At 65.8% G+C, this 50,645-nt stretch carries 67 protein-coding genes (2 of these 67 only partly in view); 36 read left to right on the top strand and 31 right to left on the bottom strand.

Annotation, left to right across the window (positions count from 1 at the left end):
- The 17 genes from ACSQ9E_RS10870 to ACSQ9E_RS10790 all read right to left on the bottom strand — a co-directional run.
- Window positions 1–228 carry the 5' portion of a hypothetical protein gene (locus ACSQ9E_RS10870; RefSeq protein WP_436217759.1) on the bottom strand. Its footprint begins 183 nt before the window's first position, so the window shows 228 of its 411 coding nt (coding positions 1–228); its start codon is at window positions 226–228; its stop codon lies beyond the left edge, outside the window.
- A 32-nt stretch (window positions 229–260) separates the two neighbouring features.
- A complete protein-coding gene (locus ACSQ9E_RS10865) occupies window positions 261–3,887 on the bottom strand; it encodes a hypothetical protein (RefSeq protein WP_436217758.1) in 3,627 nt (1,208 codons plus the stop codon).
- Between the two features lie 7 nt (window positions 3,888–3,894).
- Window positions 3,895–4,296 (bottom strand): hypothetical protein, encoded by a 402-nt coding sequence (locus tag ACSQ9E_RS10860; RefSeq protein WP_436217757.1) that lies wholly within the window; start codon window positions 4,294–4,296, stop codon window positions 3,895–3,897.
- On the bottom strand, window positions 4,293–7,055 hold the full coding sequence (locus ACSQ9E_RS10855; protein ID WP_436217756.1) for a phage tail tape measure protein: 2,763 nt from the start codon (window positions 7,053–7,055) through the stop codon (window positions 4,293–4,295). The genes ACSQ9E_RS10860 and ACSQ9E_RS10855 overlap by 4 nt, the downstream gene beginning before the upstream one ends.
- Before the next feature lie 125 nt (window positions 7,056–7,180).
- Window positions 7,181–7,966 carry a hypothetical protein gene (locus ACSQ9E_RS10850; RefSeq protein WP_436217755.1) on the bottom strand — a complete coding sequence of 262 codons (786 nt, stop codon included), beginning with the start codon at window positions 7,964–7,966 and terminating at the stop codon, window positions 7,181–7,183.
- Window positions 7,967–7,992: 26 nt separating this feature from the next.
- On the bottom strand, window positions 7,993–8,412 hold the full coding sequence (locus ACSQ9E_RS10845; protein ID WP_436217754.1) for a hypothetical protein: 420 nt from the start codon (window positions 8,410–8,412) through the stop codon (window positions 7,993–7,995).
- A 3-nt stretch (window positions 8,413–8,415) separates the two neighbouring features.
- The gene (locus tag ACSQ9E_RS10840) at window positions 8,416–8,727 is read right to left on the bottom strand and encodes a head-tail joining protein (RefSeq protein WP_436217753.1); all 312 of its coding nucleotides are present in this window, start codon (window positions 8,725–8,727) and stop codon (window positions 8,416–8,418) included.
- 19 nt (window positions 8,728–8,746) lie between these two features.
- Window positions 8,747–9,070, bottom strand: coding sequence for a DUF2190 family protein (locus tag ACSQ9E_RS10835; RefSeq protein ID WP_436217752.1), 324 nt, complete (start codon window positions 9,068–9,070; stop codon window positions 8,747–8,749).
- Window positions 9,071–9,150: 80 nt separating this feature from the next.
- The gene (locus tag ACSQ9E_RS10830) at window positions 9,151–11,274 is read right to left on the bottom strand and encodes a ClpP-like prohead protease/major capsid protein fusion protein (RefSeq protein WP_436217751.1); all 2,124 of its coding nucleotides are present in this window, start codon (window positions 11,272–11,274) and stop codon (window positions 9,151–9,153) included.
- Between the two features lie 77 nt (window positions 11,275–11,351).
- On the bottom strand, window positions 11,352–12,905 hold the full coding sequence (locus ACSQ9E_RS10825) for a phage portal protein (RefSeq protein ID WP_436217750.1): 1,554 nt from the start codon (window positions 12,903–12,905) through the stop codon (window positions 11,352–11,354).
- A 23-nt stretch (window positions 12,906–12,928) separates the two neighbouring features.
- Complete coding sequence (locus tag ACSQ9E_RS10820) at window positions 12,929–13,150, bottom strand: hypothetical protein (RefSeq protein WP_436217749.1); 222 nt, start codon at window positions 13,148–13,150, stop codon at window positions 12,929–12,931.
- A gap of 10 nt (window positions 13,151–13,160) precedes the next feature.
- Window positions 13,161–13,553, bottom strand: a complete 393-nt coding sequence (locus tag ACSQ9E_RS10815) for a Mor transcription activator family protein (RefSeq protein ID WP_436217748.1) — start codon at window positions 13,551–13,553, stop codon at window positions 13,161–13,163.
- Window positions 13,550–15,613, bottom strand: coding sequence for a phage terminase large subunit family protein (locus ACSQ9E_RS10810; RefSeq protein ID WP_436217747.1), 2,064 nt, complete (start codon window positions 15,611–15,613; stop codon window positions 13,550–13,552). The genes ACSQ9E_RS10815 and ACSQ9E_RS10810 overlap by 4 nt, the downstream gene beginning before the upstream one ends.
- A 5-nt stretch (window positions 15,614–15,618) precedes the next feature.
- Window positions 15,619–16,119, bottom strand: coding sequence for a hypothetical protein (locus ACSQ9E_RS10805; RefSeq protein WP_436217746.1), 501 nt, complete (start codon window positions 16,117–16,119; stop codon window positions 15,619–15,621).
- A gap of 178 nt (window positions 16,120–16,297) precedes the next feature.
- Window positions 16,298–17,275, bottom strand: coding sequence for a YdaU family protein (locus ACSQ9E_RS10800; RefSeq protein ID WP_436217745.1), 978 nt, complete (start codon window positions 17,273–17,275; stop codon window positions 16,298–16,300).
- Window positions 17,272–18,048, bottom strand: coding sequence for a hypothetical protein (locus tag ACSQ9E_RS10795; RefSeq protein ID WP_436217744.1), 777 nt, complete (start codon window positions 18,046–18,048; stop codon window positions 17,272–17,274). The genes ACSQ9E_RS10800 and ACSQ9E_RS10795 overlap by 4 nt, the downstream gene beginning before the upstream one ends.
- A complete protein-coding gene (locus ACSQ9E_RS10790; protein WP_436217743.1) occupies window positions 18,048–18,566 on the bottom strand; it encodes a phage regulatory CII family protein in 519 nt (172 codons plus the stop codon). The genes ACSQ9E_RS10795 and ACSQ9E_RS10790 overlap by 1 nt, the downstream gene beginning before the upstream one ends.
- 188 nt (window positions 18,567–18,754) lie before the next feature.
- Here ACSQ9E_RS10790 and ACSQ9E_RS10785 point away from each other — a divergent pair, with 188 nt between their 5' ends.
- The 3 genes from ACSQ9E_RS10785 (at window position 18,755) to ACSQ9E_RS10775 (ending at window position 20,233) form a co-directional block, all read left to right on the top strand.
- On the top strand, window positions 18,755–19,015 hold the full coding sequence (locus ACSQ9E_RS10785) for a hypothetical protein (RefSeq protein WP_436217742.1): 261 nt from the start codon (window positions 18,755–18,757) through the stop codon (window positions 19,013–19,015).
- 75 nt (window positions 19,016–19,090) lie between these two features.
- Window positions 19,091–19,276 carry a hypothetical protein gene (locus ACSQ9E_RS10780; RefSeq protein ID WP_436217741.1) on the top strand — a complete coding sequence of 62 codons (186 nt, stop codon included), beginning with the start codon at window positions 19,091–19,093 and terminating at the stop codon, window positions 19,274–19,276.
- Between the two features lie 573 nt (window positions 19,277–19,849).
- Window positions 19,850–20,233, top strand: a complete 384-nt coding sequence (locus tag ACSQ9E_RS10775) for a hypothetical protein (protein ID WP_436217740.1) — start codon at window positions 19,850–19,852, stop codon at window positions 20,231–20,233.
- A 14-nt stretch (window positions 20,234–20,247) separates the two neighbouring features.
- Here the strand turns inward: ACSQ9E_RS10775 and ACSQ9E_RS10770 are convergent, their stop codons facing one another.
- Window positions 20,248–20,562: a YdaS family helix-turn-helix protein gene (locus ACSQ9E_RS10770; RefSeq protein ID WP_436217739.1), complete on the bottom strand. Its 315-nt coding sequence runs from the start codon at window positions 20,560–20,562 to the stop codon at window positions 20,248–20,250.
- A gap of 80 nt (window positions 20,563–20,642) precedes the next feature.
- On the opposite strand from ACSQ9E_RS10770, the gene ACSQ9E_RS10765 reads away from it, so the two are divergent.
- The 17 genes from ACSQ9E_RS10765 to ACSQ9E_RS10685 all read left to right on the top strand — a co-directional run bounded on the left by ACSQ9E_RS10765 (window position 20,643) and on the right by ACSQ9E_RS10685 (window position 27,893).
- Window positions 20,643–21,110: a helix-turn-helix domain-containing protein gene (locus ACSQ9E_RS10765; RefSeq protein WP_436217738.1), complete on the top strand. Its 468-nt coding sequence runs from the start codon at window positions 20,643–20,645 to the stop codon at window positions 21,108–21,110.
- A gap of 22 nt (window positions 21,111–21,132) precedes the next feature.
- Window positions 21,133–21,642, top strand: coding sequence for a DUF2511 domain-containing protein (locus ACSQ9E_RS10760; protein ID WP_436217737.1), 510 nt, complete (start codon window positions 21,133–21,135; stop codon window positions 21,640–21,642).
- A 123-nt stretch (window positions 21,643–21,765) separates the two neighbouring features.
- Window positions 21,766–22,059: a hypothetical protein gene (locus ACSQ9E_RS10755; RefSeq protein WP_436217736.1), complete on the top strand. Its 294-nt coding sequence runs from the start codon at window positions 21,766–21,768 to the stop codon at window positions 22,057–22,059.
- Window positions 22,056–22,730 (top strand): hypothetical protein, encoded by a 675-nt coding sequence (locus ACSQ9E_RS10750; RefSeq protein ID WP_436217735.1) that lies wholly within the window; start codon window positions 22,056–22,058, stop codon window positions 22,728–22,730. Before ACSQ9E_RS10755 ends, ACSQ9E_RS10750 begins: the two co-directional genes overlap by 4 nt.
- Window positions 22,730–22,861, top strand: a complete 132-nt coding sequence (locus tag ACSQ9E_RS10745; protein ID WP_436217734.1) for a hypothetical protein — start codon at window positions 22,730–22,732, stop codon at window positions 22,859–22,861. Before ACSQ9E_RS10750 ends, ACSQ9E_RS10745 begins: the two co-directional genes overlap by 1 nt.
- A complete protein-coding gene (locus tag ACSQ9E_RS10740) occupies window positions 22,861–23,010 on the top strand; it encodes a hypothetical protein (RefSeq protein WP_436217733.1) in 150 nt (49 codons plus the stop codon). Before ACSQ9E_RS10745 ends, ACSQ9E_RS10740 begins: the two co-directional genes overlap by 1 nt.
- Window positions 23,007–23,246 carry a hypothetical protein gene (locus tag ACSQ9E_RS10735; RefSeq protein ID WP_436217732.1) on the top strand — a complete coding sequence of 80 codons (240 nt, stop codon included), beginning with the start codon at window positions 23,007–23,009 and terminating at the stop codon, window positions 23,244–23,246. The genes ACSQ9E_RS10740 and ACSQ9E_RS10735 overlap by 4 nt, the downstream gene beginning before the upstream one ends.
- Before the next feature lie 37 nt (window positions 23,247–23,283).
- Window positions 23,284–23,694, top strand: coding sequence for a hypothetical protein (locus tag ACSQ9E_RS10730; RefSeq protein ID WP_436217731.1), 411 nt, complete (start codon window positions 23,284–23,286; stop codon window positions 23,692–23,694).
- Window positions 23,695–23,751: 57 nt separating this feature from the next.
- The gene (locus ACSQ9E_RS10725) at window positions 23,752–24,669 is read left to right on the top strand and encodes a DUF2303 family protein (RefSeq protein WP_436217730.1); all 918 of its coding nucleotides are present in this window, start codon (window positions 23,752–23,754) and stop codon (window positions 24,667–24,669) included.
- Between the two features lie 13 nt (window positions 24,670–24,682).
- Complete coding sequence (locus tag ACSQ9E_RS10720; protein WP_436217729.1) at window positions 24,683–24,946, top strand: hypothetical protein; 264 nt, start codon at window positions 24,683–24,685, stop codon at window positions 24,944–24,946.
- Window positions 24,947–24,974: 28 nt separating this feature from the next.
- The gene (locus ACSQ9E_RS10715) at window positions 24,975–25,340 is read left to right on the top strand and encodes a hypothetical protein (protein WP_436217728.1); all 366 of its coding nucleotides are present in this window, start codon (window positions 24,975–24,977) and stop codon (window positions 25,338–25,340) included.
- A 23-nt stretch (window positions 25,341–25,363) separates the two neighbouring features.
- Entirely contained in the window at window positions 25,364–25,804 is a 441-nt protein-coding gene (locus tag ACSQ9E_RS10710; protein ID WP_436217727.1) for a hypothetical protein, read from the top strand.
- Between the two features lie 5 nt (window positions 25,805–25,809).
- Entirely contained in the window at window positions 25,810–25,989 is a 180-nt protein-coding gene (locus ACSQ9E_RS10705) for a hypothetical protein (RefSeq protein WP_436217726.1), read from the top strand.
- Window positions 25,986–26,624: an HD domain-containing protein gene (locus ACSQ9E_RS10700; RefSeq protein ID WP_436217725.1), complete on the top strand. Its 639-nt coding sequence runs from the start codon at window positions 25,986–25,988 to the stop codon at window positions 26,622–26,624. Before ACSQ9E_RS10705 ends, ACSQ9E_RS10700 begins: the two co-directional genes overlap by 4 nt.
- 26 nt (window positions 26,625–26,650) lie before the next feature.
- Window positions 26,651–26,890 (top strand): hypothetical protein, encoded by a 240-nt coding sequence (locus ACSQ9E_RS10695; RefSeq protein ID WP_436217724.1) that lies wholly within the window; start codon window positions 26,651–26,653, stop codon window positions 26,888–26,890.
- Window positions 26,887–27,402, top strand: coding sequence for a hypothetical protein (locus tag ACSQ9E_RS10690; RefSeq protein WP_436217723.1), 516 nt, complete (start codon window positions 26,887–26,889; stop codon window positions 27,400–27,402). Before ACSQ9E_RS10695 ends, ACSQ9E_RS10690 begins: the two co-directional genes overlap by 4 nt.
- Window positions 27,399–27,893: a hypothetical protein gene (locus ACSQ9E_RS10685; protein WP_436217722.1), complete on the top strand. Its 495-nt coding sequence runs from the start codon at window positions 27,399–27,401 to the stop codon at window positions 27,891–27,893. The genes ACSQ9E_RS10690 and ACSQ9E_RS10685 overlap by 4 nt, the downstream gene beginning before the upstream one ends.
- Window positions 27,894–27,988: 95 nt before the next feature.
- On the opposite strand, the gene ACSQ9E_RS10680 is transcribed toward ACSQ9E_RS10685, so the two are convergent.
- Window positions 27,989–28,723, bottom strand: a complete 735-nt coding sequence (locus ACSQ9E_RS10680; RefSeq protein WP_436217721.1) for a hypothetical protein — start codon at window positions 28,721–28,723, stop codon at window positions 27,989–27,991.
- Between the two features lie 35 nt (window positions 28,724–28,758).
- Between ACSQ9E_RS10680 and ACSQ9E_RS10675 the strand changes: the two genes are divergently transcribed.
- The 3 genes from ACSQ9E_RS10675 to ACSQ9E_RS10665 are packed head-to-tail and all read left to right on the top strand — an operon-like array spanning window position 28,759 to window position 31,677.
- Window positions 28,759–30,984 (top strand): DNA cytosine methyltransferase, encoded by a 2,226-nt coding sequence (locus ACSQ9E_RS10675; protein ID WP_436217720.1) that lies wholly within the window; start codon window positions 28,759–28,761, stop codon window positions 30,982–30,984.
- Window positions 30,981–31,463: a hypothetical protein gene (locus ACSQ9E_RS10670; RefSeq protein ID WP_436217719.1), complete on the top strand. Its 483-nt coding sequence runs from the start codon at window positions 30,981–30,983 to the stop codon at window positions 31,461–31,463. The genes ACSQ9E_RS10675 and ACSQ9E_RS10670 overlap by 4 nt, the downstream gene beginning before the upstream one ends.
- Window positions 31,450–31,677, top strand: coding sequence for a hypothetical protein (locus ACSQ9E_RS10665; protein WP_436217718.1), 228 nt, complete (start codon window positions 31,450–31,452; stop codon window positions 31,675–31,677). The genes ACSQ9E_RS10670 and ACSQ9E_RS10665 overlap by 14 nt, the downstream gene beginning before the upstream one ends.
- A 9-nt stretch (window positions 31,678–31,686) precedes the next feature.
- Here the strand turns inward: ACSQ9E_RS10665 and ACSQ9E_RS10660 are convergent, their stop codons facing one another.
- Entirely contained in the window at window positions 31,687–31,944 is a 258-nt protein-coding gene (locus ACSQ9E_RS10660) for a hypothetical protein (RefSeq protein WP_436217717.1), read from the bottom strand.
- 135 nt (window positions 31,945–32,079) lie between these two features.
- Here ACSQ9E_RS10660 and ACSQ9E_RS10655 point away from each other — a divergent pair, with 135 nt between their 5' ends.
- Window positions 32,080–32,472 (top strand): ASCH domain-containing protein, encoded by a 393-nt coding sequence (locus ACSQ9E_RS10655; RefSeq protein WP_436217716.1) that lies wholly within the window; start codon window positions 32,080–32,082, stop codon window positions 32,470–32,472.
- Window positions 32,469–32,735: a helix-turn-helix transcriptional regulator gene (locus tag ACSQ9E_RS10650; protein ID WP_436217715.1), complete on the top strand. Its 267-nt coding sequence runs from the start codon at window positions 32,469–32,471 to the stop codon at window positions 32,733–32,735. The genes ACSQ9E_RS10655 and ACSQ9E_RS10650 overlap by 4 nt, the downstream gene beginning before the upstream one ends.
- Here ACSQ9E_RS10650 and ACSQ9E_RS10645 read toward each other — a convergent pair.
- Together ACSQ9E_RS10645 and icd are read right to left on the bottom strand one after the other, a co-directional pair.
- Window positions 32,677–33,939: a tyrosine-type recombinase/integrase gene (locus ACSQ9E_RS10645; protein WP_436217714.1), complete on the bottom strand. Its 1,263-nt coding sequence runs from the start codon at window positions 33,937–33,939 to the stop codon at window positions 32,677–32,679. The two genes, ACSQ9E_RS10650 and ACSQ9E_RS10645, sit on opposite strands and share 59 nt — an antisense overlap.
- Window positions 33,940–34,115: 176 nt before the next feature.
- Window positions 34,116–35,375, bottom strand: coding sequence for an NADP-dependent isocitrate dehydrogenase (icd, locus tag ACSQ9E_RS10640; protein WP_057203147.1), 1,260 nt, complete (start codon window positions 35,373–35,375; stop codon window positions 34,116–34,118).
- A gap of 196 nt (window positions 35,376–35,571) precedes the next feature.
- Between icd and ACSQ9E_RS10635 the strand changes: the two genes are divergently transcribed.
- On the top strand, window positions 35,572–35,781 hold the full coding sequence (locus ACSQ9E_RS10635) for a hypothetical protein (protein WP_057267738.1): 210 nt from the start codon (window positions 35,572–35,574) through the stop codon (window positions 35,779–35,781).
- A gap of 201 nt (window positions 35,782–35,982) precedes the next feature.
- The gene (locus tag ACSQ9E_RS10630) at window positions 35,983–36,408 is read left to right on the top strand and encodes a DUF192 domain-containing protein (RefSeq protein ID WP_436180143.1); all 426 of its coding nucleotides are present in this window, start codon (window positions 35,983–35,985) and stop codon (window positions 36,406–36,408) included.
- An 83-nt stretch (window positions 36,409–36,491) separates the two neighbouring features.
- On the opposite strand, the gene ACSQ9E_RS10625 is transcribed toward ACSQ9E_RS10630, so the two are convergent.
- Window positions 36,492–37,073 (bottom strand): superoxide dismutase, encoded by a 582-nt coding sequence (locus ACSQ9E_RS10625; RefSeq protein WP_436217713.1) that lies wholly within the window; start codon window positions 37,071–37,073, stop codon window positions 36,492–36,494.
- A 159-nt stretch (window positions 37,074–37,232) separates the two neighbouring features.
- Complete coding sequence (gene xseA / locus ACSQ9E_RS10620) at window positions 37,233–38,546, bottom strand: exodeoxyribonuclease VII large subunit (RefSeq protein WP_436217712.1); 1,314 nt, start codon at window positions 38,544–38,546, stop codon at window positions 37,233–37,235.
- A 353-nt stretch (window positions 38,547–38,899) separates the two neighbouring features.
- Here xseA and ACSQ9E_RS10615 point away from each other — a divergent pair, with 353 nt between their 5' ends.
- The 6 genes from ACSQ9E_RS10615 (at window position 38,900) to adk (ending at window position 43,040) form a co-directional block, all read left to right on the top strand.
- Window positions 38,900–39,541 carry a MotA/TolQ/ExbB proton channel family protein gene (locus ACSQ9E_RS10615; RefSeq protein ID WP_057267740.1) on the top strand — a complete coding sequence of 214 codons (642 nt, stop codon included), beginning with the start codon at window positions 38,900–38,902 and terminating at the stop codon, window positions 39,539–39,541.
- 10 nt (window positions 39,542–39,551) lie between these two features.
- Window positions 39,552–39,992 carry an ExbD/TolR family protein gene (locus ACSQ9E_RS10610; protein WP_057203152.1) on the top strand — a complete coding sequence of 147 codons (441 nt, stop codon included), beginning with the start codon at window positions 39,552–39,554 and terminating at the stop codon, window positions 39,990–39,992.
- A 5-nt stretch (window positions 39,993–39,997) separates the two neighbouring features.
- On the top strand, window positions 39,998–41,056 hold the full coding sequence (lpxK, locus tag ACSQ9E_RS10605) for a tetraacyldisaccharide 4'-kinase (protein WP_436217711.1): 1,059 nt from the start codon (window positions 39,998–40,000) through the stop codon (window positions 41,054–41,056).
- Window positions 41,057–41,089: 33 nt separating this feature from the next.
- On the top strand, window positions 41,090–41,272 hold the full coding sequence (locus ACSQ9E_RS10600; RefSeq protein ID WP_057203154.1) for a Trm112 family protein: 183 nt from the start codon (window positions 41,090–41,092) through the stop codon (window positions 41,270–41,272).
- Window positions 41,269–42,060, top strand: coding sequence for a 3-deoxy-manno-octulosonate cytidylyltransferase (kdsB, locus tag ACSQ9E_RS10595; RefSeq protein ID WP_436217710.1), 792 nt, complete (start codon window positions 41,269–41,271; stop codon window positions 42,058–42,060). Before ACSQ9E_RS10600 ends, kdsB begins: the two co-directional genes overlap by 4 nt.
- Window positions 42,061–42,383: 323 nt before the next feature.
- Entirely contained in the window at window positions 42,384–43,040 is a 657-nt protein-coding gene (gene adk, locus ACSQ9E_RS10590; RefSeq protein WP_436217709.1) for an adenylate kinase, read from the top strand.
- 104 nt (window positions 43,041–43,144) lie between these two features.
- Here adk and ACSQ9E_RS10585 read toward each other — a convergent pair whose 3' ends face one another.
- The 4 genes from ACSQ9E_RS10585 to ACSQ9E_RS10570 all read right to left on the bottom strand — a co-directional run bounded on the left by ACSQ9E_RS10585 (window position 43,145) and on the right by ACSQ9E_RS10570 (window position 45,673).
- A complete protein-coding gene (locus ACSQ9E_RS10585; protein ID WP_057267746.1) occupies window positions 43,145–43,642 on the bottom strand; it encodes a DUF3617 domain-containing protein in 498 nt (165 codons plus the stop codon).
- Between the two features lie 135 nt (window positions 43,643–43,777).
- Complete coding sequence (locus ACSQ9E_RS10580; RefSeq protein ID WP_057267748.1) at window positions 43,778–44,257, bottom strand: DUF6152 family protein; 480 nt, start codon at window positions 44,255–44,257, stop codon at window positions 43,778–43,780.
- A gap of 20 nt (window positions 44,258–44,277) precedes the next feature.
- Complete coding sequence (locus tag ACSQ9E_RS10575; protein ID WP_057267750.1) at window positions 44,278–44,697, bottom strand: hypothetical protein; 420 nt, start codon at window positions 44,695–44,697, stop codon at window positions 44,278–44,280.
- Window positions 44,698–44,719: 22 nt separating this feature from the next.
- Window positions 44,720–45,673: an asparaginase gene (locus tag ACSQ9E_RS10570; RefSeq protein WP_436217708.1), complete on the bottom strand. Its 954-nt coding sequence runs from the start codon at window positions 45,671–45,673 to the stop codon at window positions 44,720–44,722.
- A gap of 83 nt (window positions 45,674–45,756) precedes the next feature.
- Here ACSQ9E_RS10570 and lexA point away from each other — a divergent pair, with 83 nt between their 5' ends.
- The 3 genes from lexA (at window position 45,757) to ACSQ9E_RS10555 (ending at window position 48,242) form a co-directional block, all read left to right on the top strand.
- Complete coding sequence (gene lexA / locus ACSQ9E_RS10565) at window positions 45,757–46,431, top strand: transcriptional repressor LexA (RefSeq protein WP_057203161.1); 675 nt, start codon at window positions 45,757–45,759, stop codon at window positions 46,429–46,431.
- A 188-nt stretch (window positions 46,432–46,619) separates the two neighbouring features.
- Window positions 46,620–47,021 (top strand): hypothetical protein, encoded by a 402-nt coding sequence (locus tag ACSQ9E_RS10560; RefSeq protein WP_436217707.1) that lies wholly within the window; start codon window positions 46,620–46,622, stop codon window positions 47,019–47,021.
- A 213-nt stretch (window positions 47,022–47,234) separates the two neighbouring features.
- Window positions 47,235–48,242 carry a D-2-hydroxyacid dehydrogenase family protein gene (locus tag ACSQ9E_RS10555; protein ID WP_057267756.1) on the top strand — a complete coding sequence of 336 codons (1,008 nt, stop codon included), beginning with the start codon at window positions 47,235–47,237 and terminating at the stop codon, window positions 48,240–48,242.
- 215 nt (window positions 48,243–48,457) lie between these two features.
- On the opposite strand, the gene ACSQ9E_RS10550 is transcribed toward ACSQ9E_RS10555, so the two are convergent.
- The 3 genes from ACSQ9E_RS10550 to ACSQ9E_RS10540 form a co-directional block, all read right to left on the bottom strand.
- Entirely contained in the window at window positions 48,458–49,588 is a 1,131-nt protein-coding gene (locus ACSQ9E_RS10550; RefSeq protein ID WP_057203164.1) for a branched-chain amino acid ABC transporter substrate-binding protein, read from the bottom strand.
- 131 nt (window positions 49,589–49,719) lie between these two features.
- Complete coding sequence (locus ACSQ9E_RS10545; RefSeq protein ID WP_436217706.1) at window positions 49,720–50,499, bottom strand: hypothetical protein; 780 nt, start codon at window positions 50,497–50,499, stop codon at window positions 49,720–49,722.
- On the bottom strand, window positions 50,499–50,645 hold the 3' end of the coding sequence (locus ACSQ9E_RS10540; protein WP_057267758.1) for a DNA polymerase III subunit chi. Its footprint extends 288 nt past the window's final position; only the last 147 of its 435 coding nucleotides appear in the window; its start codon lies off the right edge, out of view — the gene reads right to left on this strand; the stop codon is at window positions 50,499–50,501. The genes ACSQ9E_RS10545 and ACSQ9E_RS10540 overlap by 1 nt, the downstream gene beginning before the upstream one ends.

Raw genomic sequence — 50,645 nt, 5'->3', positions numbered from 1 at the left:
GTCGGGAGCGATGGCATCGAAGGTAACCACCGCCCCCGAAGCGACAACAGCCGGATCGCTGCACACCAGCGTACCCAGCAGGGTCTGCGAGGTTATGGCGGTGCCTGGGCCAGCCGGTTTGGTTGCGGTGTAGAACTTGATCTGCGGGGCTGCGGCGCCAGCGTTGATTCCTGCGGCCAGCGCCGTGGCCATTGCAGCCAGGGTGGCGGCGTTGATTTTGACGTCCATGGTGGATCCTTGTGTCGGGTGTTTTGGGTTGTTCAGTCGGCGTCGCCGCGCAGCTGCGCGTCGAACGAGTCGCCGGCCAGGGTTGCGCCGGGCAGCACGGTGCGGGCGAGCCAGAAGCCGGGGGCGGCGGCTACGGTGTTGAAGCGCAGCTGCACGCCCACACCCCAGCCGCTGCCCCACCCCTCCTTGCGCAGCACGAAGTAGGGTTTGCCCGTGAGCAGGTTCACCGGGGCGATATCGGTGCTGATGTTCTGCGTGGCGATGACGCCCAGGTTTTCACCAATCACCTGCACATTGCCGCTGGCGTTGGTGAAGTTGATGCGCCAGCGCTCATTGACCGCGCCGTCGTTGAGCACCTCGACGGGGTGGTCAACGTCGTTGTACTGCGCGGGCGCCTGGCTGCCGATGAGGGTGTCGCTCCACTCACTCGTCCAGGTGGCCTGGTCGAAAAGGTGCTCCACCCGGCTGAACAGGTCACCGAACATCAGCGCGCCGCTGAGCTGGCTGCCCATGGGGAAGTCGCGCGTGAGCGGCGCCGACAGAGTGACCTGGCCATTGATCTGCACGTCGGCCACCAGAACGGTTTCCTCGATGCGATGGCGTGCCGCAATGGGCGGCACGTAGCCCGCCAGGCTGGCGGCCGCGTCCATGGTGGCGGTGCCAGCCTGCAGGTCCACGGCGTACAGGTTGGTGGCCAGCTTGAGGCGATTGGCATCCTCCAGCCACAGGGATGAAAGGTTTGCGCGGCCCACATCGATGGTGCTGCCGGCGGCGGGGGTTCCGGCGTTGAAGCTGCCCGTGTGGTGCAGCACGTCCACATCGGCCGAGCGGATGACGGGCACGCGCCCGTCACTAGGCAGGCGCACCGGGTCAAGGCCCAGGATGTCGGCAGACAGCGGCAGGTTGGTGAGCACCACGGTGCTGTACCGCAGGGTCTGCGGCTGCACGGTGCGCGGCTTCCACACGCTGGCGCCGACGACGTTGTCAGGGTCAAACCAGGGCTCGGTCTCATTGCCAGCGGCGAGCAGCCATTCCCCGAAGTACACCGACACCACGCCCATGGACTGCTCGACGTTGCCGCGGATCAACGCACCGGCGATCAGCCCGTTCTGGTCGGCCGTGCCGCTGATCAGCGTGCCGTCGTCGGCGGTGACCTGCACGTAGGTGGCCGCAGGGCGCACCGGGCTGCCCGCCGTGCGGAAATGCGCCTCGGTGGTCAGCCAGTCGCCCAGCTTGATGACGGCGCACTGCACAGCCAGGCCCAGGGCTGCGCCGCGCGTCCACAGGGTAGGCGTGGCAATGCCGGTGGCGTAGTCGAGGGTGCCGGCCGCCGTGGCAGACCCGCTGGCCTGGGGGTCCACATACAGGGTGCCGCTGCGCTCGATGAACTTTTTGCCCGCCAGCGTGAACATGACGCTGCCCGCCACCAGCGCCGAGCTGCTGGTGCGCGTGAGGTCCACCCGCACGGGCACATCGTCAGCCACGGTGAGAGCCTCGGTCCGGTCGGTGAAGACCCGCACGGCCGAGCCTGCGGGGATGGTGCCGCCGCCCTCCACCGCATACGTGGCGGGGGTGTAGGTGACCGATGCAGCCGACACGCTGGCGGTGCTGAGGTAAGCGCCCTGCGTCCAGCCTGGGTGGTCGCCCCCCGCCACGTACCAGCTGGTGGGTAGCGTCATGGTGGGGTTGTAGGTGATGGCGCCCGTGCCGGCATTGAGCAAACCCAGCACCGTGCCGGCCGCCATGGTGACGGTGGCGCGCGGGCCGCGCAGGCTGACCGCCTGGGCCGCCAGCAGCGCGCCCGAGCCATCGACTCGGAACGGCACCTGTGTGGCTGCCGTGGTGTCGGTCACTTCGGCATTGCTGACGGCCAGGGTCATGGTGAGCACACCCGACACCGAGGCGGCCAGCACGGCCTTGCCGATGGTGGCGGGGCTGCCCAGCGGCTCGGTGATCGTGGGCGTGTCGACGATGTTCTGGCTTGGGTCCAGCGCCCAGGTTTTGTAGGTGGCGGTGACGGTGCTGTCGAAGTCCGGCAGGCGGGTGGCGTATTCGAGCCTGCCCTGGCCGGTGGCCAGGTTGATGCGGCCGGTGACGCCACCGCCGGACAGCACGCCATCGTTGTCGGCACCGACCGTGTAGGTGGAGCCGTTGGCAGTGTAGGAAAAGTCCAGCTCACCAGGCGCCACGGGCGTGTGCTGCAGTGCGATGTCCTGAAACGCGGTGCCGCCGGTGTCGGCCAGGCGCTTTTCGTAGTGGACCGGGCTGCCGGAGGTGAGCAGCAGGCTGCTGCCCACGTCGGGCAACGCGCCCAGGGTGAGCGTGGTGGCACCGGTGGCGGGGTTGACCAGGCCGGTGCCGTAGGCAGGGTCGTTGCCCAGCATCTCGCCATCACCCCGGTCGCGCAGGTCATACCAGCGGCCCAACGCCCGATAGGATGCCACCGCAGTGCCCAGCGCAGGCAGCGGGTTGAGCACCGGGGTGTAGACGGTGCCGCGCGTGGCGATGGTGATAGGGATGGCGCGGGTGTGCGCTGCCTGCGAAGCCTCGACCTGGGGGGTGTAGGTGACGGTAATGGTTCGGGCGCCGCTGACCACGGGGGTGCTCAGCGTCATTTCCTTGTCACCGTATGCCACCGTGCCCGCATAGCCAAAGCCCGCCGTGATGATGGCGCCCAGGCCGTTGTCGGTGGAGGCGGTGCCCTCGCCATCCACGATGTGGATAGAACCTGGCTTGGGTGCGTGCGTGAAGCGAAACACCCGGGTCTGGCCCAACGCGATTTCAAAAGAGTACGGACCCTGAACAATGGGCGCATCGCTGATATCGATGAATGCGCGCGCACCGGCGATGGACGCCAGAGACACAGGCGCTTCGCGCTGGCTGGTGGGCACGATGGGCGCGTACACGCTGGCCACCTTGACATCCAGCGCACCAGCCAGGGCCTCTTCGGTCAGCGGCTGGATGCCGAAGTAGCGCGCAGCGTCGGCCACGGTGGTGGCGCGCATGATGGTGTTGCCACGGGCGCCCGTGAGGCGCGAAGGCGTGCTGATACCCCGGAACTCCACCCGCAGCGGCGCCCCGATCTTGAGGGTGATGACGCGCGCCGTGAAGTCGCCGCCGTTGTCGGTGAAGTTGCGCAGCTCGTGCGAGACATCCTGAATGCGCACGAACTGCTGGGCGGCGGTGACGTTGCCGGTTTCATCGCTGAGGCAGTACACGTCACCCACTTCGGGCAGCGGCTCCTCGGGGCGTTGGTACAGCAGCACGGCCGATGCGCCCTTGAGCTGGCGGCCATAGACGACCATGCGGCTTTCGGGGCCGGCGATCACATACGACTCGATGCGGTCGCGGGCGTCGGCGCGCACGTGGTAGTCGCTGCCGGTGCTGAACAGCAGCACGCCGATGCGCGGGTTGTCGGGCGCGTCGGTGATGATGCAGTGGGCGCCGGCATACATCTCGACGCTGGCGGTGTTGACGTGGCCGTAGAGCTTGCGGATGTTGACGCGGCCATAGACCGCGTCCACCCGGCTGACCTTGGGGAACACGTTGCCGGCCACGCCGTCAGGCACCACGCGGTTGGTGCGCCGGCCGCCGCCGTCGGGGGTGTCTGCCATGCGTTCGGATTCGAGCAGGCGGATGCTGGTGGAGGTGATGGTCATGGTGGGGTCAGGCCTCGATTTCGATCAGGCGCACGGTGGTGACGTAGGGGTAGTCGTCGCCCGGCAGCTCGGGCCGGGTGCTGGCGAAGGGCGTGGCGGTGACCGGGTCGTCGGGCGCAAACATGACCGTGAACTCGCGACCATCGGCGTGGGTGAACACGTAGACGCCCTCGGGGTCGGCGGCCAGGGCGAGCACGTCCTGCAGCACCGTGCGGGCCAGCCAGCCGTGTTCATCGGTGGCCTGCAGGGTGATGGGGCGGCCAGCCAGGCGCTCGCCCACATCCACCAGCAGGGCGCCGGTGGTGCTGTACTCGGTGGTTTTTTCGACTGGGGACCAGCTGAATTCGTCAACCCAGACCATGCCGCGCGGGATCTGCACCAGGCCGAGGGTGTGGTAGGCGGTGCTCATCGGGCGGTACCTTTGCCGCGCGCCAGCTCTTGGATCACGCTGTTGATGACGTTCACGTCGCGGGGCGTCATGCCCTCGATGGACTGCGGGCCGGATTTGAGGTCGAAGACGACCGTGCTGGTGGGGCCGCTGATGCCCGAACCGCCCGGGGTGCGCGAACCGCCACCGCTGGAATTGGTTGGCGCTGTGGGCGTGTTGGTTGTGGGCTTGCTGGCGGCCGTTGTGCCGCCGTTGGCCTTGCCACCGTTGCGCTCGGCCTCGATCAAGCCCTCGACCCGGGCCAGCTCGGCGGCGATGTTGCGTTGCTGGTTAAGGCTCTCCTGGCTGCGCGTGACATTGCCGTAGCTCTTTTGGTAGTTCTGCAGCTGCTGGCGCAGCGCCCAGGCCTTGCGCGCGTTGTCGCTGTCGGCCATGTCCTCGCCGTAGCGCTTGACGATGTCGGCAGTGATGTCGGTTTCGAGCACGGCGGCCTCGCGCACGTCGCCCGACTTGCCCACCAGGTCGGAGCCGTTGCCGACCTTGTTGCGGTCGTAAATTTCCTGCAACTTTTTGGCGGCAGCTGCGGCGGCCTCGGCGCTTTGGCCCATCTGCTGGTAACCGCCAGCAGCGCCGCGTGCGGCATCCCCTGCCCCCTTCGTGGCCGCCGCCGCTTCGCGCATGGACTTGACGATGACGTTGCCGGTGTCGGTGACTTCGAGCTTGAGGCCGGAGGCGGCGGCCTTTGACTCCAGCAGGGCGCGAGTGGCGCGCACGGCCGCCTCACCCTGGCGCTGCGCTGCCTCGATGGCTGCATTGGCATAGGCAGCAAAGGCCTCGCGCAGGGTGTCGGCGGACTTGATGCCGGCAGCGGTGATGGTGTCCCAGGCCCCCTGGGTGTCAGCCGCCGCCTTGTTCAGGGACTCGGTGGTTTTCAGACCCAAGGTGCGGAAGGCGGCATCGACAGCAAGGGCCGCTTCCTTGGCGCCTTCGCCAGTGCCGCGAAGGGCTGCATTGAGCCGCTCCTGCACCTCCGCTGCCTTTTGCCAGTTACCAGTGTTGACTGCCGCCTCGTACTCAGCACGCAAGCCCTTGACGGCATTGGTAGCCGCGATATCTGATGCGGCCTTGGCATCAATTGCCCGCTGAGCAACTTGCGTCGTCTCGCGCGCCAGATCGAGCGACTTCGCCATGCCCTCGAAGGCCTCGGCGGCAGCGCGCGCCGCTGGTGCAGCAGTCTCCACAGTTTTGGTGAGCCCAGCCCACCCCCGCTGCGCCAACTCAGCACTGCCAGCTGCCGCCGTAAACGCTGCACTTGCCTTTTGGCCCAATGCATCAGCCGCAGCACCGGTGGCTGCGGACGACAGCCGAACCTCGTCGGCAACCTCTTTGAATCGCTTGGAGATACCGCCAAACGTGAACTTTGCAAGAATATCGTTCCAGACAGCAAACGCTGCTTGAATCGATGCAATATGCCCGACGACGAACTCGGCCGTCTTGTAGGTCACAGCGAGCAGCGCATTGGCGCCTGTCGCCATGACACCCCATGCCAGCTTTACCGTGTTGCCGGCATTGGTGGCGTACTCGCCCAGCCGGGTGAAGGCAGCATTGGCGTCATCAGCAAGGGTGCTGATGCGCTGAATGACAACTGCGAAATCAATGGTGGAGACGAACTCTCGAACGAACTTCACACCCGTGGAAAACGCAGTGGCAATGGCTTCGCCAAACCTGCCGACCGTGCCATCTGCCACTGCACCACGCAGTGATGCCGCCAGCTGGTCCACCGCGTCCTTTATGACCGGGAGCACGGGCGCGCCGAGCGTGTTTGTGAGGTACTCCCAGGCCTTGCCCAACGCCCCCACCGAGCTGTTCAGGTTGTTCTGCATGACCGCCGCAGTAGCAGCGGCACTGCCCTCGGCGTTTTGCAGCTTGCCCACCAACTGGTCGAGCGCGCCCATGCCCTGATTAAGCAGCGCGCGCAGGGCTGGGCCAGCCTCCTGCCCGACGGCGGTTATCGCCTGAGCGCCACGCGGACCAGCTTCCGCCAACTGGCGCAGCGCCTTATCGAAGTTGTTGGTGGAGATACCCACCGCCGCCAGCTCGCCACGGAACTTGCTCGCCGGGTCCGAGAACTGGCTCAAGATGCTGTTGAGCGCGGTACCGGCGCGGCTGGCGTCGATGCCCGCATCAGCAAACTTGCCGATGATGGCCACCGTGGATTCCAGGCTCATGCCCAGGGTGTTGGCCAAAGGTGCGGCGTAGCTGAGCGCGTCGGCCAATCCTTTCACGCTGGTGTTAGTGGCATTGGCACCCAGCGCCAGTACATCAGCCACCCGCCCGGCATCGGTGAACGCCAGGCCCAAGCCCCTCACCGCTTTGGTAACGTATTCAGCGGAGGTGGCCAGCTCGATATCGCCGGCAGCTGCCAGCGAGAGCACTGCGGGCAGCGCCTGAATTGCCTCTTTCGCGCTCAAGCCCGCCTTGGCAAGGTTCTCGATTGCGCCGGCCGCTTCCACGCTGCTGAACTTGCCAGCAGCCCCCACATCCTCAGCAGCCTTTTTGAGCTGCGCCATTTCCTCGGCCGTGGCGCCAGTGGCCGCCTGCACTCGGCTGAGCGACTGCTCGAAGTCAGCAGCCCCCTTCACCACCCCTGCGAAGGCATTGATGCCAAAGTAGGCCAGCAGCGCAGCACCCAGCGCCCCGGCCGCAGCCTGCACCTTGCCGAACACCGAGGATGCGTTGTCCTTGGCGTTGATCAGGATCTCGATGGGCTTGAATGCCATGGTGGGTGCGGGGCCTGGTGGGGTGGTTCGGGCAATGCAGCGGCTTCATCTGGCGCCGGTATGGCAGCGCCACATGGAGCCGCAGGGCGCGCTGGGCGCCGTGCGGTCAGGGGGTTGGGTTGGCCTTAGACGACCGGGCGGCCGTCGGCGTAGATGGCCTCGGCGTTGGCGGGCTTGAGCACTTCGAGGCCGAAGCTCAGCTGCACGAAGTCGGTGCCCTCGGCGATGATGGGCAAGTCGCCATCAGGGGTCAGCGTGACCTTGGGCATGTAGTGGTCGCGGTTGCCGCCGGTGGCGTTGTCGGACACTACGCGCAGGGCACCCTGGATTTCCGATGCAGCACCGGTCTTGGCGCGCTCGAACTCACCCGCCACGGGCGTGTAGCCGAAGTTGACGTTGCCGGCGGTGATGGCGCCACCCTCGACGATCTGCACTCGGCCGGTTTCCTGGTCCACGTTGTAATCGTCGCCCACGTCATAGGTGGTGGAGCCCGCCTCATTCTTGACCGTGATGCCCGTGACGTTGCGCACGCCCATCGGGTTGGACGGGGTGGAGCCCAACTGGTAGAAGCGACCCGGGACCACAGCGCGCAGCTCGGCAGTGACGGCCACTGCGGACTGTGTGATTTTTTCGTTGGTGCCGGACAGCCACAGACCGTAGTTGGAAGAGGTGATGTTGTCGCACACCAGGTTGCCGGTGCGGTCCACCTGCACCACCACCGACGCATCCTTTTCGCGCAGACCTTTCTGTGACGAGAAGTGCTCAGCCTTCTCGGTTTCGATGGTGACGGTGAGCTCGGGGCAGTTGCCGAAGGGGATTTCGCCCGTCAGGTTGCCGTTGGCGTCGAAGGGGTCGAAGTAGACGCGGCCGCGGGGGATGACGTACTTCTGTTCGTCGTGGATGAGTGGCATGGTGAATAGCTCCAGAGAATGGGGTTTCAGAAGGCGATGGCCTTGTAGGCGCCGCCCGTGGAAAAGATGAGTTCGACGCCGACCAGGCCCTCCTGCAGGAAGTCCGGCGGCTCAATGCCTGAGAGCTTGAAATCGCTCCACTTGCCGGGGGTGCCTGCGTCTTTGCTGGGGTTCCAGCCCTGCAGCGCGCCGATGACGGCGGCGAATGCCGCATCCAGATCCGCCGCCGCCGTGGCCCCGCGCTTGACCACCAGGGTGATGCCCCAACCCGGCTGCACCGACACGACACCGCGCAGGCTGTCGCCCAGTTGGGCAGCGGCAAGGCGGATGTCTGCAGCGGGCACAACCGAGCGGTCTACCACTTCGGTGTAGCCGCGCACCTGCCAGCCCTGCAGCGCATCGAGCGCAGCCAGGCGGGCCTTGATGAAAGGGTCGAGGCCAAGCATGGGTCAGTCCTTGGGGTAGACGGCAAGGGTGACCCAGCCGCCCGCGTCGGGCTGCACCGGGCCAGCCACCACGTGCACCACGCCGCCGATGGTCAGCTCCGCGCCCTGCGCAATGCCTGGCGCGTTGACCACGCAGAAGCTGCAGGACATGGAGGCGGCATCGACGGCGCCGGGGCCGAAGGGCTCGGAGCTTTCACGCTCGAAGATCACCCCGAACTCTGCCCCGCCCTGGTACACCGCAATGGCGTTGGCCAGGCGCGCCTGCACCGTGCTGTTGACACGGGCTTCGAGGGCGGCGAAGGGGTTGAGGGTCATGGCGGCAGGCCTGGGTAGGTCAAGCGTTGAGGTGCAGCCAGGCAGTGGTGGCACCGTTGCCCGCTGCCTTGGCGGCGTAGCCGGCCAGCACGTTCCCGCTGGAGGTGGTGGTCAGGCGGGAGTTAGTGGCGTCCCAGTAGAGCAGCGCGCCCTGGGCGGGTGCGTCGGCGCTCAGCTTGGCAAGCTCGACCACTCCCTTGACGCGAAGGGGACCGGTCTCGCCGGCCTTGATGGCGGCAACAGCGATGCCGACGCGCACACCGATAACAGCGACTGCACCGCTGGCCACGTCCGCGCCGGGCGTGTAGTCGAGCACGTCGCCGACCTGTACGAAGTTTTTCATGATGCGTTTCCTTGAGGAATGGAGGTGTTTGGAATGGGCGGGCGCTGTGGCTGGCGCCCTGCCCTGTCACGTGCCGCCGATCAGGCGCCCGGGTTCTTGGCCAGGGCCTTGAAGTCGAGCGGGCTCACACCAGCATCGATACGCACCTTGAACTCGGTGCCGTCCACGTTCCAGCCCTGGCGCTGTTCCAGATAGGGCTGGTCGTTGCCGTCGAGGTAGTTCACTTCGATGGTGTCGTGCATGGCTGGGTTGCCAGCGCCGTACCAGGCGGTGGTGGAGGCGGCGTCCAGGCGGGCATCGGAGATGACCTCGAACGTGTCGCGCACGCTGTTGGGCGTGGTGTTGTTACGGGTGGCGGCGCCCACCTCGAACTCGCTGGCGCGCACCACGTTGGCCACCCCCTTGAGGGCACGCGGCACGATGGCGTACTGCATGCCGATGTTGAGCACCGAGGCGCCTTGCTTCTGCAGGGCCATGGCGGACTGCATCGCGTCGATGGATGCCGTGGAAGGCGCCGCACCGGTGAGCAGGTTGCCATGGGTGGCATGGAACAGGGCCACGCCATCGGGCATGTTGGGGTTGGCCGTGAGGATGGCGTAGACCAGATCGCCGATGGTGCGAATGGCTGCGCGGCCCATCATGCGAGGCACCCGGGTGAAGGCGTCGAGGTCGTCATTGATGATGGCCTGGCGGGTGATGCTGAACAGCTCACCGTAGGTTGCCAGCATGACCGTCGCACCACGCTCGCCGATGGTGGCGTATTTGTACTCGGCGCCCTCTGCCACCTTGCGCAGGCTGGGGAACATGTTCAGATCCACACGGCTGCCAGGCTTGAAGTCGGGCAGGTTGCCGGCGCGGGTCCAGAGCTGGAAGGTTTCTTCCGCCTCCTGATAGCCGGTGAGCAGGGCCTTGTTGGCGACGTTGGCCAGCAGGCCGGGGAAGTCGCTGGTGGAATGGGTGAAGGCGGCGCCCACAAAGGTGCGCTTGTCCATGCCGTCGCTGCGCACACCAGCGCGGGCCAGGCTGGCGCGGGCCAGCTCGGAGAGCGTGTAACCACGGAAGGGGTTGGCGCCATCGGCCTTGATCAGGCCGGCGCGGGCCAGCATGGCGTTGGTGGTGGCGGTGCGCAGCTTGTCGCCTTCGTCCTCGACCGTGACGACGTGGTCACCAGCAACAGGTCCAGCGCCAGCAGCCAGGTGGGCCAGCAGGCGGGAGCCGGCCGCCTCGATGGTGACCGCGTGGTCGTTTTCGCAGGTGGTCAGCAGCTCAGAGACGCCAGGGCGGTCGCCGAAGGCGCGGAAGCTGGCGCGAATGCCGTTGCGGCGCTGCTGGTCTGCGGCCAGGATGGCAGCAGGATCAGCGGCAGCCACAACTGCTGGAGCTGCTGCAGCCAAAGGGGCGGCAGGGGTAACGACCGGGGCGGCGCTTCCGCCGCCGGCCGCAGCGGCGCCGGCCGCGCCAATGGCGGTCAGCAGCACGTGGTGTGCACGGAACTTGTTCATGGGATCCTCATCAGCGGAAGGTGCAGCGGCTGCTGCGGGAGTGCACTCAGCCTGCGCAGCGGCGGGCAAAGAGCGGTAACGGGAAACGGGCATATCGCGCGCGGCGCTGGCGGCGATAGGGTTGGCATCGGTGACGGCGTCGATCAGCTTGGCGGCCAGGGCTTCTTCTGCTGTGAAGAAGTGATCCTTGCCATCCATCAGCAGGGCCAGGGCGCCCGCCTGGTCGCCCGTCTTGGCGGCGTAGCTGGTGGACATGGCCGACGCCCAGGTGTCGAGCTGGTCAGCCAGCTCGCGCAGCTCGGCGCTGTTGCCTGCGGCGTAGGTCCAAGGGGCATGGATCATCATCAGCGCGTTGCTGGCCATGTTGATCGTGTCGCCGCCCATGGCGATGAGGCTGGCGATGCTGTAGGCAATGCCATCGACCTCCACGGTAATCTGCGCCTTGTGGCGCTTCATGGCGTTGCAGATGGCAATGCCATCGGGGACGCTGCCGCCCAGGCTGTTGATGCGCACGGTGATGGCATCCACATCGAGCGCGGCGAGCTCCTGCATGAAGCTCTTGGCACTGATGGTTTCATCCCACCAGCTTTCGCCGATGTCGCCGTAGATCAGGATCTCGGCTGCCGCAAGAGCGCCCAGCGCGGCTGCGGCTACAGCGGTCTTGCGACGAATGGCGTACCAGGGTTGTGCGTTCTTGGACATGAAAAAGGGCTCTCGGTTGGAGAGCCCTCAGTGTCTGGAATCGCCTGTCCGGTTTCTAGGGAAGAAACCGGACTATTTCACGCCGGGTCCAATTCTTTGCCCTTGGCGTCTTTGGCATCTTCCTCATCCGTATCAGCTGGCTTGACCAGTGTGCCGAAGCGCACCGCCGCGTCGCTGCTGAAAATGAGGGCCTTCTCGGCCGCCTCTTTGCGGAATGCCTCGACCTGCTCGAGCACGTCGCGCGGGTTGCCCCCACGGCGGCGGATGACTTCGACCTCGCTGGCGAAGCCGGCCTGCACCAGTTTCTCCCACGCAGCGGCCTCGTGCACGGGGTTGATCCAGGGCATGCTCTGGCCGACGAACAGCGCGTCATCGGCACTGCCTGGGCGCAGGTCGGGCGGCATGGGCACCACGCCACTCAGGTGCGCGATCTGCACGAACGACTCCCACACGGGCTGTACGAACATGCCCACGAACTCATCGGTGAGGACGGCATAGTGGATCCACTGCTCGACCAGCTCCTGGCGCTGGGCGCTGTAAGTGCCGTTGTAATCGCGGCTGACGCTGGAGTAGCTGGCGCCGATGCCTGCAGCGAAGGCGCGTAGCTGTCCCGAGCGCCACGTCACCAGGTTGGGGTTGGGCCGGTTGCTGTCGATCATGCCGATCTCTTCGCCGACCATGAGGGTGTCGATGATCATGCCGGGCTGCATGTGCATGTCGCGCGGCAGGGGGTTGCCATCGTCGTCCGTCTTGGGCTTGGGCCCCTCACCCACATAGCCATCCTGCTCGCTGCGCTTGACATAAGCGGTGAGCGAGGCGGCCACCTTGGCGGCGATGCGCTCGCTTTCTTCGTAGTCTTTCAGATCCTCGATGCGGGTGATGACGCTGGCGAACTCGGACACGCCGCGCTGCTGGTGCAGGCGGTCGAGGGTGGCCAGGTGCAGCATGCGCTCGGCAGGCACGGTCTTGAGCGCGCCTTGATCGCGCAGCACCATCGAATCGCGCGGGTCGCCCTTGTAGACGAGGTAACCGGTGGCCTCGCCCCAGGCGTTGGACTGAATGCCCTGGCGGATGCCTTTGGACGCGTCGTCAAAATCCAGCGGGATGAAATCGGCCTCAAACAGCTCCAGCGAGTACGGCACCCGCGTGCCGTGCTTGAGGAAGGGCACCGGGCCGACCAGCTCTTGCGCGAAGCCTTCACCATCACGGAACCAGGTGTAGGCCATGAGGCGCTGGGCCAGGGGCCAGCGGTACCGTTTGGTGACCTCGGGCTTGCGTTGCCAGTCGCGGTAGGCCTCGCGCAGGGCGTCGGCATATTCCTTGTGGATGGTCCCGTCTGCCCGGCGGGGCTGCGGCTCGATGCCGATACCCGTGGCGCCCACCACGTTGTTGACCAGCACACGCAATGCGCCGCGCGAGAGGTCGTGGTTGCGCTCCAGAAAGCGCGCGTGGGCCCGCAGCGCGGCGGCACCCGAGCCGACCAGGCTGTTGGGGCTGCTGTTGTCGGCGCGGTTCTTGCGCTGGCGGCTGGACTTGGCGCCCTCATAGTGCGCCAGGGCGCGGCGCGCCTGGGCACGCTGCAGGCCCTTGATGGGGTCGCGCCAGGCGACGATGCGGTCGATTAGGTTCATGGTGGTGGTGTTCCTGCCGATGGTCAGCGGTCAAAGCGGGCGACGGAGTAGCCGAGGCCGCCCACCGTGGCCCCGCCGCCGTTCTGCTCACGGGCAACACGGCGCTCCCACTCGGATCGGCCCTTGCGGATCTCTTCGAGGTTTTCAGAGCTGAGGGTCCGGCCACCGAACGAGACGGTTTTGCCAGAGAGGACGGCCGCCTCGGCTTCGAGGTACTTGGCCAGCATGTCGGTTGCAGTAGTCATGCGCGCCACACTACGCAGGAGTGCGTCCGGTTTCTAGGGGGAAAGCCGGATTCTTTGAGCCGACGATGCGCGGCGCCCGGGCGCCCGCGATCTCATAGATCCGCGTGCGGCTCAGCCCGTACTTGCGCATCAGCTCATCGATGTTGGTGCCCGTGAACTCGCGGCGGATGGCCGCGTCACGCTCGCTGCGGTCAGGTGCTGGCACGTACAGGTCCTGGCCGCCCATGCGCCGGCGCAGGCCATCGACCAGGGCCCGGGCGAAGATGCCGGCCAGGCCCTCGTTCATGCCGATGTCCTCGCGCACGATGGCCAGGAAATCGCGCTCCAACTGCACGGCGGCGTCCTCTGCCTGGGCAGCGGATTGGGCAGCGTGCTGCGAGTCATCGGGGGGATAGGTGCTCATAGGCGACTGCTCCATTCATTGGACGCGAAGGGGGACGATTGGGGTGCGCGCGCCACCGGACGGGGCGCAGGCTGTGAGGGGGCAGGTGCTGCTGCTGGCGCGGGGGCGCTGGCGGCTGCAGCTGCTGGTGTCGTGGGTGGACTGAACAGGTCCACGGGCGGCTGCACTGACGCCTCCAGCCGGGACCACTTTTCGTCGTTGTACTTGTGCAGGCCCTGCCCCATGGCGGCATGCAGGGCGTAGTTGCGGTTGTCGAGTTGCTCGTTACGCGGCCGGCGCTTGACCCAGCGGAAGGCGTCGCGGCCGTTGACCTTGGCCAGCACGCGCTGCTCGGCGGTGAGCTGTTCGTAGAACTCGCGGGGCAGCTCGTCGCTGAAGTGCACGTAACCGGGCCCGGGGTTCTGGATGGCGAGCTGGCCGAGCAGCAGATCCTTGGCGGCATCGACGCCGACGCGCCACAGCTTGATGCCGCGCGTGACCTTTTTGCCGCGCCAGTTCACTTCCTGAAGGCTGCTGGGGCCCAGGATGTTGACGGCTTCGTTCCCGTCGCCCTTGATGGCGCGCAGGTTGGGCAGCACGTGCTGGGCCTTGGCCACCCAGTTGTACACGGCCTGGGTCTGGTCGGAGCTGTCGATGCTGGTGGCGCTGATGCCCAGGCTGCCGCCGTGCCATTCCTGGCTGTAGCGGCGCTGCAGCTGCTGGGTGACGGCGTCCCATTCCTCATCAACGGCGGGGTTGCCCTCGATGACGATGACGTCGACCACCCACGATTCCATGCCGCGCCCCCAGGCGTAGACGGTGATTTCCCAGCGGTTGCGCTGCACGTCCACCCCGGCGGTGAGGTACAGGCCACCCTTGGCAACGGTGCAGAGTTTGTAGGGCTCGGCGCGGGCCTGCAGGGCGTGCTCGTCGGTGCGCTCGCCGGCCAGCTCCCAGGTTTCACCGAGGGTTTCGTTGACGAAGAGCTGCATGGGGCCTGCATCGCCGGCCTCAAGCGCCTTGAAGGCGTTCTCGAATTCTTTGACGATATCGGACCAGGCGCGCTGCGGGCTGTAGGCAGTCCACACATGCACGCCGAGTGTGATGGGAGGGGTGCAGGGATGGCCAAGGCTGTCGCGCCATATGCGATCAGGGCCATAGCGCTTGCCTGTGCGTTCGCACACCCACGCACCGTTCACCGGCACGCCACCGGGCATGTAGTCGGCCTGAGTAATGGACTTGCGGCAGTGCGGGCAGACGTGATGCACCGTGCCGTGCTGGCCCCAGGTCCATTTGAAGCCGTGTGCTACTTTCTTCCCACCCCATATGAGCTGGTGTTCTGCCTCGCAGTGGATGCACTCGATGTGGAAGCGCACCAGCCCTTCGGCCTCGTTCACAGCATCCTCGATGTGGCAAAGACCCTTGAGCAGCGGCGTTGATCCGCAGGTCAGCTTGGGGTATGCGGCACCTTCCAATCGGCCACGGGCCAGACCTCGTGGCGGGCCAGCCTTTTCAATTGAGCGATCGAACTTGCTGATCTCGTCGAGGATGGCATCGTCCAAGGTGATGCGCCGGAATGCGCGCGCAGCCTTACCCCCCAGCAGGTGCAGGGCGCTGTCCCGGAAGGGCTTGTACTTGATGGTCTCTTCGGTGGTCTTGCCCAGCTTGCGGGCCTTGTTGATCGCCTGCACGCCTGTTTCAGGATCGAGCAGTGGATCAATCTCGCTTTTGACGTAGCTATCCCGGTCATCGTCGGTGGGCTGCCACAGCGCCTGTTTGCGTCGGCGGTGTGCAATGTTGTAGCAGATCTTGGCCGTGATCATCTTGGTGTAGCCGACACGCTTGGCCTTCATCACGTCAAGCTCTTCTATGCGGTCATCACCCATGAAATCCAGTATCCCCACCTGAAAGCACCATAGGACCAATGCCCCCTTCTGGTGGCTGCTCTCGCCCGCCATGATGAAGTTCTCAGGCGCCCAGTCACCCAGCCGTTGCGGCGTCTCTGCACGCAAACTTTCCAGCCCGATGCGGACAGCGGCCATGATGGCCTCGGCCGTTTCGCGATGGAGGACGGGTGGCATGGTGGTCATGCTGAAGGGCCCTCGGCGTCGGCCTGAGCATCTTCATCATCCGCATCGGATTCCAGCATCGCGTCCACACTTTGCGACACCAGCTTGGCAGTGGAGCGGATCCACTCGTTTCGCGCCGAGGCGATCACCTGCAGGATGGCGATCTTGGCTTCGTGGGGCAGATCGGGACAGGCCTTGCGCAGCGTTGCTTCCAGCTGGTCGAACCGCCCCACCACGGCGCTGGCGGCCTGGCCGAGAACGTCGGCCAGCAACCCGACAGGGGCGTATTCTTTTCGGGCCACAGCGTTCTTGATGGCCTGGCCCTCGCGCTGCTCGCGGGCTAGCGCCGCGCGCTCCTGCACCAGGTCAAGGCCACCGACGCCATCCCCCAGGCGGCCAGCGGCCTGGTCGCGCAGGCGCTCGCAGTAGGCCGCCAGCCATTCCTGCGCAGAGTCCCCACGCACCAGCACCCCGTCGGCCACGAGCTGGCTGATGCGGGCCTCGCTCAGACTGACCATCGCAGCAAATTCCGCTTGCGAAACTTGCTGATCCATGTAGGGGAGCACCTTCACTTAACCCCCTTAGCAACCCTGCGGAACAGTCTGCGACCGGGGTGCGAATTACCCGCACTGGGACTCTGCCGGAAGGACCCGCGACGGGGGAGTGCACCTCGATGGTGCGCGCTCGCGGGCCGGGTCACGCTGGAACCCCCAGCCCGAGCGATGCCTCATAGGCCTCGACCACCCGACGTTCGTACGAGGCGAGCAGCTTGTCCTTGTCCTGGTCCCATGGCCCAAGCCCAAGGCGCACACCCATGGCCTCGATGCCACTGCGTGTCTCGCGCCAGTTGTCGGGCACGCTGCCTGCTTGGCCCGCGTCCGCTGCCACGTCCATCCATCGCTGTTCACGCAACCATCGCAGCACCGATGGGCAGGCCTTGCCCCCTTCCATGCCAAGCCTGTCTGCCTGCTGCGCAGCAGCCTGCAGCAGCTGCTCAGCCTTGACCGTGCCATCAGCCTCAAGCGATGCGATGAGCTGGGCCACCTCGGGCAACCGGGTGCGCCGCTGATCGGGGAAGAACGCACACAGCCTGGATGCGATGCCGGCCGCCTCGATACCCGCCCCCTGCCCTGCCTGCCCCACCCTCCCCCCTGCCCGACCAGGCGCAGCATCCACCGCGTCCGCCCCCCCTGCAGGGGGGTTGGGGGGTATTAATTGGTTCTGGTTCTGGTTCTGGTTGGTTGAACGGTCGTTAAACGGGCGTGCAACATCCGTTGCTTGCTTGTTGGGCGCCTTTCGCGCACCCGCACCAACAGTGCCCACACCGTCACCATCGCCCGGCATACGCTGCGCCCTCTTCTCTGCAGACGCCCTACCAGCGCGGCTTTGCTGCTCAATGCGCTCACGGTAGGCAGCAATCTCCCGGTCGCACCGGGCGTTGTGCCAGCCGTCATCCTCCTGCACAAAGAACTCCTGCAGCACCGCTTGGAGCGCCTCGCGCTGCTCATCGGTGTGGGCCAGCACACGCCGTGCGAGCTTCGTTGCATCGGCGAGCAACGGGCGTTCGGTGTCGTAGTACAGGTCCAGCAGTTCCCGGTACAACGCACGTTCAACGAACGTTAGATGGCGGGTAGCGCTGTTGAAATCCCCGATATGGTGGGGGTAGTGATTCATACGCCCGCCGCCTCCCGAATGCGAAACCGCACCCGCTTGTCCAGATAGTTCTGCACATCCGCCCCCTGGGCGATGCGCTCCATGCTCAGCCGTGGCTTGTACGTGCCCACGCGCACGAACATCACCACCGGCTTCACGTCCACCCCACCCGTGCCACTGGCAGCCCAGATGCCTGGGGCCAGGTGGTGGCCACGCAGGCGGCCATAGCTCACGAAGTAGCGGCGCCCCGTGGTGCGCTTGTTGCCCTTGTGGATAGCGCGCTTACGCTTGTCCGACATGTTGGCGCTGTAGCCCTGCTCGGGCGACGCCTGAAAGTAGCTGATCAGCTGCACCATGAACGCCCCGCGCAGGTTGCCACGCCCGTCATCGCTGCCCGGGTAAGGCACACGCGGGATGCTGGTCTGGTACCCGCTGGGCAAGATGCCCGCGCGCCGCAGGGCCACCTCGCTGCGCTTGTCGCGCCGCCGCCCGCCGAACTCCTGCGCCTGCAGGATCTTCTGCGGGTCCACCCCCGGGCTGTCGCGCTGGTTCTCGGGCGCAATGCGCACGCTCAGCTTATTGGCCGTGGCCTGCTGCACAAAGCTGCTCTTCAGGACATAGGGCGTGGGCCTATCGAACACACGCGCCATTTCTGCCTGCATCTGCCGGCGAACCTGAAACCCCGTGTCATTGAGCGCCTTGGCATAGGCCTGGCGCGCCTGCGGGCCGGCCAGCTTCGCCAGCTCGGCCTGCACCGCTTCGAGGTTGCGGATGCCGATTGAAACCTGCACCATCAGCCACCCCCAGGCGGCTGCGCCATCTGCCGCACCGCACAGTCGCCATAGGCATTCACAGCCCCCAGCAGCTCAGAGCGGCAGAACTCCACACGGTTGCGCGCATTGGTCGACACACCCCGGCCATCGGCATTCGCCTCATGCGCAGCCGCAGCCAGGTCGCCCAGGGCCTGCAGCACGCGCGCCATGCCCTCGGACAGGCTGGCCACCTCCACCGGGTGCACAGGCACGCACACATGGCCCATGGCCGAGGCCAGGGCCTGCGTGGGTGCGATATCGCCCAGGTGCTGCTGCAGCTCCTGCAGATCGCGCACACCGAACACATACCCGCCCTCGCCGCTGATCTTCTTCTGCAGCGTGCTCTCAGACCAGTTGAGCGCACGCGCGACCTTGCCAACCCTGCCCTTCAGCAGGTTGCGCACCACCACCAGCACATCAAGCCGATGACCGGGTGTAGCCGGCGGCGCCTCACCCTCGCCATAGGCAACCGCTGGCGGAACCGAGACACTGAAACCCATGACTCCACCCCTTGTAAAAAATCCCCACGCCGCCCCGCCAGGCGGAACGCCGCACACCTGCCCGTGCGCAGCGGCCCACGATCAAAGGAGCGAGGAGGCGCCCCGGCCGCATGGCGGCTTTGGAGGCAGCGCAGGGAATAAATCTGATTGTTTGAACACCAACGAAACCGAAAGCGAGACCACCCGCCATGCCATCCACGCAAGCACCCACCGCAACCCCAGCCACGGCACCAATGGCCGCGCCCACCCTCGACCAACGCGTGGAGGCCCTGGAACTGTTCATGCAGCACCTGGTGCTGGTGGTGGAGTGCGAAACCCACTTCACTGCCGAGGCCCTGAGCAGGTGGATGGACATGGCGCGCCAGCGCATGCAGGTGACAGGCAGCACGCAGCCCGGCACACAGCAGGCACTGGCAGTGCTGCAGCGGCGCGTGCTGGGCGCCGGCTGATCAAAGATTGGCGGGTGTCCGCAATCGAAAGACAATGCGACTTCCACATCAACCCATCTTTCAAGAGGGACACCCATGAGCTTCATCAAAGCCAGAGAACTCGCAGAGCACGCAGCCGCAGCCGCCCAACAACAGGGCGACACAGCCACCCAGCTGCTGGCCGAAGCAGTCGCAGAATTGGCCAAATCCCTCAGCAGCCAACTGCATGGACTCGAAAGCAAAATCAACTCTGTGGACAGCAAGGTAAGCCGCCTGCGCTGAGCGCACGCTCAGCGGCCAGAAAGCCGCGCACAACGCCCTCTGCGGCCTTCACGGGGTCGGTTTCTTCGGCCGCGCGCATTGCGGCACCTGCAGCACGTGCCGCCTCTTCCAAAGCGGCAGCGCGCACGCCCTCGATAACGCTGATTCGTTCATTCATGAACAACTCCTATGTGGTTCAGGGGATAGAGGCAAAGGGCTCAGGCTCGATTGCCGCAGCCCGCCCAGGCCCAGCCAGCGGCAATCGCGGGCCAGCCATCACGGGCAAAGGGGAAGGATCAGCCGGCGGCTCACCTGTGCGCCCCAATGGCGGCACCGACAACGCATACAGCCGGCGCAACGTGACGCGGCCATACACGCGGTCCAGATCGGCAACGCGGGGGAAGATGTCGCCGCTACGCATGCGCCACCTCCGGCCGCTGTGCCAGGACAGTGGCGGGGTCTCGGGCGGCAGCATGTGGCGATGGAACTGCCGAGCACCGTCGGCTGGTTTCACCCGGCCAAAAATACTCGACCACCTGGCGCCCCAACACCTCGCCGATGACGCCGCCCATGGACACGCCAAAATAGACGGCTATGGCAAACACCACCCAGAAGCCGATACCGCCCACGCGGCCCAAAAAAGAAAACATCAAGGTCACCTACCTTCGTGTGTTGCGCAGCCGAGAGCCCGAGCAAGCAGACCTTTGGGCTGCAGGGGAACTGATTGCGGCGAAATACGCCACAGGGACATTGCACAGACCCATCGCGGGCACGCCCAAGCTTTTCTCGTTTGCACCAACGGCAGCAGGCCGGCTATTCGCCGACCAGATAGAGCAAGAGCTGGCGCAAGCCGCTGGCGCGACCCGTCGAAAAGCCGTGAAGGCAGCAGTTGTGGTGTTTGGCGCGATTGGCACCATCCTGGCCACCATTGCGACAGACGTCGGAAAGGCCTGGCTGATGAAGCTACTGGGGCTGTAGCGCGGTCTTGGGGATCACGCATGCGCCACCTCCTGCCGCTGGGCCAGGGCCGTGGCGGGGTCGTTGGCGGCGCCCTCTTCCACCAGCTCGGGCCAGATGTCCGGCCAGTCATGTGGGTAGAAGTCACGCCGGGTCAGCGCCCCCTGCAACAATCGCTCAAGCCGAGCGCAAAACTCCACCGGCACGCCGTTGGCCATCCAGCTTTGGACACGCTGGTAGCGGTCAGCCCCCAGCAGCTTGGCAGCCCGAACAGGGCCGCCAAGCTTGACGACGGCCTGAGTCGCCGCCTCGGTGGATGGTCTGGGCCTGGCGAGATTGGTGGATTCCATGTCGATAGCTTACTATATTTTCTAGTAATGCTAGAACATCTTGCATTGCGCCACAAGATGGCACATGAAACCCTTGTGCCATGACCATTCACGCAGAGCTCAAGGCCGCCCGCCTCGCGCAAGGGCTGTCCATGGAGCAGCTCGCCCGAGAGATCTCCAAAGCCGAAAAAAGCGCCAAGCCGTTGGCATGGCAGACCATCCAGCAGTGGGAGGCAGGAAAGTCCGCCCCCAAGCGCACCCGCCTCGACCTAGTGAAGAAAATCCTGGGCATGCAAACGCAGTCAATGGCCCAATCAATGGGCCCTATGACACAGGACATGGGCGCCAGCTACTTGCCCACCAATACCACCCGACTTCCTTCTGCATATTCTGCGGTGATGGAAATTGCCAGCCTCATTAACGGACTGGATAAGCCAGCGAGGGCAGCCATTGGAAGCCTTTTGAGTCACCTCTGCGAAAATCCCGATAATGCGGAATTGACAGCACGACGGATCAATGCATTGCTCGGGGTACAGGAAATGGCCGAAGCGCAAAGGTCTACACGCTGAGCAACTACAGGAGACTACGGTGATGCACCACAATTGGGCAAACACTTTTTTACAAATCACCCTTTTGGGTGTGTGTGGAGTTGGTATTGCTCAGGCGCAGGTGAAATGCACCATGCCCAACGGCATGGTGATTACCCAACAACTATCTGATAAATGTCCAGCAGGGGCAGTAAAAGGCGAAACCCCCGATGGGAAGTCCATTTCCATTGCACCTCCAAAACCCCCAACCCCAGCGCCGCGCGACCCGTTCAAGCCGCCACCCACCGCCGCCGAGACGCTAGGCGATCGATGGCCACTCACAGTGCGCGACGTTGTCGTGCGCTGCGAGGTGATCCCAGCCAGGCAGCGACTCGATGCAGTGACTGTGACCCACCGAGGCACGACGTATGCAGTGAACGGCATCGCCGACGCACAGCGAGCAAATCGAGGCTGGCGCGACATCGCTCCGATCTGGAAAGCCAATCCAGAAATACCGGGCACAAAGATTGGCATAGGACCACTCATCGACTACGGCCGACAGCTTTGCCGCTGAGCCACAACACTACGTATCAAAATACGTAGTTTTTTTGTATCTCTTTCTACTACATTTTCTAGTGTTTGCTAGATTTTCTTGTTAGCATCCTCTCCATCGCGCACCCAGCGCCATGGAGACCAGATGTCCACCACCGCCGCCCAACTCGCCACCGCCCTCACGGCCTACACCGTCGCCACCAACCAGGCCAAGACGGCAACCGCCAACCTGGCCGACATCAGCGCCTTCGCCAGCGCCGCGCACCACGCCGGCCAGGCCCGCCACTGGCGCCGCGCCAAGGCCAACCCCGCCAATGGCCTCACGCCCGGGCAGTGCGAAGCCAAAGCCCGTGAGCACGAAGCCCGCGTGCGCGAAATCGCCCTGCAGTCCGAGATTGAGCTGGCCCGCCGGGCCGAAGCCGCAGGGTGCGCAGCATGAGCGCCACCATCCTCAACCTGCAGGCCCGCCAGCTGCTGGAGCGCTTCACCTGCATCTGGGATCCCAACATTTCCCTGATGGAGCCCTGGGTTCAGGACGGCATGGCGTACGCCACCAACCGCCACTGGGTGGTGCGCATCGAGGCCAATGGCCTGTTCAACTTGGCGTCCTGGCTCAAAGGCCTCCACCCCGAAACCATCCCGCTGTTCGACGCGGCCCCCTTTGACCGCCTCGCGCCCATGCTGGCATTCGAGGCGCCCACTCTCTGCACCGAGTGCAACGGCACCGGCCGCGTGACGCTGGCGCCCTGCCGCCATTGCGACCGCAAGCCCTTCCATGCCGCGCACAGTCGCTTTGAATGCGCCCAATGCGATGGCACAGGGCTGGAACCCATCCCCTACGACGCCAGCAGCAAGCTGCAATCCGACCGCTGCCACCCCTGCCAAGGCACCACCTGGCTGTTCCATCGCGCCCAGGCCGCGGCCTACGGCGAGCAGTGGTTCATGCCCGGTTACCTGCAGGTCATCAGCGAGCTACCCGGCGTGCAGTTCGCCACCAACCCAAACCCCATGAAGCCCGCCGCGTTTTCGTGGGATGGCGGCCAAGGCCTGCTGATGCCCTGCCACGCGCCCACCAAAGACGTGCACACCACCAGCAAGGGAGTCCACTAATGCTGCACCCCTACACCGTCAAGGTCGGCGCCCTCACCTATCGCGCCTGGGCCAGCAGCGCCTGCGCGGCCATCTGTCAGGCCATCACCGTGCACGGCTGCATGCGCGTCAGCGCCCGGAGGGCAGCGTAATGCCCGGCCTGCGCAAACCCACGCCCCTGCCCCGCCTGCAGGGCCGCACCGACGCCGACGCCGCATGGCTCACCGGCTGGTGGAGCGGCGCAGTCGTCGCCCTCGTCCTGGGCTTCGGCACCGCGGTGCTGGTAGGGGTGCTGCGATGAACCACAGCACACCCACCCCCACCGGCGACCGCCGCGCACGCCCACGCGGCCCCGGCTGCAGCGCCTGCGCCGGCACCACCGCCCGGGCCTGCCCTGCCCCGCAGGCCTGCGAGGCACCCGACCCTCTGGACACCACGCCCGCCACGCCAGGCGAGCAGGTGCACGGGCTGCTGCTCATCGCCCTGGGCGCCGCTGTGTGCGCGATGTTCCTCACGTTCACCGGCACGGGCGTGTAACGCCAGACCACCCCCTCAACCACCGAGCCCACCAACCATGAGCACCACCCCCCAGCACTCCAGCACCACCGCCGCCACCGACGTGGCCGTGTTCATCACCGACCTCGACGGCGGCCAGTTCGACCGCATGTTGTCCATTGCCCTCAGCCAGGTGGCCGCCGGCACCATGGACAACGACGCCAAGGGCGAAGTGAACATCAAGTTCGTCTTCGAGAAGATCCCCGGCAGCAGCCAGGTGTTGTGCAAGCACGTCCTGAAATTCTCGCGCCCAACGATCAACGGCCGGGCCAGCGAAGAGGCCTCGCGCAAGACCGCACTGAACGTCGGCAAGTTCGGCCGCCTCACCCTCGCGCCCGAAAGCCAGCTCGCCATGTTCGACCGCAGCGGAACACCCATGCCGCCCAGCTCACCCCAGCCCAGCACCACGCAAGGCAACCCCAGCGCCTGACGCGCAGAGCGCGCCCTGCACCACCCGCCCCATCCATCCACCACCACAAGGACCACCATGGACCCGCAAGCCGACAACACCAATAACACCGCCACCGCCGAGCTGCTGCAGCCCGGCGTTGCCTTCGCCCCCGCCGTCAGCATCCCCGATGCTTTCATCAAGGCCCTGGAGGAAGGCCAGGAAATTACCGCCGCCCACCTGGCCACCACCGCCGCGCTGGACCAGCCCGGCGCCGTCATCAGCCTGCCCGAGCACTTCAAGCTTCACGACCTGGAGGCTTTCCTCCCCCAGCGCCGCCGCGCCCGCGGCAAGATGACCACGGCCTACGTGCAGCCGTTCGCCGACTACACCACCGCCTACGCCGGGCCCGGCGCCGTGGTGTTTGTCAACGCCGACGAAATGTCCGCCACCGGCGTGCTGGACCTGGGCACCGTCGAGAAGCCCGGCCACGCCGGCAACTTGGCCGTGCTGTCGCCCAAGAAGACTGCCGCCTACGCGGCTCTGTGCAGCGTCAACGGCCAGCCCAAGAACCAGCAGGCCATGGCCGAGTTCATCGAAGACTGGGGCGTGCTGGCGGCCATGACCTTCGCCAACGAGCAAACCCCCAGCATCACGCCCGCCCAGGCGCTGGCCGCCATCCGCCGCATCACCATCGAGTCGGCCCGCAAGGTCGACAACGAAGAGAAGGCCCTCAGCGCAAGCCGCACCGCCTTCGAGAGCGTGGCCGCCACCAGCGCCGAGCCCATCCCCACGGTGATCAGCTTCACCTGCCAGCCCTACGCCGACCTGCAGCCGCGCAACTTCACGCTGCGCCTGTCCATCCTGACCCCCGGCGACAAGCCGGCGCTGGTGCTGCGCATCCAGAACCTGGAGACGCACGTCGAGCAGATGGGCGGCGAGCTGGCCGGCCTGGTGCACGACGCCATGAAGGGCGCCACGCCCGTGCTGCTGGGCAGCTACGCCAAAGCCGGCTGAGCGAACCACCGCCATGCGCATCAACGTCTACAGCCAGGAACAGACCAGCGAGGTGCTGCTGGTCGCCAAGCCCAGCAACACCGGCGTGACCTACCACGCCGCGCAGCTGGTGCTGCACTCCTCGCCGCGCCTGCACCACCCGCCGCAGGACGACGACCGCAGCGCCGTCACGTTCTGGATGCCCAAGTCGCCAGAGCGCCGCGAGGAAATGGCGCAGGCCTTCGAAGAGGTGGCCCGCCTGTTCCGCACCGCACCACCCGAAACCGGACTGGACTGAGACCAGCTCCAACATCGCGAGGCCAGCCATGGACAACGAAACCCACACCAAAACCCTCTTCATGAGCAAGTACCCCCCAATCACCGGCCGCGAAGCCGATGGGAGCTTTCGCCTGGAGCTGCCTCTGGTGGACAACCTGGGCAAGAACCCATGGACTGGCAAGGAAGAAAAAGAGGCCTACGAAGTCCGGTGGAGCGGACCCGCCGCCGAAGAGTTCTGGAACGCACACCGCGCAGACCTGGTCAGCGGCGCCATCTTGAGAACACAGATTCAACGTCTGCGCGCCCGCGTCAAACCCAACCGCTTCCCGCCACAGGCCGAAATCACCGCTCGAGCCATCGGCGTGGAAGTCGTCCCCAAGCGCACCCAACACCCCGCGGCAGCCGCCGCATAACCCAGCCCGAAAGGAACACCACCATGACCAAGGCATCCACCACCCGCAAGGCCCCCGCATCGCGCCACGGCCTGGCCTCCATCAGCAACGCAGCCGCCGCCCAGGCAGCTGCTGCGGAGTCCAGCACCGTTGTTCCCTTGAATGTCACAGTCAAAGCCGCCCCCGCCAATGCTGATGAAGTGCTGCGCTATGCAGCCCTGGGCATCGAAACGCAGAGCGGCACGTTGGACAGCATCAGTCTCCAAGGCGGCAGCCCCACCCGCTCGATGGCCAGCGCTATCGCAGCCTTCAATGCACTGGAAGGCACCGCGCTCACAGAACGCCAGGGCTGGGCCCTCCTGCAGGCACTGAACATGGCTCGCGCTGCCAACACCGCGCGCAGCGGCGATTTCAGCTCGCAGCACTACATGAACGCCGCCGCTTTCGCCGCCCTGGGCCACGAAGCCGCCGACCCCAGCCGCTGAGCCACATGGTCGTCAGCAAGGAAACCATTGAACGCGAGGCGGCAGAGGCCGCCAGCAAGGGGCTGAGCCTTGACGACTCCTGCCCCTACCCCTTCCGCAGCGCAGCAGGCATGCACTTCAAGGCCAGCTACTTCCAGGCCCTGCTGCAGCAGAAGCCCCAACCCCAACCGAGCACGCCAGCATGACTACCGTTGACGAATGGATCCTCACCAGCGAGGGCACCGAGCAGCCCATCAGCGGCTTTAAGCTGCTCATGTGCAAGGCCCCGCGCATCGAGGTCATTGCCCACAGCCTGGCGCAGATCAACCGCTACACCGGCCACGCCAGCCGCCCGTACAGCGTGGCCGAACACAGCCTGCTAGTGGCCGACATCGTGGCCAGCATGGGGCTGGACCACCACGCCCAGCGCCTGGCCCTCATGCACGACGCCCACGAATCGCTTTGCGGCGACGCATCCACCCCCGTAAAGGTGGCAGTGGGCACCGCGTGGATGGAGTTCGAGCACCCCCTGGCCCTGCTGGTGCGCACCACCTATCACCTCAAGGCCCCGTATGCCGCCCACGGCAAGGCCGTGCGCCACGCCGACCTGCTGGCCCTGGCCACCGAGCGCCGCGACCTGATGCGCTTTGACCCCAAGGTCAACACCCCGTGGAGCGTGATCGATCAGCCAGGCGCCCGCGTGCGCCCGCTCGACGGCATCGACCTGAACACCCCCGTGCGCGAGGCCATGATCTGGCGGCACCACCGCGACGCCTTCCTGGCCCGCTACCACGACCTCGAAGCGCGCTGCAAGGCCATGCCAGGGTCGGCCACAGCATGAGCGCCCTGCCACAAAACCCCACCCCCATGCACCAGCCCCGCCCGCGCCGCAAAGGGCGCACGAGCAGCCTGCTGCGCGCGTGGTCCCGCCCCATCACCACCAGCGGCCCCAGCGCACACCTCAGTTCCAGCGACTACCAGGGCCACGAGCTGCACCGCAATGCCGGCGTGACCGAAGGCCGCTTCGCCGCCTTCACCAAGCCCAGCCGCGTGGGGGACTGGCTCCACTACCCCGATGGTCGCAAGGAAAGGTTCCCAGGAAAATGACACGCGCATCCTTCGCACGCATGGCAGACCTGCAGCGCCGCCAACACCAGGCCCGCCAGGCCAAGGCCGCAGAGGCCACGCCCCATCCCGTCACGGACCAGATCGTGCGCGCCCGCATCGCCCACGATATCGGCGCCCTGCTGCGCGCAGCCAGCCTGCACGCCTGGACGGGCGAACACGCCGCCAACACCACCAACCTGGCAGGCCGCTGCATCTACATCGTGGCCAGCGCCTGCGGCCAGGCCGGCATCCACGACGGCGCCGACATCAACATCCTGCGCGGCGCCGGCAGCGCCTTGGCCGACCTGCAGGCCCACCCCGAGCAGCTGGAGCAGCACCGCGCTGCCATCCAGAGCGGGCTGGCCGCCTGTACCCGCCTGATGCCAGCCCTCAGCGAGCTGCAGCTCGCCCACGCCGCGCAGACCCTCGACGGCCTGCTGCGCACCAAGGACATGAGCACCGGCGATATCGAGCACGCGCTGCAGCGCCGCGCTGAGGGCCAGCCAGCATGACCGCCCGCACCCTGCAGCCCCGGACCTACGTACCACCAGCCGGCCCCACCACGCTGCGCATCTGCCGCCTGCTGGACCTGCGCGGCCCCATGCCCACCAGGGACATCCACGCTGCACTGAGCGACACGCACACCCGCAACGGTGTGGGCCAGGTGATCCACCACGCCGTGCGCAGCCAGCTGCTTACCTGCAACCGCAGCGTGTTCCCCCACACCTTCGACGTGGCGGCCGGCTGGGAGGCCAAGGCCGCAGCCATGGCGCCCCGGGCGAAGGTCAAGGGCCAGCCCGCCGCTACTCGCGCCGCAGCACCCAGCAAGGCCAAGCCCGCGCGGAGGCCAACACCCCGCATGCGCCCGGCGCCGGCACGCCGAGTGCAGCGCGCAGCGCCGGCACCGCGGCCCATCGCCTGCGTGCCCCCACCCCTGACCACGGTGCAGCACGCCCGCATCACGCAGCCCACAAGCGTGTGGGCACTGGGAGTGCATACATGAGAACTCCCGCCCAGGCCTTCCTGATTTTTTACATCGCCGACTGGAACTGCGGCCCTCATCCATCCATTTACCGCTTGGTAGATGGAAACGAATATTCACCTCATTCCCGCCGCAAGACTTACCGCATCGCGAGTTTTATGAAAATCAGCCAATTCATTAGGCAAGGCAATTTCCTCGACTTTTTTAGCAGCTATCTCTGCCAAATCCGAAGCTCTGCCCTGATGCACTTGAAATTGCCAATACATATGGTCAATAAAATCACTGGTCAAATCGCTACTCTCATCCACATCAACAAGCTGTTGGTGCAGGGAAAGCAAAACCACATTCATAACCTTTGCCTGCTCGACGAAATATACATCGGTAATTCTTGCGTCTTTAGATATATCAAGAATACCTCTTGCCTCCAGCAAAATAGATTTCACAAGATCCCATTTGTGATCCTCACCAAAATTTGGCTTGGTTCTATTTTTGGAAATATTGATAAGTGCAGCAGCGGAAGTAAAAACACTCACCACCAACCGATAACAATACAGTTTCTGAAGTCTTGTAGTTTCAGCGAGAAGAGCCGCTTGCATATCAGCTTGATGCCGCTGCTGGCGATTGGCCACAACAAAACCCGCTGCTATCGCAGAAACAGTGCCAACTGCCGCAACCCAATCCGCCAACTCGGAAGAAGTTTTGGGCCAGTAGTCAAAAAGCCCCGGGTAAGCCAAATGCAAAGCCGCGAGACCAACGAAACCGCATGCTCCGGCCACCAACACCCGGTGCTCGCTAAATTCAATATTCACCCTCATCAATCTGCCCCTCCATTTTTCGCGGTAGTAGACCACGGAACGCAGAGTTTCCCCAGCTCGGAGTGCGCCGCATGAAGCGCGACGCCTTCACCCTCCCCCTCGCCTTCCCCGGCGAGCTGATCATCGACAACTTCGCAGGCGGCGGCGGCACCAGCACCGGCCTGGAAAAGGCCTTCGGCCGCCCGGTTGACATTGCGATCAACCACGACCCCGAAGCCCTGGCGATGCACGCCATCAACCACCCCTTCACGCTGCACCTGTGTGAAAGCGTGTGGACGGTCAACCCCATCAAGGTCACCCACAACCAGCCCGTGGGCCTGGTGTGGCTGTCGCCGGACTGCAAGCATTTCAGCAAGGCCAAGGGCAGCACGCCTGTCGCCAAGGACATTCGGGGCCTGGCCTGGGTTGGCATCCGCTGGGCGCTGCTGTGCACGCCGCGCGTGATCATGCTGGAGAACGTCGAAGAGTTCAGGACCTGGGGCCCGCTCATGGTGATGCCCGACGGCTCCCTGCGGCCAGACCCCGCCCACGCGGGCGAATACTTCAATGCCTTCCGGGGCATGCTGACCACAGGCGTACGCGCTGACGACCCCGCGCTGGCCGAGTGCTGCGAATTCCTGGGCATCGAGCTGGGCGGCGACATGGCCCAGCGCCTGGTGCGCGGGCTGGGCTATGACCTCGATTTCCGCGAGCTGCGCGCCTGCGACAACGGCACGCCCACCATCCGCAAGCGCCTGTTCATGGTCGCCCGCCGCGACGGCCTGCCCATTCGCTGGCCCGAGCAGACCCACGGCGAGCCCACCAACAGCGCCGTACTGGCCGGCAAGCTCGCCCCCTACCGCACGGCGGCCGAGTGCATTGATTTCAGCATCGAGGGCACCAGCATCTTCGGGCGCCCTCGGCCCCTTGTCACCAACACCCTGCGCCGCGTGGCCAAGGGCCTGTGGCGCCATGTACTGACCAGCCCCAAGCCGTTTATCGTGGGCGCGGGAGGCCCAACCTATTCCGGCCGCCCCGCCGGGACAGACCAGCCCATGGGCACGCTGACCGCCGACAACCACCGAGCCCTGACCGAACCGGTGCTGGCGCCCTTCCTGAACGAGCACGCCAACGCCAGCAACCAGCGCACCATGCCTGCGGACGAACCCGTCCGCACGCTGTGCGCCCAAGTGAAGGGCGGGCACTTTTCCGTGGTGGCCCCCACCCTCGCACCGCTGCGCGGCACCACCGAGCAGCACCTGGGTGGACACGACGTGCAAACGCCCCTGTCCACGGTGTCTGCAGGCGGCACGCACCACGCGCTGGTGGCCGGCCACCTGGTGACCATCGGGTACGGAGAACGCCCAGGCCAGGACGCCCGAACCCAGCCCGTCGCGCAGCCCTTGGGCACCGCAGTGGCCGGCGGCATCAAACAGGCCGTGGTCGCCGCCCACCTGGTGGACATGGGCCACGGCGAAGGCAAGGACGGCACCAAGCGATTCAGCCACGGCGTGCGCAGCATCGAGGTGCCGCTCAACACCGTGACCGCCAGCGGCGCCACCAGCGGCCTGGCTGCGGTGCACCTGACCCACCTCACGCACCACGGCGAGCGATCGGGCCACAGCGCCAGCACCCCACTGCCCACCGTCACCGGCGCGCACCGTGGCGAGCAGGCCCTGGTGGCCGCCTGCCTTGAGCAGGCCAACGGCGGCTTCTACGACGGCGACGGCCGTGCGGCCGATGTGCCCGTGAGCACCATCACTGCGGCCGGCAGCAACCAGCGCCTCATTACCGCCTATGCCGTCAAGTACTACAGCAGCGGCGGCCAGTGGCAGGAGCTGGGCCAGCCCATGCACACCGTGCCCACCAAAGACCGCATGGGCCTGGTGCAGGTGCTGCAGGTGCCAGCCGATAGCCTGGCGCCCGAACTGCGCGAGCGCGCCCGCCTGTGCGCCGAGCTGCTGCACACCCACCTGCCCGAGCACTTCGCCGAGCCCGCCGAAATGGTGCTGGTGTGGCATGCCGGCCTGTGGTGGGTGCTGGTGGACATCACGCTGCGCATGCTCAAGCCGCGCGAACTGTTCAACGCCCAGGGATTCCCGGCCGACTACGTCATCCACGAAATCCCCGACCCGGCCCTGCTCTTCGGGCCCGACGGCCACCAGGTCGCCAACCCCCTGGACGTGCCACGCATCCCCCTGTCGAACACCGCGCAGGTCCGCATGTGCGGCAACAGCGTATGCCCGCCCCAAGCCGAGGCGCTGGTGCGGGCCAATTTCGGGCATGAGGCCCTAATTTATGGAGTAGCAGCAGCATGAGCAGCGCCAACCAGCCCCGCCGCCCCGAGCGCACCGCCAAAGACTTCGCCATCGAGTTCGGCGAGTACCTGGCCCGCGGCGCCGAGCAACTGCTGCAGGCGCTGGCCATCCATGACGTGCTGCTGATGCACATCGAGGAAGGCGAAGAGATCGACCAGTCCGAACTGGACGAAGCGCGCGAGGCCGTGAGCGAACACCGCCGCGCCCTGAGTTCAGACATCTACGAATTCCGCAAGCGTCGCGACCGCGCCCTAGCCCCAGCCACCACCACCCACACCCCGCCACCCCAACCCCGCGACTGGCCCGCCACCTGGTCAGCCATCCGCGAATGGCGCGACGCCCCCACAAGGGCCTTCGCCGAGGCCGCAGTGGAAGCGGTCAACCGCACCATCACCAGCGAGCTGCATGCCCAGGTCCACCTGGACCGCATCGCCCGCGCCGAGCAAGAGGAAAGGACCACCGACCGTGAACACGTTTAACCCCGCCACCGCACAGCCCAACATCCTGAACAGCCTGCGCGCCGGAGGCGTGCTCAAGCTCAGCCCCAAGACGCAACGCTTTTTCATCATCCAGAGCAGCCGCGAACTGGAGTGCGATCAACGCCAGGCTCAGCGCCTGGCCAGCGACGGTACCCTGCGCCCAGCGGGCATTGACAGTCATGGTCTGTGCGTTTTTTCGCTCAAAAAGAGGTAAATCGATGACCTACTTTTGCTTCCACCCACCATTTTCGAACCAGTCACGGCCCGCATCGATTCCAGCACTGATCGCTTCGTTCTCGGTTGCATGCTGCGTGCCCGACACCCCCACGTCATGGTCCACCCCTTCACTGCCCGGGTACTCAAGTGGAAATACCGTCACCGTGCAGGAAGCCGGGATCCACTTGCCATCGGCGGCCTGCTCCGCGCTTGCAAAAATATCTGCGACGTGGTTGTCGCGCTGCTGTGTACGAACTTTGGTCATCGTTGGTTCCTTTCATGTGATAACGATGGAGGCAGTATCGGGACCATCCGAGAAAAAGTCGAAATTAATTTCTCGCGCTGGATATCGTTCCCACCCAGTTCACAGCAACCCCATGACCAGCAGGTGGACCGCACAATGATCCCTGCGCTTAGCATCCGCCAGCCCTGGGCCTGGCTCATCGTCAACGGGTTCAAGGACATCGAGAACCGCGACTGGCCCACCAACTTCCGTGGCGAAATGCTGGTGCACGCCAGCCAGACCATGACGCGCCGGTACTACGACGGCACCGTCGAGGTACTTCAAATGCTCGGCCTGTATCCACCCAGCCTGCCCACCTACGAATCCCTGGAGCGCGGCGGCCTTGTCGGCTGGACTCGCGTGGTGGATTGTGTCGAGCACCACCCATCCCCGTGGAAGATGGACGGCGGCCACGGCTTCGTGCTTCGCGACAGCCGCCCCATTCCCTTCGTGCCGTACAAGGGCAGGCTGGGTTTTTTCAACGTGCCACAGGAGGCTTTGCAGGCATGAACCTCAGCACCCAAACAGCCGCAGCAGCACCCCTGCCCCACTACAACGACAGCTCACTGCTGCGCGCCTCTGACATTTTCAGCACGCCGCGCCGGCGTGGCGTGCTGCCCATTGGCAAGACCACCTTCTACCGTTGGGTGGACCAGGGCCTGGTGCCCGAGGGCCGCAAGATCAGTGGCACGCCGCTGTGGCCTTACTCAGCCATCAGGCAGCTGGCCGAGCAGGATCTGCAGGCGCAGCAGGCGAGCGGGCCGCCGCAGTGAGTGCATCGATGTGGTCGGCATACCACTGCAGGGCGCGGCGGCGGTCGTCGGCCAGCTCAGCGCGGGTGTACGCGGCCACCACCTCTTTCTTTTCCTCATGGGACAGCAGCAGCTCGATCACATCCTGCTGCACCACCCGGTGTTCCTTGAGGATGGTGGCCGCCGTCGAGCGCAGGCCGTGGGGCGCAAACTCAGGCACCCCAAAGTCCAGCCGGCCAATCATGTGGTTCAACGTGGCATCGGACATCGGCCGCCCCTTGCCCCCCAGGAACCGCATGGGGAACAGGTACTCGCCATGCCCCGTCATCCGGTGCAGATCGCGCAGCAGGGCCACCGCCTGGCGCGATAGGTAGACGCGGTGCTCGCGCCGCATCTTCATGCGTTCGGCCGGCACCGTCCACACCCCCTTTTTCCAATCGACTTCGGGCCACTTGGCCTTGATCAGCTCTGACTTGCGCACCATGGTGTACGCCAGCAGCCTGGCCGCGTAGACGGTCAGCGCGCTGGTGCCGCTTTGTTTGTCGAGCTCACCCCAAAAGCGCACCAGCTCGGGCTCCCGCAGATGCACGTGGTGCTTTGCCGGTGGCACGGCCACGGCACCGCGCACCGCCAGGGCCGGGTTCGATTCCACGATCAGCTTGCGAATGGCGAAGTTGTAAACCTGCTGCACGATCACACGGCAGCGGTCGGCCGTCACCGGCACATGCAGCAGCTTTTCCATGATGGCCAGCACATCGCCCGCCTTCACCTGGTGCAGCGCCTTCTGGCCTATGCCCGGGTTGATGTACGAGTCCAGGAACCGCACGACCTGGGTGCGGTAGGCCGCCGAGCGGTAGAACAGAGTCTCGCGCACCCACACCTGTGCAAAGTCCGCAAAGGTCACGCTGCGGCGCTTGGCATCAGCATCGGTCTGCTCTGAACGCTTTCGCTCCTCCACCGGGTCGATGCCCTTGGCCAGCTTGGCCCGCAGCAGTGCGTGCGCATCACGCGCCTCGGCAATGCCGATCTCAGGGTAAGGGCCAATGGTCCACTTCGGCCGCCGCCCCTCGAACGAATAGATGTACCGCCAGATCTTGCTGCCCGTGGCCAGCACCTCGACATACAGCCCGCCCCCGTCCAGCAGCAGGTAGGGCTTGTCCCTGGGCTTGGCAGCATTGAGCTGCGAGGACTTGAGCTTGTAGTTGATTGCGCGGCTATCGGCCATCAGATGTGTTCCATGAAAAATCGAGCCCTGCGGCCATGGAACAGCATGGTACAGAACATGGAACGATTTCGATGGAACACCATGGAACTTTTAGGAACCACACAGGCAGAAAAAAAGCCCGACTCCATAGGAGCGGGCCTGTTCTGCGGGTACCTAAGGAACTCAGACAAACGCAATCACATGTGGTCGATCATGACCTGCCCGAAGCCCGAGCAACTCACCTGCGTGGCCCCATCCATCAGCCGCGCGAAGTCATAAGTCACCTTCTTCGACGCAATCGACTTCTCCAGCGAGCTGATGATCAAATTGGCCGCCTCGATCCACCCCATGTGGCGCAGCATCATCTCGGCCGAGAGGATTTCGGAGCCGGGGTTCACATAGTCCTTGCCGGCGTACTTGGGGGCCGTGCCGTGGGTGGCTTCGAAGCAGGCCACCGAGTCGGACATGTTGGCGCCCGGCGCGATGCCGATGCCGCCGACCTGGGCGGCCAGTGCGTCGGAGATGTAGTCGCCGTTGAGGTTGAGCGTGGCCACCACCGAGTATTCGGCGGGGCGCAGCAGGATCTGCTGCAGGAAGGCATCGGCGATGCTGTCCTTGATGGTGATGTCCTTGCCCGACTTGGGGCTCTTGAACTTGCACCAGGGGCCGCCGTCAATCAGCTCGGCGCCGAATTCCTTTTGCGCCAGGGCATAGGCCCAGTCGCGGAACCCGCCCTCGGTGTACTTCATGATGTTGCCCTTGTGCACGACGGTCACACTGGGCTTGTCGTTGTCAATGGCGTACTGGATGGCCTTGCGCACCAGGCGCTCGGTGCCTTCGCGCGAGACGGGCTTGACGCCGATGCCCGAGGTGTTGGGGAAGCGGATCTTCTTGACGCCCATCTCGTCCTGCAGGAACTTGATGAGCTTTTTGGCCTTGTCGGATTCGGCCTCGAACTCGATGCCGGCGTAGATGTCTTCCGAGTTCTCGCGGAAGATCACCATGTTGGTCTTTTCGGGCTCTTTCAGGGGCGAAGGCACGCCCTTGAAATACTGTACCGGGCGCAGGCAGACGTACAGGTCGAGCTCCTGGCGCAGGGCCACGTTCAGCGAGCGGATGCCGCCGCCCACGGGCGTGGTCAGCGGGCCCTTGATGGACACCACGTACTCGCGCAGCACGGCCAGCGTTTCCTCGGGCAGCCACACGTCGGGGCCGTAGACCTTGGTGGATTTTTCGCCCGCGTAGACCTCCATCCACTGGATCTTCTTTTTGCCGCCATAGGCCTTGGCCACGGCGGCATCGACCACCTTGATCATGACCGGCGTGATGTCCAGACCGGTACCGTCACCTTCGATGTAAGGAATGATCGGCTCGTCCGGCACATTCAGGGACATGTCGGCGTTGACGGTGATTTTCTGCCCTTGGGCAGGCACCTTGATGTGCTGGTAGCTGGTCATGGGCGAAGGTCTCCGTTGGATATCTGAAACACAATGGGGCAGGCCGTGCGGGGTGCAGCCAACCACAAAGATTCTATAGACAAAAAAATGCCGGAAAGCCCTGTCAACCGTGCGGGGGCTGCTATCGTTGCAGGTGGAGCTTCGTGAATTTTTTGCGAAGCCCTCAACCCGATAGTTCGTCTAGGAAATGGCATATATGAAAAAACTCCTCGCTGTCCTGATGGCTGGTCTGTTCTCTGCCGGTGCTTTCGCACAGGCCCCAGCCGCCCCTGCTGCCGCACCCGCTCCAGCAGCTGCTCCCGCGGCAGCCCCCGCCCCCATGGCCAAGGCGGCACCTGCACACAAGCAGTCCAAGAAAATGGCACAGAAGAAGACCAAGAAGCACGCCAAGAAGGCCGCAGCCTGATGCGGCTGGGGGTTTGTGCCCTGCACTGACCCCTGCACCGCTGGTTTGCTTCAGAATCGCCCGCAACCGCGGGCGTTTCCGTTTCTGGCGCCTGTCCCGTCATCCCGTTGCCGAAAGAGTCCCATGACCCGCCTGAGCCGTACCCGCCCCGCCGCCCGAGCCCTTGCCCCCCTTCGCCTGCTGGTCGCTGGCGTACTGGCCATGTCGCTCGCTGGTCTGGCTGCCACCGCCCAGGCCCAGGAAGGCCCGCAGCTGAACCTGCAGCGCGTGGAACTCTCCGCCGGCATGCACCGCATCGACGCCCAGGTGGCACTGGCGCCGCAGGAGCGCCAGATCGGCCTGATGAACCGCCCCGAGATGCCCCAGCACGAGGGCATGCTGTTCGTCTTCGAGCAGCCCAGCGAGCAGTGCTTCTGGATGAAGAACACGCTGCTGCCGCTGACGGCCGCCTTCGTCGCGGACGACGGCACCATCGTCAATCTGGAGGACATGAAGCCCCAGACGCTGGATTCGCACTGCTCCAAGAAGCCCGTGCGCTTCGTGCTGGAGATGAACCAGGGCTGGTTTGCCAAAAAGGGCATCAAGGCGGGCTTCAAGCTCGGTGGCGCGCCCTTCTCGCGCAAGTGAACCTGCTGCGCCCATAAAAAAACGGCCAGAAGGCCGTTTTTTTGTGCCCACCCGGCAAGGGCAGGCAGGCCGGTAGCCGGCAATCAGGCGAAGTTGGCTTCAGCGAACTTCCAGTTGACCAGCTTGTCCAGGAAGGTTTCGACGAACTTGGGACGCATGTTGCGGTAGTCGATGTAGTACGCGTGTTCCCACACGTCCACCGTGAGCAGGGCCTTGTCGGCGGTGGTCAGGGGCGTGCCGGCGGCGCCGGTGTTCACGATGTCGACGCTGCCGTCGGCCTTCTTCACCAGCCAGGTCCAGCCCGAACCGAAGTTGCCCACGGCGCTCTTGACGAAGGCTTCCTTGAAGGCGGCGTAGCTGCCCCACTTGGCGGTGATGGCCGCAGCCAGCGCGCCCGATGGCTCGCCGCCGCCGGCGGGGGCCATGCAGCTCCAGAAGAAGGTGTGGTTCCAGATCTGGGCGGCGTTGTTGTAGATGCCGCCGCTGGCCTTCTTGATGATCTCCTCAAGGGTCATCGTCTCGAATTCCGTGCCCTTTTGCAGGTTGTTGAGGTTCACCACGTAGGCATTGTGGTGCTTGCCGTGGTGGTACTCCAGCGTTTCCTGGCTGTAGTTCGGGGCCAGGGCGTCGATGGCGTAGGGCAGCGGGGGAAGGGTATGTTCCATGGTGTTTTCCTCGTGGTGGTTTGAATTGTGGTGGGCCCGCTGCGCCATGAGTTCCACGCGGCGTGCCTGTGGGTGAACGGGCATTGTAGGAAGAACATGTGACCTGTGCAGCGAAGGGTGCAACGATTCGTGCAAGTCCATGACAATGCCGCGATTGTCCTACAGCAAACGAGGCTGCGATGCGGCGGTGACGTCCACGATACCGTCGGCCAGCGTGGCGCGCAAGGCATCGCCAGGATGCACCTGGCGCACGCTGGTGACTGCGTGGCCGTCCGCATCGGCCAGCAGCGCATACCCGCGCTGCAGCACCAGGCGCGGGTCGAGCAGCTCCAGGCGCAGCGCGGCGCGGTCGACCCGGTCGCGCAGGCCGTCGATGCGGCGCTGCACCTGCAAGGGCAGTGCCGCAGCGGCGGCCTGCTGCGCCTGCTCCATGCGCTGCAGGCGCAGCAGCACGGTGTGGCGCATGCGCTGGGCCATGCGCGCCATCTGCATCTGCTCGCGTGCCACCAGGCCCGAGGGGCGGCCCAGGCGGGCGGCGGCCTGGTCCAGGCGTTGGTGGCGGGCATCGAGTTGGCGCTGCAGTCCGTCGGCAATGCGGCCTTCGATCAGTTCCAGGGCACCCAGCCACACCTCGCGCGGCTGCGCCACCAGCTCGGCCGCCGCCGTGGGCGTAGGTGCGCGCAGGTCGGCGCAGAAGTCGGCGATGGTGAAGTCGGTCTCGTGCCCCACGCCGCTGACCAGCGGCACCGGGCTTTGCACGATGGTGCGGGCCAGGTGCTCGTCGTTGAAGGCCCACAGGTCCTCGATGGAGCCGCCGCCGCGCACCAGCAGGATGGTGTCGATGGCCGGCTGGCTGGCCGAAGGCCCCTGCTCCGCCAGCCGGTACAGCCGGTTGAGCGCGGAAATGATGGACTGCGGCGCGGCTGCGCCCTGCACCTGGGCGGGTGCCAGCACCACGGGGATGTGCGGCACCCGGCGGCGCAGCGCCGTGACCACATCGTGCAGTGCGGCTGCGCCGAGCGACGTGACCAGGCCAATGCCACTCGGCTGCACGGGCAGTGGCCGCTTGCGGGCGCCGTCGAACAGGCCTTCGGCCTCCAGCTGGGCCTTCAGGCGCAGGAACTGCTCGAACAGCGCGCCCTGGCCGGCGCGCTGCATGCTTTCCACAATGAACTGCAGGTCGCCCCGGGCTTCGTACACCCCGAGCTTGCCGCGCACTTCCACCAATTCGCCATCGCGCGGCGAAAAGTCAAGCAGGCTGGCGGCGCGGCGGAACATGGCACAACGCAACTGGCCCTGGGCGTCTTTTACCGAGAAGTAGCAATGCCCGCTGGATGCGCGCGAGAAGCCCGTGATCTCGCCGCGCACCGCGACAGGATTGAAGCGCGCCTCCAGCGCATCAGCAATGGCGCGGCACAGCGCGCCAACTTCCCACACGCGGGGCGCCACTGTGGGGCTTCCACGCTCAAACATGAGCAACGGCGGCCATTGGCGCCCCATTGGCAGGCCGAGTCTTCCACAGAAGCGGCGATGCAGCGGCAACAGGTGCCGGATAACCACTTGCCCACGGCAAATCACGAGAGCACGTGCAAGTCATTGATTTATATGTATTTTTCACTGCGCAATTTTTCATCAATCTGTTGCAAGCACGGCGCCAAGCCACTTTGCGGGCCTGAGCGACCCGGTTGCCCACAAAGTTATCCACAGATTTTGTGGGTGACGCTGCGGTCACCCGGGGCATCCGCCAAGGTAACGGTTTGTGACGAAAAGTGGCCAGCAAGCTGGGCCATAATCGCCGATTGCCCCTCATCTGCGCGGAGAGAGATTTGCTGTCCATCATACAAGCCGCAGGCTGGCCCATCTGGCCGCTGATCGTGTGTTCCATCCTCGGTATGGCCCTGGTTATCGAACGTTTCGTGGCCCTCAAGACGGCCCGTGTCGCGCCGCCCAAGCTGCTCGACGAAGCCATCACCGTTTCGTCGAAAAGCCTGCCCACACCCGACGTGGTGAACCAGCTGGCGCAGAACTCTGCTTTGGGCGAGGTGCTGGCCAGTGGCCTGCGCACGCTCAACAGCAACCCCCAGTGCAGCGAGGCCGATCTGCGTGCCGCCATGGAGGGCACGGGCCGCTCCGTCGCCCACCGGCTCGAAAAATACCTCAGCGCCCTGGCCACCATTGCTTCGGCGGCCCCCTTGCTCGGCCTGCTGGGCACGGTCATCGGCATGATCGAGATCTTCGGCTCGCAGACCGGCAGCGGCGGCGTGGGGCAGGCCATGGGCGGGGGCAACCCTGCCCGGCTGGCGCACGGCATCTCGATCGCCCTCTACAACACGGCCTTCGGCCTGATCGTGGCCATCCCGGCGCTGATCTTCTGGCGCTACTTCCGTAGCCGCGTCGATGCCTACCTGCTGACCCTGGAACTGGCCTCGGAACAGTTCGTGCGCCACATCCTGCGCCACAAGAAGTGACGGGGCGGCCATGAACTTCCGCCCCCGCGCCAAGGAAGAGCCCGAGATCAACCTGATCCCGTTCATCGACGTGCTGCTGGTGATCCTCATCTTTTTGATGCTGACCACCACCTACAGCAAGTTCACCGAGTTGCAGCTGACCCTGCCCGTGGCCGATGCCGATCAGCAACGCGACCACCCCAAGGAAGTGGTGGTCGCGGTGGCGGCGGATGGCCGCTATGCGGTCAACAAGACTGGCGTGGAAGGCAAGAGCGTCGACGCCGTGGCCCGCGCACTGCGCGAGGCGTCTGCCGCCATCGGCAAGGACAGCGTGGTCATCATCAGCGCCGATGCGATGTCGCCCCACCAGGCCGTGGTGACGGTGATGGAGGCCGCGCGCCGCGTGGGCCTGACGCAGATCACGTTTGCCACCCAGTCATCGGCTGGCGCGAGCGCAGGCAGCGGCCGCTAGCGGACATGGCTGCCGCGGGGCCGCAGCCGCCCTCGTCTGCCGGCCTGGTGCAGGCCTGGCAATCCCGGGGCCTTGCGGCCTGGGCTCTGTGGCCCGTCTCCCTGCCTTACAGCCTCCTGGTGCGGCTTCGCCGGGCCCTTTACCGCCACGGCACACTGCGCTCTGAACACCCTGGGCGCCCGACCATCGTGGTGGGCAACGTGATTGCCGGCGGCGCCGGCAAGACCCCGGTAGTCATGGCCTTGGTGCAGCACCTCAAGGCCCGGGGGCTCAAGCCTGGCGTCATCTCGCGCGGCTATGGCCGCAGCACCACCGATTGCCGCGAGGTGCTGGCCGACAGCCCGGCCCACGAGGTCGGCGATGAGCCCGCCCTGATCGCCCGCAGTTGCGGGGTGCCGGTCTTCGTGGACCGCCAGCGCACAACCGCAGCGCGCGCGCTGCTGGCGCGCTACCCAGGTACCGAGGTGATCGTCTGCGACGACGGCCTGCAGCACCTGGCGCTACAGCGCGACCTGGAGGTCTGCGTCTTCAACGACCAGGGCGTGGGCAACGGCTTTCTGCTGCCTGCCGGGCCGCTGCGCGAGCCCTGGCCGCGTGCGGTGGACTGGGTGCTGCACCCCGATACCACGGCAGCCCCTGCCGGCACGGCAGCCGCGTTTGCATTGCGGCGCGGCCTGGCCGACCATGCCGTGCGCGCCGACGGCAGCAGCCTGCCCCTGCAGTCGCTGCGCGGCCAGCCCGTGCATGCCCTGGCGGCAATCGCCCGGCCCGAGGACTTCTTTGGCATGCTGCGGGCCCGGGGGCTGACCCTGGCGCGCACCAGCGCCCTGCCAGACCACCACGACTTCACCGGCTGGACCGATGGGGCTGGCGCAACGCAGGGCGGCCAGTTGCCCCTGCTGTGCACGGCCAAGGATGCCGTGAAGCTCTGGCCACTGCTCCCCGACGCCCTGGCGGTGCCATTGGAGGTGGGCCTGGACCCGGCCTTTTTCGCGGCACTGGACGCCCGGTTGGCCACATTGGTACCGCCACCCTCGCTATCATCGCCCCTGCCCGCCCCCTAGGATTGAACGAACGTTTGCTGGAAAGCTGCCGCCATGGACCCCAAACTGCTTGAACTGCTGGTCTGCCCCGTCACCAAGGGTCCGCTGACCTTTGACCGCGAGCACCAGGAACTCGTCTCGCGCAGCGCGCGCCTGGCGTACCCGGTGCGCGACGGCATCCCGGTGCTGCTCGAAAACGAGGCGCGCACGCTGACCGACGAAGAAATCGAGGCATGAGCGCGGTGGCCGCATCCGAAGCCTTCACCGTCGTGATTCCGGCGCGCATGGCCTCGAGCCGCCTGCCGGACAAGCCCCTGGCCGACATCGCCGGCCTGCCCATGGTGGTGCGCGTGGCGCAGCGCGCCGCGCTGAGTGGCGCCGCCCGCGTGGTGGTGGCCGCCGATGACGCCCGTGTGCTGCAGGCCTGCCAGGCGCATGGCGTACCTGCCATCCTGACCCGCACCAACCACGCCAGCGGCAGCGACCGCCTGGCCGAGGCCTGCGAGCAATTGGGTCTGTCTGGCGACGACATCGTGGTCAATGTGCAGGGCGACGAGCCGCTGATGGACCCCGGCCTCATCGATGCCGTGGCGGCCCTGCTGCCGGCGCGGCCCGAGGCCAGCATGGGCACGGCGGCCCACGCCATCGCCACCCTGGCTGACTACGAGAACCCGAATGTGGTGAAGGTCGTGCTCGATGCACGCGGCCTGGCGCACTACTTCAGCCGCGCGCCCATCCCGCTCGCGCGCGACCATGCGGGCACTGCGTGGTGGGACAACGCCACGGGCGCCGTGCCCGCCGGCTTTGCCCCGTTGCGCCACATCGGCATCTACAGCTACCGCGCGGGTTTTCTGCGCGCCTTTCCCAGGCTGACGCAGGCCCCCACCGAGGTGATGGAAGCGCTGGAGCAGCTGCGCGCGCTGTGGCATGGCCACCGCATTGCCGTGCACGTCACCGATACCGCGCCCGGCCCCGGCGTGGACACGCCGCAAGACCTGGAGCGCGTGCGCGCACTGTTGGCGTAGGCCGGCGGATGCCCCGCAGGGGCCGGCAAATGCCCCATGCTGGTGCGCAAACGGGCCATCCTACGCATTTATACGCATGTCATATCACGCGTGTAAGCCAGTGCAAGGCGGTCACATGCTATCCTCGACCGCAACGAGAGCATTGCATCCCGGGCCCCACAAGCGCCTGCGCGAGCACTGACGTAGCAGCACACCCCCGCAGGCCCAGCCCCATCCGTGGAGCACTGCGGTCTTTTTTTGCTGCCATGGCCGTGATCGAGCGCCCGCGCGCGGTGCAGCCCCAGCCAGCATTGCCAGCCGATTTCTAACCTTCGAGGACCTTCATGAGACTGATTCTGTTGGGCGCGCCTGGCGCCGGAAAGGGCACGCAAGCCACGTTCATCTGCCAGAAGTACGGCATTCCGCAGATCTCCACCGGAGACATGCTGCGCGCAGCCGTCAAGGCAGGCACTCCGCTGGGCCTGCAGGCTGATGCCATCATGAAGTCGGGCGCCCTGGTCAGCGACGACCTGATCATCAACCTCGTCAAGGAACGCATTGCCCAGCCCGACTGCGCCAAGGGCTTCCTGTTCGACGGCTTCCCCCGCACCATCCCCCAGGCCGATGCCATGAAGGCTGCGGGCGTCAAGCTCGACCACGTGCTGGAGATCGATGTGCCCTTCGAGGCCATCGTCGAACGCATGAGCGGCCGCCGCTCGCACCCCGCCAGCGGCCGCACCTACCACGTCAAGTTCAACCCACCCAAGGTGGAAGGCAAGGACGACGTGACCGGTGAAGACCTGATCCAGCGCGACGACGACAAGGAAGAGACCGTCAAGAAGCGCCTGCAGGTCTACAGCGACCAGACCCGCCCCCTGGTGGACTACTACAGCCAGTGGGCCAAGGCCGACCCCACCGCCGCCCCCAAGTACCACGCCATCAGCGGCATGGGCAGCGTGGACGACATCACGCAGCGCGCCTTCACGGCACTTTCCAACTGACCCGCTGTGACCTAATGACCTGCTGATTTTTCAGCGGCACCAACGACAAAGCCGGGCATGCCCGGCTTTGTCGTTTTCTCACGGGTGCTTCGCACCCGCCATGCTTACTTCTTGGGGGCCGGCGTGGCAGGCACGGGCATGTTCGGCATGGTTGGCATGCCGGGCTTCTGGCCTGGCGCGCAGGCTCCCACCCAGCGCGCCTCGATCACCGAGGTGTCGCTGGACTTGCCCATCATCGGCGGATTGAAGGTACTATTGACCACGACCTTGTAGGCGCTGGTGAAATCGCCCGTGGCCACGCTCTTGGAGGTGACACTGATCGAACCCATCTTGCACTCCGCGCTGCCGGTGATGGTGTTTCCCTCACGCTTCATGTCATTCTTGCTGCACATGGTCTTGGACGTCTCCAGGGCCATCTTCTGCATCTGTGTTTCGAAGGCCTCATCGGTGCACTGCTGCATGACCATGGGGGGCGCACCCTCACCGGAGGTGGACTTCATCTCCCACAGCCCCGGCTTGCGCTTGGGCAGCTCCAGGGATTGCGCAGGCAGGGCTGCCAGCGCCACGGCAGCGGCTACGAGAGAAAGGGATACAAAGCGCATGACGACGACTCCTGCAAAGTAATGTGCCGGATGATAGTGGCGGTAAACCCAGCGCTGCACGCAGCGAAGCACATCAAGGAAACGAAACGTGCACTATTCGACGATCCCGGCGCCCACCCGTCGGGCCATCAGAGATCAGGCCGGGCTCGAGCGCAGCCCGTAGACCTTGCCATCCACGAAGAGGTACTCGGCCCGCAGCACCGCATCGCCCTTTTCCTCGCGCAGCGTGAAGCCCAGTACCGAGATCGCTGTGCCCGGCTTGATCTCGGCCACCTGCCAGGCCTGCATGCGGGTCAGCGGGGCCAGCTCGATCTCCCACTTGCGGTCCTTGCGCGTGGGCAGCACGGCACGGGCCAGCAGGGCCTTGCCATCGACCGGCGCCGTCTGCGCGGGCAAGGCGCGCTGCGCCAGGTTGGGCGGCAGTGCCAGGTTGGCGGGCAGCTCCAGCTCCAGCTCGGCATGCGGGTTCTGCCAGCGCACCTTGCGCACGGTGCCTTCGAGATAGATCGGGCGGTCCGCGTCGAAGCTGCTCCAGCCGTGGTGCGCATGGGCCGCCAGGGGAACAAGGGGAAGAACACTGGCCACGGCGAGAACCTGGCGACGCTGCAAAGGCATGAAAATTCTCCTTTCGAATGTCAGAGGTACGCTATCCACCGGCCACAGGCGACGATGGCCAGCCAGATGAAGGTGGACAGCAGCATCTGCGCCCGCGCCAGGCCATCGAGCCGTGCGAGCGAACCACGCCCATGAAACCACGCCGCGTTGCAGCCGGCAAGCATCAACAACAGCATCTTCAGGGTGAAGGCCCGGTTGGCGAGCAGCTCCTGCGGCTGCGTGGCAAACATCACCAGGCCCGACAGGGCCGCCATGCCAAAGCCGCACAGCGCCAGCGAGAGGCTCAGGCGCGCCAGGTCCCGGGGCGGCAACGCGGCCCCCAGGCCAAAGACCCGCAGCTCCAGCAGCACCAGGTTGCCCAGCAGCAGCGCGATGCCCACGATGTGCACCACCTCCAGCGCGGGGTAGGCCCAAACATGGGAGCGGAGTGCGGTGAACATAAAGGGCTTCCTGGCGTGGTGATCAGTGCAACAACTCGAGCATCAACGTGATGCGGGCCTTGACGGGCGACAGGCCGGGCGCGGCCGCTAAGGCATCGCCGGCCGTGGGCAGCAACCGCCCTTCGGCGCAGCGCGTGGAACGCACCACACGCACACCCACCGCCTGCGCACGCGCCAGCGCGTCCCCCAGGGTATGGTGGATGGTGCCATTGCCTGTGCAGGCCACCACCAGCCCCTGCACGCCCTCACGCACCAAGGCATCCACCGCGCGGCCACTGGCCCCTGCATGGCTCACGACCATTTCCACCCAGGGCCAGGGGGAGTCGGCCGGCAAGGCGGCAATGGCGGTGGCAGCCGTGCCGCCAGTCGCCTGGGGCCAAGCCTGCACCAAGCGGGCCGCGCCCTCCTCCACCCACCCCAAGGGCCCGGCATCACCGGAGCTGAACGGGTCCACCCGGTAGGGGTGCACCTTCTGCACGCGCTGCGCGCCATGGATGGTGCCGGCAGCCACCACCACCACGCCCTGCGCACCGGCGGTGGCGGCCACGGCCACGGCGTCGAGCAGGTTCTGCGGGCCATCGGGCACCAGCGCGGTCGATGGGCGCATGGCGCAGGTCAGCACCACGGGCTTCGAGGCATGGAGCACCGAATGCAGGAACCAGGCCGTCTCTTCGATGGTGTCGGTGCCATGGGTGATGACGACACCGCGCACGGCCGGATCCCGCATGCACTCGGCGCAGCGCAGCGCCAGGGCACGCCACACGCCCATCTCCATGTCCTTGCTGTCGATCTGGGCCACCTGCTCGACCACCAGGGGCCCGCCAGCCACCGCTTCAAGCCCGGGAACCGCCGCCAGCAGCTCGCCCACCCCCACCTGTGCGGCCGTGTATCCGATGTTGTCCCCCGCCTGCGCAGCGGTGCCGGCAATGGTGCCGCCCGTACCCAGAACCACAATTTTTTGCGCACTCACTTGCATACTCCGAAAAACTGGTGAAAAATACAGCTACTGGATTAAAAAACAGTCATTTGCCACTTTACCGGCACACACTGGAAACCACCATGCTCGACAACCCCAAGCTCACGGCCCGCCAGCAACAGATTCTGGACCTGATCCAGACCGCCATTGCGCGCACCGGCGCCCCCCCTACCCGCGCCGAGATCGCGACCGAGCTGGGCTTCAAGTCCGCCAACGCTGCCGAAGAGCACCTGCAGGCCCTGGCCCGTAAGGGCGTGATCGAACTGGTCAGCGGCACGTCGCGCGGCATCCGCCTGCGCGGCGAAACCGTGCGCTCCATCAACGCAGCGCGCGGCACCCAGTTCAGCCTGCCCATTCCCGGCCTGTCGCAGCTGATGCTGCCGCTGATCGGCCGGGTCGCGGCGGGCTCGCCCATTCTCGCGCAGGAGCATGTCGATCAGACCTACAGCGTGGAAAACAGCCTTTTCCAGCACAAGCCCGATTACCTGCTCAAGGTGCGCGGCATGTCCATGCGCGACGCCGGCATCATGGATGGCGACCTGCTGGCCGTACAGTCCACGCGCGAGGCGCGCAATGGCCAGATCATCGTGGCCCGCCTGGGGGATGACGTCACCGTCAAACGCCTGCGCCGCACGGCCACCGGCATCGAGCTGCTGCCCGAGAACCCCGACTACCCGGTGATCACCGTGCAGCCCGGCGAGCCCTTCGAGATCGAAGGCCTGGCGGTCGGCCTGATCCGCAACACCATGCTCATGTAGCGCCACGGGTCCACGGCACCCCCTGCGCAAGGCAGGGATGCCGCAAAGGACCCGGCGTGCATGGGCCCAGGTGGCGGGCGTTTGGCTTGCGGGGTGCGGAGTTTCCGTGCCACTGCGGGTTAGCCCTGGGCCCATGCACATCCCTCGCAATCCTGCCTGTGTTCACCACCGACCTTCGGAGTCTTCACATGGGAATTGCTTCTTTGACCTTCTCGGCCTTCTCGCAACCGCTGCATGCGCTGACGCGCTGGCTGCAGCCTGCCGCGTATGGCGGGCACGACACCACTGAGGCACGGCCACGCACCTGCAAGGCACCTCTGCCAGCCACCCCGGCACCAGCATGGCCGGCTGCGGCTGCAGCCCGCATGCCGCGCGACGAGACGCCACTGGCGGCAGCGGGAAGCCGCGTGCCCAACCCGGCCCAGGGCACGGAGGCCGTGTGCAACCACGCCCAGGCACGCCGCGTGGTGAGGGTGCTGAGGACAGCCGCCTCCGGCGCCGATGCCGGGCGCCTCGTGATCTCGGGCCGCATGGCCGATGTCTGCGCGGAGCTGGACCGCATGGCCGCCCGCGAGGCACTGCAGCACTGAAGAGCGCCATTCTCTGGGCATGGCGGGCAAGGCCAACACCGGCCTTGCCAGGCCACGGGGACCCATGGCCCGCAGTGCAGGTGCGGGGCGGTGCTCCCGCTCCGCGCAAATCGGCGCCCCAGGGTGCCCGGCATTCACGCAGCGTTGCAAATGCCGTGCGCCCGATGGGCCTTGGGGCGAAAAGACTACAGCGCTCCAAGGCACAATGTCGGGATGAACATCGTGATTCTTGACGACTACCAGGATGCAGTGCGCAAGCTCCATTGCGCCACCCGGCTCGACGCCTACACCGCCAAGGTCTATACCAACACCGTCAAGGGTCTGGGGCAATTGTCGATCCGGCTCAAGGATGCCGACATCATCGTGCTGGTGCGCGAGCGCACCCAGATCACCCGCCAACTGGTCGAAAAGCTGCCGCGCCTCAAGCTCATCGCCCAGACAGGCAAGATCGGCAACCACATCGACGTGGCGGCCTGCACCGAGCGCGGCATTGCCGTGGCCGAGGGCGTGGGCTCGCCGGTGGCGCCTGCGGAGCTGACCTGGGCCCTGGTGATGGCGGCCACGCGCCGGTTGCCGCAGTACATCTCCAACCTCAAGCACGGCGCCTGGCAGCAGTCGGGCCTCAAGACAGCGTCCATGCCGCCCAACTTCGGGCTGGGCACGGTGCTGCGCGGCAAGACGCTGGGCATATGGGGCTATGGCCGCATCGGCCAGCTCGTGGCCGGCTATGGCCGGGCCTTCGGCATGAACGTGCGCGTCTGGGGCCGCGAGGCATCGCGCGCCCAGGCCCTGACCGATGGCTACCAGGCCGCCACCACGCGCGAAGAATTCTTCTCGCAGTGCGACGTGATCTCGGTGCACCTGCGCCTGAACGACGAAACGCGCGGCATCATCTCGCTCGAGGACCTGTCGTGCATGAAGCCCACCTCGCTGTTTGTGAACACCTCGCGTGCCGAGCTGGTGGAGTCCGATGCCCTGATCGCCGCGCTCAATCGGGGCCGCCCCGGCATGGCCGCAGTGGACGTGTTCGAGAGCGAGCCCATCCTGCAGGGCCACGCCTTGCTGCGCCTTGAGAACTGCATCTGCACCCCGCACATCGGCTACGTGGAGCAGGACAGCTACGAGCTCTACTTTGGTGCAGCCTTCGACAACGTGATCAACTTCATCAAGGGCACGCCCACCAACATCGTGAACCCGGGTTCGCTGCAGGTGCGCCGCTGACGCACCCTCCTGTCGGCAACGCACGCAGCGTCGGCGGCATGAACGAAAAAGGCTTCCCGAGGGAAGCCTTTTTTGATTCCGCAGGGCACTGCCCGAAGGCAGCGCTCCCGCACGGGATTGCATTCGACCGGATAACTAGGCGGGGAGCCGCAGACAGTGCTGTAGCACGGCAAGGCTCCGGAGCGACGTTAGCCGGTTGAAGGCAAGTCCATCCCTTAGTTCAGGGGGGTCTTCTTGCCGTCCTTGTAGTTGTACAGGGTGATGGCAGGGTTCTTCATTTCGCCGTTGGGTTCGAAGGCGATCGTCGAGGTCACGCCCTTGAAGCTGGACTTGAGCAGCTCGGGGGTGTAGACCTTGGGGTCCACCGAGTTGGCACGCTTCATGGCGTCCACGATCAGGTACGTGGCGTCGTAGGTGTAGGGGCTGTACACCTGGAACTGGTTGGGGTACTTGGCGTCGTACTTGGCCTTCCAGGCGGTACCGCCAGGCATCTTGGCCAGCGATGCGCCGCCTTCGGCGCAGATCACGTTGGCCAGGGTCTTGGCGCCGGCGGCCAGCTTGGCGATTTCAGCCGTGCAGATGCCGTCACCACCGAAGAACTTCACGTTACCCATGCCCAGCTGTTCCATCTGGCGCAGCATCGGGCCACCTTGGGGGTCCATGCCACCGAAGAACACGGCATCAGGGTTCTTGGACTTGATGGCGGTCAGAATGGCCATGAAGTCGGTGGCCTTGTCGGTCGTGAACTGCTCGTCCACCACCTTGATGCCCTTGGCGGAAGCGGTCTTCTTGAACACGTCGGCAACGCCCTGGCCGTAAGCGGTACGGTCATCGATGATGGCAACCGTCTTGAGCTTGAGCGTGTCCACGGCGTAGGCAGCCAGGCCAGCGCCCAGGGCGTTGTCGTTGGCAATGATGCGGAACGTGGTCTTGTAGCCTGGCTTGGTCAGGTTGGGGTTCGTGGCCGCGCCGGTCACGTGGGGGATGCCGCAGTCGTTGTAGACCTTGGAAGCAGGAATGGTGGTACCGGAGTTGAGGTGACCCACAACGCCAGCCACCTTGGCGTCGCACAGCTTCTGTGCAGCGGCCGTGCCTTGCTTAGGATCGGCTGCGTCATCTTCTGCCTGCAGTTCGAACTTGATCTTCTTGCCGCCGATCGTGATGCCCTGCGTGTTCAGTTCTTCAATGGCCATGCGGGCGCCATTTTCGTTGTCCTTGCCGTAGTGGGCTTGGGCGCCGGAAACCGGAGCCACGTGGCCGATCTTGACCACCTGCTCTTGTGCAGAGGCCACACCAGCAGCAGCCGCGATAGCAGCAACCACGGTCAGTTTCAACTTCAATTGCATATCAATCTCCAGTAAAGATAAACGCTGAGAATTAGTCTTGTGTCTCAACGCAGGCGAACATATCGCAATTTACGGGCCAGATCATTAGGGAACACGATTAAATGAGGGAGAAACCACAGGGGAATACCCTGTCATCCCTTTGTCGGCGCAGTGTGGCTGCCTGCGAGCTCATCGGCCACGGCCTCGTATACCGCGTGGCGGACCACGGATTCGATCTCCTCGCGCAGCCTGGGAAGCACCGACCGCGTCTGCTCCTGCACCACTGTGGCGATGGCATCGCGCAGACGCTGGTCCAGGGCCACATCCACCCGCTGCATGACCCGGTGCACCATGTACTCTTCCATGCCCTCCGGCAGTGCACGCGCGGCGGCCTGATGCCCCATATTCGGCACCACCTGGGCTGCTGCAGGCGCTGCAACGGCCACGGCCATCGGAGCCACCACGGGGCGCGCCGCTGCGCCTGGTGGCCTGGCGGGCAAGGATGCCGCAGGCACTGCGGGTGAGGGTGTGGGCGCTGGCGCAAGCGAGAGTGCCACCATGGCCTGCGGCACCGCCAGCGAAGCCACAGGGGCGGCCAAGGCCGAGGGGGCAGCCGCCGCGATCTGGGCGCGGCGCAATGCCAGGGCCTCCAGGGCACGGCTGGCCGCCTGCGCCACCGGTGAGGCGGCTGCGGGTGTGGCGGCGGCAGGCGCCAGCGCAGGGGCAACCACCGGGGCCGCCTGGGGCACTGCACGGCTGGGCGTGGCGGCGGCAGGGGCTGCCACCGCAGGAGACGGGCGCGCCGCAACCGCAGGGGACACGGCCGCAGGCGGCTTCGCCACCAGGGGCACGGGCATGGCACCGGGCACCTGCACCACTTCAGTGAGCGTGGGCACAAAACGGGGCGGCGTGCGGGGTGGCGTGGTGGCCATCAAGCGCCCTTCAGCACCAGATCGTGGCGCACGATGGCGTAGCCACGCGAGGCATAGTGGCGCCAGCGGTTGCGCGCGTGTCCCCGGTCCTCTTCGTCGTGGGCGCTGACCACTTCGATCAGCTTCTCGAAACGGCCAAAGCCTTC

Source organism: Acidovorax sp. LjRoot118 (assembly GCF_964253575.1).
Lineage (GTDB): Bacteria > Pseudomonadota > Gammaproteobacteria > Burkholderiales > Burkholderiaceae_C > Acidovorax.
This window is presented reverse-complemented; position numbering and strand designations above follow the sequence as displayed.

Excerpts from the sequence above, each read along its gene's own strand:
- ACSQ9E_RS10770 (WP_436217739.1), bottom strand. The coding sequence starts at position 20,562 with ATGGAATCCACCAATCTCGCCAGGCCCAGACCATCCACCGAGGCGGCG.
- ACSQ9E_RS10550 (WP_057203164.1), bottom strand. The coding sequence starts at position 49,588 with ATGCAATTGAAGTTGAAACTGACCGTGGTTGCTGCTATCGCGGCTGCT.
- ACSQ9E_RS10800 (WP_436217745.1), bottom strand. The coding sequence starts at position 17,275 with ATGAATCACTACCCCCACCATATCGGGGATTTCAACAGCGCTACCCGC.
- ACSQ9E_RS10745 (WP_436217734.1), top strand. The coding sequence starts at position 22,730 with ATGCTGCACCCCTACACCGTCAAGGTCGGCGCCCTCACCTATCGCGCC.
- ACSQ9E_RS10645 (WP_436217714.1), bottom strand. The coding sequence starts at position 33,939 with ATGGCCGATAGCCGCGCAATCAACTACAAGCTCAAGTCCTCGCAGCTC.
- ACSQ9E_RS10705 (WP_436217726.1), top strand. The coding sequence starts at position 25,810 with ATGGTCGTCAGCAAGGAAACCATTGAACGCGAGGCGGCAGAGGCCGCC.
- adk (WP_436217709.1), top strand. The coding sequence starts at position 42,384 with ATGAGACTGATTCTGTTGGGCGCGCCTGGCGCCGGAAAGGGCACGCAA.
- ACSQ9E_RS10775 (WP_436217740.1), top strand. The coding sequence starts at position 19,850 with ATGGCAAACACCACCCAGAAGCCGATACCGCCCACGCGGCCCAAAAAA.
- ACSQ9E_RS10575 (WP_057267750.1), bottom strand. The coding sequence starts at position 44,697 with ATGTTCACCGCACTCCGCTCCCATGTTTGGGCCTACCCCGCGCTGGAG.
- ACSQ9E_RS10740 (WP_436217733.1), top strand. The coding sequence starts at position 22,861 with ATGCCCGGCCTGCGCAAACCCACGCCCCTGCCCCGCCTGCAGGGCCGC.
- lexA (WP_057203161.1), top strand. The coding sequence starts at position 45,757 with ATGCTCGACAACCCCAAGCTCACGGCCCGCCAGCAACAGATTCTGGAC.
- ACSQ9E_RS10750 (WP_436217735.1), top strand. The coding sequence starts at position 22,056 with ATGAGCGCCACCATCCTCAACCTGCAGGCCCGCCAGCTGCTGGAGCGC.
- ACSQ9E_RS10720 (WP_436217729.1), top strand. The coding sequence starts at position 24,683 with ATGCGCATCAACGTCTACAGCCAGGAACAGACCAGCGAGGTGCTGCTG.
- ACSQ9E_RS10580 (WP_057267748.1), bottom strand. The coding sequence starts at position 44,257 with ATGCCTTTGCAGCGTCGCCAGGTTCTCGCCGTGGCCAGTGTTCTTCCC.
- ACSQ9E_RS10790 (WP_436217743.1), bottom strand. The coding sequence starts at position 18,566 with ATGGGTTTCAGTGTCTCGGTTCCGCCAGCGGTTGCCTATGGCGAGGGT.
- ACSQ9E_RS10610 (WP_057203152.1), top strand. The coding sequence starts at position 39,552 with ATGAACTTCCGCCCCCGCGCCAAGGAAGAGCCCGAGATCAACCTGATC.
- ACSQ9E_RS10685 (WP_436217722.1), top strand. The coding sequence starts at position 27,399 with ATGACCGCCCGCACCCTGCAGCCCCGGACCTACGTACCACCAGCCGGC.
- ACSQ9E_RS10650 (WP_436217715.1), top strand. The coding sequence starts at position 32,469 with ATGAACCTCAGCACCCAAACAGCCGCAGCAGCACCCCTGCCCCACTAC.
- lpxK (WP_436217711.1), top strand. The coding sequence starts at position 39,998 with ATGGCTGCCGCGGGGCCGCAGCCGCCCTCGTCTGCCGGCCTGGTGCAG.
- ACSQ9E_RS10815 (WP_436217748.1), bottom strand. The coding sequence starts at position 13,553 with ATGAGCACCTATCCCCCCGATGACTCGCAGCACGCTGCCCAATCCGCT.
- ACSQ9E_RS10710 (WP_436217727.1), top strand. The coding sequence starts at position 25,364 with ATGACCAAGGCATCCACCACCCGCAAGGCCCCCGCATCGCGCCACGGC.
- ACSQ9E_RS10755 (WP_436217736.1), top strand. The coding sequence starts at position 21,766 with ATGTCCACCACCGCCGCCCAACTCGCCACCGCCCTCACGGCCTACACC.
- ACSQ9E_RS10830 (WP_436217751.1), bottom strand. The coding sequence starts at position 11,274 with ATGTCCAAGAACGCACAACCCTGGTACGCCATTCGTCGCAAGACCGCT.
- ACSQ9E_RS10700 (WP_436217725.1), top strand. The coding sequence starts at position 25,986 with ATGACTACCGTTGACGAATGGATCCTCACCAGCGAGGGCACCGAGCAG.
- ACSQ9E_RS10600 (WP_057203154.1), top strand. The coding sequence starts at position 41,090 with ATGGACCCCAAACTGCTTGAACTGCTGGTCTGCCCCGTCACCAAGGGT.
- ACSQ9E_RS10820 (WP_436217749.1), bottom strand. The coding sequence starts at position 13,150 with ATGACTACTGCAACCGACATGCTGGCCAAGTACCTCGAAGCCGAGGCG.
- ACSQ9E_RS10835 (WP_436217752.1), bottom strand. The coding sequence starts at position 9,070 with ATGAAAAACTTCGTACAGGTCGGCGACGTGCTCGACTACACGCCCGGC.
- icd (WP_057203147.1), bottom strand. The coding sequence starts at position 35,375 with ATGACCAGCTACCAGCACATCAAGGTGCCTGCCCAAGGGCAGAAAATC.
- ACSQ9E_RS10760 (WP_436217737.1), top strand. The coding sequence starts at position 21,133 with ATGCACCACAATTGGGCAAACACTTTTTTACAAATCACCCTTTTGGGT.
- xseA (WP_436217712.1), bottom strand. The coding sequence starts at position 38,546 with ATGTTTGAGCGTGGAAGCCCCACAGTGGCGCCCCGCGTGTGGGAAGTT.
- ACSQ9E_RS10850 (WP_436217755.1), bottom strand. The coding sequence starts at position 7,966 with ATGCCACTCATCCACGACGAACAGAAGTACGTCATCCCCCGCGGCCGC.
- ACSQ9E_RS10860 (WP_436217757.1), bottom strand. The coding sequence starts at position 4,296 with ATGAGCACCGCCTACCACACCCTCGGCCTGGTGCAGATCCCGCGCGGC.
- kdsB (WP_436217710.1), top strand. The coding sequence starts at position 41,269 with ATGAGCGCGGTGGCCGCATCCGAAGCCTTCACCGTCGTGATTCCGGCG.
- ACSQ9E_RS10660 (WP_436217717.1), bottom strand. The coding sequence starts at position 31,944 with ATGACCAAAGTTCGTACACAGCAGCGCGACAACCACGTCGCAGATATT.
- ACSQ9E_RS10810 (WP_436217747.1), bottom strand. The coding sequence starts at position 15,613 with ATGCCACCCGTCCTCCATCGCGAAACGGCCGAGGCCATCATGGCCGCT.
- ACSQ9E_RS10545 (WP_436217706.1), bottom strand. The coding sequence starts at position 50,499 with ATGGCCACCACGCCACCCCGCACGCCGCCCCGTTTTGTGCCCACGCTC.
- ACSQ9E_RS10625 (WP_436217713.1), bottom strand. The coding sequence starts at position 37,073 with ATGGAACATACCCTTCCCCCGCTGCCCTACGCCATCGACGCCCTGGCC.
- ACSQ9E_RS10795 (WP_436217744.1), bottom strand. The coding sequence starts at position 18,048 with ATGGTGCAGGTTTCAATCGGCATCCGCAACCTCGAAGCGGTGCAGGCC.
- ACSQ9E_RS10825 (WP_436217750.1), bottom strand. The coding sequence starts at position 12,905 with ATGAACCTAATCGACCGCATCGTCGCCTGGCGCGACCCCATCAAGGGC.
- ACSQ9E_RS10635 (WP_057267738.1), top strand. The coding sequence starts at position 35,572 with ATGAAAAAACTCCTCGCTGTCCTGATGGCTGGTCTGTTCTCTGCCGGT.
- ACSQ9E_RS10570 (WP_436217708.1), bottom strand. The coding sequence starts at position 45,673 with ATGCAAGTGAGTGCGCAAAAAATTGTGGTTCTGGGTACGGGCGGCACC.
- ACSQ9E_RS10585 (WP_057267746.1), bottom strand. The coding sequence starts at position 43,642 with ATGCGCTTTGTATCCCTTTCTCTCGTAGCCGCTGCCGTGGCGCTGGCA.
- ACSQ9E_RS10865 (WP_436217758.1), bottom strand. The coding sequence starts at position 3,887 with ATGACCATCACCTCCACCAGCATCCGCCTGCTCGAATCCGAACGCATG.
- ACSQ9E_RS10560 (WP_436217707.1), top strand. The coding sequence starts at position 46,620 with ATGGGAATTGCTTCTTTGACCTTCTCGGCCTTCTCGCAACCGCTGCAT.
- ACSQ9E_RS10730 (WP_436217731.1), top strand. The coding sequence starts at position 23,284 with ATGAGCACCACCCCCCAGCACTCCAGCACCACCGCCGCCACCGACGTG.
- ACSQ9E_RS10670 (WP_436217719.1), top strand. The coding sequence starts at position 30,981 with ATGAGCAGCGCCAACCAGCCCCGCCGCCCCGAGCGCACCGCCAAAGAC.
- ACSQ9E_RS10855 (WP_436217756.1), bottom strand. The coding sequence starts at position 7,055 with ATGGCATTCAAGCCCATCGAGATCCTGATCAACGCCAAGGACAACGCA.
- ACSQ9E_RS10805 (WP_436217746.1), bottom strand. The coding sequence starts at position 16,119 with ATGGTCAGTCTGAGCGAGGCCCGCATCAGCCAGCTCGTGGCCGACGGG.
- ACSQ9E_RS10675 (WP_436217720.1), top strand. The coding sequence starts at position 28,759 with ATGAAGCGCGACGCCTTCACCCTCCCCCTCGCCTTCCCCGGCGAGCTG.
- ACSQ9E_RS10785 (WP_436217742.1), top strand. The coding sequence starts at position 18,755 with ATGCCATCCACGCAAGCACCCACCGCAACCCCAGCCACGGCACCAATG.
- ACSQ9E_RS10765 (WP_436217738.1), top strand. The coding sequence starts at position 20,643 with ATGACCATTCACGCAGAGCTCAAGGCCGCCCGCCTCGCGCAAGGGCTG.
- ACSQ9E_RS10845 (WP_436217754.1), bottom strand. The coding sequence starts at position 8,412 with ATGCTTGGCCTCGACCCTTTCATCAAGGCCCGCCTGGCTGCGCTCGAT.
- ACSQ9E_RS10695 (WP_436217724.1), top strand. The coding sequence starts at position 26,651 with ATGCACCAGCCCCGCCCGCGCCGCAAAGGGCGCACGAGCAGCCTGCTG.
- ACSQ9E_RS10725 (WP_436217730.1), top strand. The coding sequence starts at position 23,752 with ATGGACCCGCAAGCCGACAACACCAATAACACCGCCACCGCCGAGCTG.
- ACSQ9E_RS10690 (WP_436217723.1), top strand. The coding sequence starts at position 26,887 with ATGACACGCGCATCCTTCGCACGCATGGCAGACCTGCAGCGCCGCCAA.
- ACSQ9E_RS10715 (WP_436217728.1), top strand. The coding sequence starts at position 24,975 with ATGGACAACGAAACCCACACCAAAACCCTCTTCATGAGCAAGTACCCC.
- ACSQ9E_RS10555 (WP_057267756.1), top strand. The coding sequence starts at position 47,235 with ATGAACATCGTGATTCTTGACGACTACCAGGATGCAGTGCGCAAGCTC.
- ACSQ9E_RS10780 (WP_436217741.1), top strand. The coding sequence starts at position 19,091 with ATGAGCTTCATCAAAGCCAGAGAACTCGCAGAGCACGCAGCCGCAGCC.
- ACSQ9E_RS10840 (WP_436217753.1), bottom strand. The coding sequence starts at position 8,727 with ATGACCCTCAACCCCTTCGCCGCCCTCGAAGCCCGTGTCAACAGCACG.
- ACSQ9E_RS10630 (WP_436180143.1), top strand. The coding sequence starts at position 35,983 with ATGTCGCTCGCTGGTCTGGCTGCCACCGCCCAGGCCCAGGAAGGCCCG.
- ACSQ9E_RS10735 (WP_436217732.1), top strand. The coding sequence starts at position 23,007 with ATGAACCACAGCACACCCACCCCCACCGGCGACCGCCGCGCACGCCCA.
- ACSQ9E_RS10655 (WP_436217716.1), top strand. The coding sequence starts at position 32,080 with ATGATCCCTGCGCTTAGCATCCGCCAGCCCTGGGCCTGGCTCATCGTC.